The organism is Rheinheimera sp. UJ51, assembly GCF_020819615.1.
Taxonomy (GTDB): Bacteria; Pseudomonadota; Gammaproteobacteria; order Enterobacterales; family Alteromonadaceae; genus Alishewanella; species Alishewanella maricola.
On the sequence record NZ_JAJHOG010000019.1, the window covers coordinates 1 to 40,778 of the forward strand.

General features: G+C 47.9%; 28 protein-coding genes, 1 tRNA gene and 1 CRISPR repeat array. Of the genes, 23 read left to right on the forward strand and 6 right to left on the reverse strand.

Going from position 1 to position 40,778, the window contains the following annotated elements; genetic code table 11:
• Positions 1–463: 463 nt before the first annotated feature.
• The gene (locus tag LMJ53_RS15825) at positions 464–1,390 is read right to left on the reverse strand and encodes a 1-aminocyclopropane-1-carboxylate deaminase/D-cysteine desulfhydrase (RefSeq protein ID WP_229588284.1); all 927 of its coding nucleotides are present in this window, start codon (positions 1,388–1,390) and stop codon (positions 464–466) included.
• Between the two features lie 293 nt (positions 1,391–1,683).
• Here LMJ53_RS15825 and LMJ53_RS15830 point away from each other — a divergent pair, with 293 nt between their 5' ends.
• The 11 genes from LMJ53_RS15830 (at position 1,684) to LMJ53_RS15880 (ending at position 15,571) form a co-directional block, all read left to right on the forward strand.
• A complete protein-coding gene (locus LMJ53_RS15830) occupies positions 1,684–2,727 on the forward strand; it encodes a rod shape-determining protein (protein WP_226752415.1) in 1,044 nt (347 codons plus the stop codon).
• A 27-nt stretch (positions 2,728–2,754) separates the two neighbouring features.
• Positions 2,755–3,612 (forward strand): rod shape-determining protein MreC, encoded by an 858-nt coding sequence (gene mreC, locus LMJ53_RS15835; protein ID WP_226752416.1) that lies wholly within the window; start codon positions 2,755–2,757, stop codon positions 3,610–3,612.
• A complete protein-coding gene (mreD, locus tag LMJ53_RS15840; protein ID WP_229588286.1) occupies positions 3,612–4,094 on the forward strand; it encodes a rod shape-determining protein MreD in 483 nt (160 codons plus the stop codon). The genes mreC and mreD overlap by 1 nt, the downstream gene beginning before the upstream one ends.
• Positions 4,094–4,660: a Maf family protein gene (locus LMJ53_RS15845; RefSeq protein WP_229588288.1), complete on the forward strand. Its 567-nt coding sequence runs from the start codon at positions 4,094–4,096 to the stop codon at positions 4,658–4,660. Before mreD ends, LMJ53_RS15845 begins: the two co-directional genes overlap by 1 nt.
• Before the next feature lie 2 nt (positions 4,661–4,662).
• Complete coding sequence (gene rng, locus LMJ53_RS15850; RefSeq protein WP_229588289.1) at positions 4,663–6,129, forward strand: ribonuclease G; 1,467 nt, start codon at positions 4,663–4,665, stop codon at positions 6,127–6,129.
• Complete coding sequence (locus LMJ53_RS15855) at positions 6,129–9,986, forward strand: YhdP family protein (RefSeq protein WP_229588291.1); 3,858 nt, start codon at positions 6,129–6,131, stop codon at positions 9,984–9,986. Before rng ends, LMJ53_RS15855 begins: the two co-directional genes overlap by 1 nt.
• Positions 9,958–10,809: a carbon-nitrogen hydrolase family protein gene (locus tag LMJ53_RS15860; protein WP_229588293.1), complete on the forward strand. Its 852-nt coding sequence runs from the start codon at positions 9,958–9,960 to the stop codon at positions 10,807–10,809. Before LMJ53_RS15855 ends, LMJ53_RS15860 begins: the two co-directional genes overlap by 29 nt.
• A complete protein-coding gene (tldD, locus tag LMJ53_RS15865) occupies positions 10,809–12,248 on the forward strand; it encodes a metalloprotease TldD (RefSeq protein WP_229588295.1) in 1,440 nt (479 codons plus the stop codon). The genes LMJ53_RS15860 and tldD overlap by 1 nt, the downstream gene beginning before the upstream one ends.
• 72 nt (positions 12,249–12,320) lie before the next feature.
• Positions 12,321–13,316: a branched-chain amino acid aminotransferase gene (locus LMJ53_RS15870; protein WP_229588296.1), complete on the forward strand. Its 996-nt coding sequence runs from the start codon at positions 12,321–12,323 to the stop codon at positions 13,314–13,316.
• A 133-nt stretch (positions 13,317–13,449) separates the two neighbouring features.
• A complete protein-coding gene (locus tag LMJ53_RS15875; protein ID WP_229588298.1) occupies positions 13,450–13,992 on the forward strand; it encodes a PH domain-containing protein in 543 nt (180 codons plus the stop codon).
• Positions 13,985–15,571 carry a PH domain-containing protein gene (locus tag LMJ53_RS15880; RefSeq protein ID WP_229588300.1) on the forward strand — a complete coding sequence of 529 codons (1,587 nt, stop codon included), beginning with the start codon at positions 13,985–13,987 and terminating at the stop codon, positions 15,569–15,571. Before LMJ53_RS15875 ends, LMJ53_RS15880 begins: the two co-directional genes overlap by 8 nt.
• A 34-nt stretch (positions 15,572–15,605) precedes the next feature.
• On the opposite strand, the gene yjgA is transcribed toward LMJ53_RS15880, so the two are convergent.
• Complete coding sequence (yjgA, locus tag LMJ53_RS15885; protein ID WP_226752426.1) at positions 15,606–16,136, reverse strand: ribosome biogenesis factor YjgA; 531 nt, start codon at positions 16,134–16,136, stop codon at positions 15,606–15,608.
• A gap of 118 nt (positions 16,137–16,254) precedes the next feature.
• Here yjgA and pmbA point away from each other — a divergent pair, with 118 nt between their 5' ends.
• Positions 16,255–17,598, forward strand: a complete 1,344-nt coding sequence (pmbA, locus tag LMJ53_RS15890; protein WP_229588302.1) for a metalloprotease PmbA — start codon at positions 16,255–16,257, stop codon at positions 17,596–17,598.
• Between the two features lie 105 nt (positions 17,599–17,703).
• Positions 17,704–19,194 carry an acetyl-CoA hydrolase/transferase family protein gene (locus LMJ53_RS15895; protein WP_229588304.1) on the forward strand — a complete coding sequence of 497 codons (1,491 nt, stop codon included), beginning with the start codon at positions 17,704–17,706 and terminating at the stop codon, positions 19,192–19,194.
• 130 nt (positions 19,195–19,324) lie between these two features.
• Here LMJ53_RS15895 and LMJ53_RS15900 read toward each other — a convergent pair whose 3' ends face one another.
• Together LMJ53_RS15900 and LMJ53_RS15905 are read right to left on the reverse strand one after the other, a co-directional pair.
• The gene (locus LMJ53_RS15900; protein ID WP_229588306.1) at positions 19,325–21,496 is read right to left on the reverse strand and encodes a M3 family metallopeptidase; all 2,172 of its coding nucleotides are present in this window, start codon (positions 21,494–21,496) and stop codon (positions 19,325–19,327) included.
• A 164-nt stretch (positions 21,497–21,660) separates the two neighbouring features.
• A complete protein-coding gene (locus tag LMJ53_RS15905; protein WP_229588308.1) occupies positions 21,661–23,568 on the reverse strand; it encodes an ATP-binding protein in 1,908 nt (635 codons plus the stop codon).
• Between the two features lie 154 nt (positions 23,569–23,722).
• On the opposite strand from LMJ53_RS15905, the gene LMJ53_RS15910 reads away from it, so the two are divergent.
• The 8 genes from LMJ53_RS15910 (at position 23,723) to cas2 (ending at position 32,056) form a co-directional block, all read left to right on the forward strand.
• A tRNA-Arg gene (locus tag LMJ53_RS15910) sits at positions 23,723–23,799 on the forward strand.
• Positions 23,800–24,106: 307 nt separating this feature from the next.
• Complete coding sequence (gene cas3 / locus LMJ53_RS15915) at positions 24,107–26,575, forward strand: CRISPR-associated helicase Cas3' (RefSeq protein ID WP_229588310.1); 2,469 nt, start codon at positions 24,107–24,109, stop codon at positions 26,573–26,575.
• A gap of 17 nt (positions 26,576–26,592) precedes the next feature.
• Positions 26,593–27,312 (forward strand): type I-C CRISPR-associated protein Cas5c, encoded by a 720-nt coding sequence (cas5c, locus tag LMJ53_RS15920; protein WP_229588312.1) that lies wholly within the window; start codon positions 26,593–26,595, stop codon positions 27,310–27,312.
• A complete protein-coding gene (gene cas8c, locus LMJ53_RS15925) occupies positions 27,309–29,270 on the forward strand; it encodes a type I-C CRISPR-associated protein Cas8c/Csd1 (RefSeq protein WP_229588314.1) in 1,962 nt (653 codons plus the stop codon). Before cas5c ends, cas8c begins: the two co-directional genes overlap by 4 nt.
• A gap of 10 nt (positions 29,271–29,280) precedes the next feature.
• On the forward strand, positions 29,281–30,111 hold the full coding sequence (gene cas7c / locus LMJ53_RS15930) for a type I-C CRISPR-associated protein Cas7/Csd2 (protein ID WP_229588316.1): 831 nt from the start codon (positions 29,281–29,283) through the stop codon (positions 30,109–30,111).
• On the forward strand, positions 30,101–30,751 hold the full coding sequence (gene cas4, locus LMJ53_RS15935) for a CRISPR-associated protein Cas4 (protein WP_229588318.1): 651 nt from the start codon (positions 30,101–30,103) through the stop codon (positions 30,749–30,751). The genes cas7c and cas4 overlap by 11 nt, the downstream gene beginning before the upstream one ends.
• Positions 30,732–31,748, forward strand: a complete 1,017-nt coding sequence (gene cas1c / locus LMJ53_RS15940) for a type I-C CRISPR-associated endonuclease Cas1c (protein ID WP_229588319.1) — start codon at positions 30,732–30,734, stop codon at positions 31,746–31,748. Before cas4 ends, cas1c begins: the two co-directional genes overlap by 20 nt.
• Positions 31,749–31,762: 14 nt before the next feature.
• Entirely contained in the window at positions 31,763–32,056 is a 294-nt protein-coding gene (gene cas2 / locus LMJ53_RS15945) for a CRISPR-associated endonuclease Cas2 (protein WP_229588320.1), read from the forward strand.
• A gap of 175 nt (positions 32,057–32,231) precedes the next feature.
• Positions 32,232–38,303: direct repeats of the CRISPR family, unit length 32 nt; unit sequence GTCGCGCCTCACGCAGGCGCGTGGATTGAAAC.
• Between the two features lie 151 nt (positions 38,304–38,454).
• On the opposite strand, the gene LMJ53_RS15950 is transcribed toward cas2, so the two are convergent.
• A complete protein-coding gene (locus tag LMJ53_RS15950) occupies positions 38,455–38,658 on the reverse strand; it encodes a helix-turn-helix transcriptional regulator (RefSeq protein WP_324295619.1) in 204 nt (67 codons plus the stop codon).
• Positions 38,659–38,774: 116 nt separating this feature from the next.
• Here LMJ53_RS15950 and LMJ53_RS15955 point away from each other — a divergent pair, with 116 nt between their 5' ends.
• Both LMJ53_RS15955 and LMJ53_RS15960 read left to right on the forward strand, forming a co-directional pair.
• Complete coding sequence (locus tag LMJ53_RS15955; RefSeq protein ID WP_229588321.1) at positions 38,775–39,005, forward strand: hypothetical protein; 231 nt, start codon at positions 38,775–38,777, stop codon at positions 39,003–39,005.
• 22 nt (positions 39,006–39,027) lie between these two features.
• Complete coding sequence (locus LMJ53_RS15960) at positions 39,028–39,633, forward strand: Arm DNA-binding domain-containing protein (RefSeq protein WP_229588322.1); 606 nt, start codon at positions 39,028–39,030, stop codon at positions 39,631–39,633.
• A 46-nt stretch (positions 39,634–39,679) separates the two neighbouring features.
• Here LMJ53_RS15960 and tnpC read toward each other — a convergent pair.
• A partial coding sequence (gene tnpC, locus LMJ53_RS15965) for an IS66 family transposase (RefSeq protein WP_229588323.1) occupies positions 39,680–40,778 on the reverse strand: 1,099 nt, incomplete at its 5' end.

Here is a 40,778-nt window from a genome sequence, read left to right on the forward strand (position 1 = left end):
TTACGCCCATTTTTCTCGGCGCGAGAAAGCTTAAGGATGTCTTCAGCAGTATGATTCATAAGACTCAGAGTGTGATGATTTGGTGAGTACAATTAGAGCAGAAAACAAGATGGAATGGTATGAGGTACACCGCTAGATTATATTTGAAGTAGTACTTCACCATCATGCTCAAAACTCAAAACTCAAAACTCAAAACTCAAAACTCAAAACTCAAAACTCAAAACTCAAAACTCAAAACTCAAAACTCAAAACTCAAAACTCAAAACTCAAAACTCACTTCGTCTATACCCTTCCATCATAACGTCTGTTCAGCACTGCCCAGTCTCTAGGTTCACTCTAATCACGCGTGCAGTATCACTGACAAAACCTTTCCAAGCATTGCAACTGCTTCACCAATAGCCTCATAGTGATTTTCTTTATTTGTTAGAGTAGGGTTTTCAATGCTTGATGATCCAGTGCATTGTCAGCGATTTAATAAATCGAATTGCTGATCACTGAGGATCTTTCGATAATGTAAGCCTGCTAAACCTTGTAGGCCACCGGTGTGGAAAAAAGCGATGCGTTTATTTGCTGGGATCTTGCCTTGATCTAATAGCTTAAATAATTGTTGTAGTGCTTTGCCGGTATACACCGGTTCTACACTGATATTCTGTTGTTTTTTTGCCTGACAACAAAAATCGATTAACTCGTTAGATACTTTGGCATAGTTAGAGTCAGCAGGTTGAATTGACCAGTTTTGATCATTTGCGGCAGCTATCATCGAATGAGGTAAACATAGTTTTACCTTATCTGTTAATGCGCTGTCTTTGACGACGGCTAAACCCAATATTTGCGTATGCGGATATCGCTGGATCAGACCTGCCAAAGTGCCGCCACTGGCCGTAGCACAGCATAGTATGTCGGCAAGACCATTGGGTGTTTCGGCTAACGGTAATGTGGCAACGCCTGCTGCGCCTTGTAAATTACTGCCACCTTCCGGTATCACAAGATAATCGGGATACTGTTGCTGCAAATATAAATTGAACTCACTGCTAGAGCGGTGTCTAAACTGTGTTCGTGTTAAGGCGTGTAATTGCATGCCATGCTTTAAGCACTGGGCTAATGTCGGGTTATTTAAGTCTATCTGCTCGGTACGCACTAAGCCGGTGGTTGGAAAATGGTAATAGTGTCCAGCAGCAGCGAGGGCGGCTAAATGGTTAGAGAAGGCTCCGCCTAAGCTAAGAATGCCTTGAGTGGGCAAACGTTGTTGTAATGCGTTGTGTAATTTTAGCCATTTATTACCCGCAATTTCAGCCACAGGCGGGACTAGGTTTAATAACCATAGCTCGTTGTTGTTCGCGCTGAGGCGTTTGTCATACCAGCGTTGCCAGTGTATTGAGGGATGTCTCATCGTCGTTATTCGTCTGCTTATCTTTAACGTAAATTACGATTACAGTATAAGGTGCAGCGAGTATAACTGCCGCAGTGATTTGTTAGCAAAGCGGGTGAATAGCTGACAAAAAAGCAGCAATACGTGGTTTTTTTCAGTAATTGGGTTAATTTGGCAAAAAAGTCATAAAAAGCTATTTTCTTGCCTGAGACTTACTTAGAATAGCGTTAACTCTTCTAAAATTTTTTTCTGATTGCTGACACGCTCTTGTTGGCTTTAGCAGTCGGATGTTGTTAAAAGGATCCACCTTCTCCATGTTTAATAAACTGCGCGGCATTTTCTCAAATGATCTGTCCATCGATCTTGGTACAGCTAATACTCTTATTTATGTAAAAGACCAAGGTATCGTTTTGAACGAGCCTTCCGTAGTCGCTATCCGACAGGAACGCGCAGGTGGTCCTAAGAGCGTGGCCGCAGTAGGGCATGCGGCTAAACGTATGCTGGGTCGTACGCCTGGTAATATCAAAGCTATTCGCCCGATGAAAGATGGGGTCATTGCGGACTTTTATGTTACCGAAAAAATGTTACAGCATTTTATTCGCCAAGCGCACAGCAACAGTTTTTTTCGGCCTAGCCCACGCGTTTTAGTTTGTGTTCCTTGTGGTTCTACTCAAGTTGAGCGTCGTGCTATTCGTGAATCTGCCCAAGGCGCCGGTGCGCGTGAAGTGTACTTAATTGATGAGCCTATGGCCGCAGCAATTGGTGCGGGCTTACCGGTTTCAGAAGCTACCGGCTCTATGGTCGTTGATATCGGTGGTGGTACTACAGAAGTCGCCATTATCTCGTTAAATGGTGTGGTGTATTCTTCTTCCGTGCGGATTGGTGGCGACAAGTTTGATGATGCGATTGTTAACTATATTCGTCGTAACTACGGCATTTTAATTGGTGAAGCAACAGCTGAACGCATTAAAACAGAAATTGGCTCGGCTTACCCGAGTGACGATGTGTTAGAAATTGAAGTACGTGGTCGTAACCTTGCTGAAGGTGTACCACGTAGCTTTACTATGACCAGTAATGAGATTTTAGAAGCCTTACAAGAACCATTAGCCGGTATTGTTAGTGCCGTGATGGTTGCCTTAGAGCAATCCCCACCAGAGTTAGCGTCAGATATTTCTGAGCGCGGCATGGTATTAACCGGCGGTGGTGCACTGTTACGTGATCTAGATCGTTTGTTAATGGAAGAAACCGGTATTCCGGTTGTTGTCGGTGATGATCCATTAACTTGCGTGGCTCGTGGTGGTGGTAAGGCGCTGGAGATGATCGATATGCACGGTGGCGATGTTTTCAGTTACGAGTAATGAGGTTTAGCACCGTCAGAGACCTACATGAATGATTTTTTTAGTCGTGGCCCGGCACTCGGGCTACGTTTAGTATTTGCTATAGCCTGCAGCGTCGGGCTAATGTTTGTTGACCGCTATACCGAAAGCTCCACGCAGTTGCGTAGTTATCTCACTTCAGCCGTTAGCCCGCTATTTTATGTGGCAAGTTTACCTGAAAGTCTTATTTCGGGTGCCTCAGAGCAGCTTTTGTCTCAACAGCAGTTATTAGCTGAAAATGCTGAGCTCAAAACACGCTTATTGAACCAAGAAACGCAATTACAGTTGTTATCGTTTTTAAAACAAGAGAACAATAAACTACGAGCGTTACTTGGTTCAGCACCTGTGGTCGAGGGCCAGCGCCTGATTGCTGAAGTACTTGCCGTATATAGCCATCCTTTTAGTCATCAAATTGTGTTGAACAAAGGCACTAATGATGGCGTCACGGTGCATCAACCCATTATCGATGAAAAAGGGGTGCTTGGTCAGATCGTCAGCGTTGGGCCAAATAGTAGCCGCGCTTTGTTAATTTCCGATAATACTCATGCAGTTTCATTACGTGCAGAACGTACGGGGGTGCGCACCGTGGCAGAAGGTTTAGGCCAATGGGATATGCTGCGCGTTATCCATTTACCGTTGAGTACCGATATTCGAGAGGGCGATCGCTTGTTAACCTCTGGCTTGGATGGCCGTTTCCCTGAAGGCTATCCCGTGGCGGAAGTCATTAATGTTATTCGAGATGATAGCCAACCGTTTATGACGGTATATGCCAAACCTTATGCCAGCTTGGATCGCATCCGACATGTGTTGATCTTATGGCCAGGTACGCAGGTTGAAGCGGTGCGGCAGGAAGAGGAACCAGAATAATGCGCCCAGCACAGGGTTTAGGTTTTATTTATTTAAGTTTAATTACGGCGTTGTTGCTGACGGTTATTCCAGTACCGTTTCAATTCAGCTTATTTCGGCCCGATTGGGTGTTGCTTGTTTTAATGTATTGGACCTTAGCCTTACCACGTAGAGTGAATATTGGTACGGCTTTCTTTATGGGGTTTTTAACCGACGTTCTGGTGGGCACTGTGTTAGGGGTTAACGCCTTAGCGTTTTCAGTGGTTGCTTTTGTAATGGCGGTTAACCATCTGCAAATTCGTAACTTTGGTGTTATCCAACAAAGTTTATTAGTCGGTTTATTGCTAGCTCTTTATCAATTATTGCTTTTTTGGTTGAGTAATTTTTTAACGGGCGTTAATTTTCGCCCCGCTTATTTGTGGCCTGTGCTAACTGGCATGCTGGTTTGGCCTTGGTTGTTTTGGTTTTTACGGCGTTATCGCCGCCAACTTAAGATCCAATAATGTATCCGAAAATTGCTTTAGCTTCAGCCTCACCTCGTCGGCGCGAATTGTTGCAACAGTTGGGTGTGGAGTTTGATTTAATCAGTGCGTCGATCGATGAAAGTGTTTTGCCAGATGAAGCGGCTGCCGCCTATGTTAGCCGTTTGGCACTGCAAAAAGCACAAGCCGGTGCCGCAAAAATTGCCAACGCATTACCGGTTCTGGGTTCAGACACCAGTGTGGTGGTTGACAATAAAATTTTAGGTAAGCCAACGGATTATGCTGATTTTTTGGCTATGATGCAGTTATTATCCGGCCGTCAGCATCAAGTTATGACCGCCGTTGCCATTGTTTCACCAAGCCAAACCTTACAAGCGTTAGCGATAACAGATGTGTTTTTCCGAGAAATTAGTGAAGCCGAAATGGCTGACTATTGGTTAACTAAAGAACCTTGCGATAAAGCCGGTGGTTATGGCATCCAGGGTTTAGCCGGTAAGTTTGTCGAAAAAATTCATGGTAGTTATAGTGCTGTAGTAGGTTTGCCGCTGTGTGAAACAGATCGTTTATTACAGCAGTTATCGAGGTAGGCATGAGTGCCGAGTTACTGATTAACGTTACCCCTACCGAAACACGTGTTGCGCTGATTGAAAATGGCGTGCTGCAAGAGTTACATATCGAACGTCAGGCCCGTTTGGGGCTGGTGGGCAATATTTATGTCGGTAAAGTCAGCCGCGTATTGCCGGGGATGCAAGCCGCCTTTGTCGATATTGGCATTGATAAAGCCGCTTTTTTGCATGCGTCAGATATCGTGCAGCACAATGAAGCCACTGAACTCGAACACAAACCCGGTATTAGTAAAGATATTCGTGTATTAGTGCGTGAAGGTCAGTACCTATTAGTGCAGGTTGTTAAAGATCCGTTAGGGACTAAAGGCGCACGTTTAACCACAGACATCACCTTACCTTCACGCTATTTAGTCTTTATGCCCGATTCAACGCATGTCGGTGTATCGCAGCGCTTAGAAAGCGAAGCGGAGCGACAGCGGCTAAAAGAGATCGTATCCAATAATATGGACGACAGCGGGGGGTTTATTGTACGTACTGCCGCAGAAGGCGCCGCTGAAGATGAACTGATACATGATGCCAAATTCTTAAAAAAACTCTGGAGCAAGGTGCTCAAGCGCAAAAAAAATACGCGCAAAGAAGCGGTTGTCTATGAAGACTTAACCTTGTGTTATCGCATATTACGTGACTTTGTCGGCACAGAGCTGGAGCGAGTACGAGTTGATTCAAAGCTTACCTTTCAACAACTTACCGCTTTTTGTGAAGAGTTTATGCCACAAAGTGTGCCCTTGCTAGAGTATTACCCCGGCGAGCGGCCTATTTTTGATATGTTCGATGTTGAAAATGAGATCCAGCGTGCTTTAGAGCGCAAGGTGCCTTTAAAAAGTGGCGGCTATTTGATTATCGATCAAACCGAAGCCATGACCACTATCGATGTGAATACCGGTGCCTTTGTCGGCCACCGAAATTTAGATGAAACCATTTTCAATACGAATACCGAAGCTACCCAAGCCATCGCCCGGCAATTACGGCTGCGTAACTTGGGCGGTATTATTATTATCGATTTTATCGATATGCAAAATGAAGAACATAAACGGCGCGTATTTCATAGTTTAGAGCTAGCATTAGCCCGCGATCGAGCCAAAACCAATATTCATGGTTTTTCTGCGTTGGGTTTAGTGGAAATGACGCGCAAAAGAACCCGCGAAAGTTTGGAACATATTCTATGCTCAGAGTGTCCAGTATGTATGGGCCGCGGTTCGTTAAAAACCGTTGAAACCGTTTGTTTTGAAATTTTGCGCGAAATCGTGCGGGTTAATCGGGCTTATTCTGCAGATAAATTTGTGGTTTATGTTGCACCTGTTGTTAAAGATGCACTAACGACAGATGAGTTTCATAGTTTAGCTGAGTTGCAGGTTTTTATAGGTAAGCAAATCAGCATACATGCAGAGCCGATGTATACACAGGAGCAGTTTGACGTGGTAATGATGTAGTGCAGAAAACAAAGCAATTTTGTTTTTACTGTCTGCATAAATTATGGATAGCGCTGGCTATTTGTTTGGTGGTGTTAGCTACCGTGGTGTCGGTGCTACGCATTGCGCTACCTTATGCAGACAATTACAAGCACCATATTGAACAGGTACTGACTGCACAACTCGGTACAGAAATTACTATTGGCCAAATTACCGCCGCGTGGCGACAAAGCGGCCCCGCTCTAGTGTTAGAGCAAGTCGAGTTGAACGCGGCCGAGCAGCTACAACTGCATATTGAACAAACGTCTATTCGTATCGACTTCTGGGGTAGTCTTACCTCAAGACAACTTACCGCTGAACATTTTGAATTACGTGGCTTACGTTATTGGTTAGATGCCGATGCACTGGTGCAGCCGGGATCTAACCAAGTAGGTTCGGTGAGTAAGGTGCTACTGGCGTTAGAGCAATTATTTTTCCGGCAATTAAAAGAATTTACCCTGCGCGATAGCCAGCTGATCCTGTTTAGCGCCGATAATCCACAGTTGGTATTGGATATCAGCCAGTTAAATTGGCGCAACCTGCAAGAACATCACCAAGGTCATGGTGAGCTCTCCATTGCCGATGTTACGGCTAATACCGTCAGTTTTATCTTAGATTTTCAAGGCCCGAGCTTGGCTGAGGCACAAGGCCGGCTGTATCTGCAAAGCTCTGAATTAGACTTAATCCCGTTATTTCGGCAGTGGCTGCCGCAAACCCATCGCTTAGAAAAAGCCAGTATTAACTTTGAGGCTTGGGCTTCGCTCGACAACGGTCAATTACATCAGATCCACGTTGAGTTAGCAGATAACAGCATGCATTGGCAGCGCGCCGGTACAAAGCACAGTTTAAAGTTAGGGCCAGGGCAATTGTTATGGCAACCGGTAGCCGAAGGCTGGCAATTGTTATCCAGTGAATTAAGTTTGGCGGATGAACTGGAAGTGTGGCCCGGATTGCAATTTCAACTGCACAAAACCTCAGAGCGCTGGGTTGCTGCGATCCAGCAATTTCAGTTAGATGCCTTAGAGCCATTGGCGCAATTGTGGGCTGAAGACAGTCAAGTGCTGCAAGGCATTTTAGCCTATCAACCTTCGGGCTATTTAGAACAGGCGCATTTAGCATGGCAAGACGCGCAATGGCAGCTACAAGGCCAGTTTAGTGGTTTCAGTAATCTTGCGGTGAAAGACATTCCTGGCACTGAAAACTTAGCAGGGCAATTTTGGGCTGGTAACAACTTTGCCTGGTTAGCGCTGTCGGCAGAAGAGCAGCAATTAACCTGGGATGGTTTATTTAAACAGGCCTGGCCTTATCAGCAATTAACAGCGGATATTCGCTTACTTAAACGGAACAACGACTGGCAGCTACAGATCCCCACCTTACAGCTGCAAGCTACTGACTTTAGTTTTGACGGCCAACTGGCTTTAACACTGTCTGAACAACCCGAGTTAGCTTTGCTGGCACAAGTCACCGGTTTAGATGCGGCCAATGCCCATTATTATTATCCGCAGCGCTATATGCCGGAGAAAACGCGAGACTATCTGACTAATGCGCTCAATAGCGGTCAAGTGATCCAAACCACTTTTTTGTGGCAAGGCGCCTTTGCCGATTATCCGTTTCGTGAAGGGCAAGGCCATTTTCAAGCTTTTGCCGAGCTAAGCGAAGGGGTGTTTTATTTTGCACCCGACTGGCCGGCGTTAACGGAGCTGCATGGAACTTTGCTATTTGATAATGCCAGTATGCTGATTGAATCACACAGCGCAAACCTTGCTGAATTGGCATTAACGGATGTGGTCAGCGCCACTATTCCGAATTTGTTTGACGCTGCCCAGTTGGATATTCGTTTAAATTCACAGTTAGACAGTCGCAATATCACCGAGGTCATCTCGCAGTCGTCATTACAAGACAACTTAGGTAAAACGTTAGAGCACTTAGGGTTAATCGGCCCACAACGTGTTGAGATGCTTTTAGAAATAGGCTTACGTGAGCCAAGTGTGAAAGTGAGTGGTGTCACGCGTTTACTGAATGTGCAAGCCAACTTACAAGCCCCCGCACTGCAAATTAATGGTTTAACGGGCAGTATTCAGTTTATTAATGAACAAATCAGCAGTGATCAGCTGCAATTTAATTGGCAAGGCATTCAAGGTGCCGCGGAATTAAAAGGGAGCTTACAAGAAAAAGGTTACAAAGTTGACCTCGCTGTAAATGGCTTAACACCGGCGACCGATCTCACTTTGCCGTTGTGGCCTGAAGCCGCAGATTTGCTTGAGGGGGAACTGGATTGGCAGTTAAAGCTGGCGTTATTGTTACCGAGCAGTGGTTTTACCTATCAGGCCGAGCTTAGTGCGCGGCTGGATGACTTAGCCGTAAACTTACCTACCCCCTTTGCTAAAACACAGCAGCAAGCTGCCAGCTTACAATTGGTGGCGCACGGTAATGAACAGCAAAGTTATTTTACGTTGGATTATCCAGCGCTGCTTAACTTTCAAGCCGAACTGCCACACAGTACAGGCGTGATAAGTCGTGCACAGTTATCGGTTGGTAGTGCGGACCCAGGGCTGGGAAGTAAAGGGTTTAATGTCGACATCAATTTGCCAGCAGTCAGTTTGCTGCCATGGTACGAGTTTTTACAGCCGTTACTCAGTTTGAAGAACGAGGGCCAAGGGTTGTTACCGCCATTAAACAAAGTGCGTGGCCGTATTGGCGCGATAGCGCTACCCGATAATTTGCAGTTAACCAATACGGTTTTTGAGTTATCAAGCACAGATCAAGCGTGGCAGTTACAGCTTAATGGCACAGAATTAGCGAGTCGTTGGCAGTTTTTCCATGACTGGCAAGCGCAAGGCATCGCCGCACAGTTTGATTACTTGCATCTTGCTTTACCTGAAAAAGACGCGGCCTTGGCAGAAAACGAACGTGCTGTAGCGTTATTAGCAGAGTTACCTGAGCAACAATGGTTAACGCAAATGGTGCCATTGCAATTAAGTTGTCAGGATTGCTCAATTGGTCATTACCGTTTTGGTTATGTCCAAATTCAAGCGGCGGGTACGGGTGATACTTGGCAGTTACGCCAATTCGATGCCGATTACAAAGGCAGTAAGCTTGGCGTATCAGGCTATTGGCAGCCTGATAACGCAGCAGGTGTTAGCCATTTTAATGGTAGCTTCTCTAGCCCGAATATCGGTAACTTATTGGCTGAATATCAATTAAGCACCGCCATTAGCGGCAGCCGCAGTGACATTAGTTTTGAGCTAAATTGGCCAGGTGCGCCGCAACAATTTCGTTTAGGCTCACTCAATGGCAATGTTAAGTTTGCACTTGGTGATGGCGCTTTAACAGAGGTCAGCGATCAGGGCGCGCGGTTATTTTCACTGTTTAGCCTAGACTCGTTAGTGCGTAAATTGCGGCTCGATTTTCGTGATGTGTTTGCCAAAGGTTTTTACTACAACAAAATGAGTGGCACCCTGAACGTGCAGCGCGGTATTGCGCAAACCAATGACTTTGTGGTGGATGGTGTGCCAGGCAATTTTGCGATTCAGGGCTATTCTGATCTGGTAAAACGGCAGATGGATTATCAAATGTCCTTTGCGCCAAAAGTGACCTCGAGTTTACCGGTGATCATTGCCTGGATGGTGAATCCCGCGACCGGTTTAGCGGCACTTGCCTTAGATGAAGTCTTTCAATCGGCAGAAGTGATCTCGCGTATTAATTTCACGGTAACCGGCAGTTTTGATAAACCGGTCGTGACGGAAGTCAATCGACACAGCACCGAAGTGCCCGTACCGGTGCGTATTGCTCAACCAGAGGCGGTTCCCCTTGATAACACTCAACCCCGCTCAGACTAAGTGGCAGCTCAGTGCCATTCAATTTAACAGCCAGCCTGATCCCGAGAGTAATTTACGTTTCTTACGAGAGCAATTAGCACAATTGCCCCGTGCTTTGCAGCATCTGGTGGTGCTGCCAGAGTGTTTTGCCGTATTTGGTGGGGCTGAAGGGGTACAGCAACGTTATCAAGAGCCGCTAGGGCACGGGCCTATTCAGCAGGCTTGTGCGGCATTAGCTCAGCAGTATCAGCTGTACTTGGTGGCCGGTAGTTTACCAACATGCACCGATGAGTCAGCGCGTTTCGCTGCCAGCAGTGTATTTTTTGCGCCTGATGGCCAGCTATTGGCCGATTATCAAAAATTACATTTGTTTGATGTGAGCGTGAATGACAGCATGGGATCGTACCGCGAATCACTAAGTACCCAGCCGGGTAAGAAACTGACATTATCTGAACAGGGCAGTCTGAAACTGGGAATGACTATATGCTATGATGTGCGCTTTGCTGGCTTAACACAGGCGTTAGCCGAGCAGGGTATGAATGTACTCAGCGTGCCGGCGGCGTTTACCGAAGTCACCGGCGCGGCACATTGGCATACGTTATTACGCGCCCGTGCTATTGAAAGCCAAAGCTTTGTGGTGGCGCCAGGCCAAACCGGTACCCATGCCAATGGGCGTAAAACATTCGGTCATAGCCTGATTATTAGTCCTTGGGGCGAGGTGTTAGCTGAGGCGGGTTCCGCCCCGGGTTGGATCTCAGTGGCGGTCGATTTGGCCGATTGCCAACAATTGGCCGTAAACATGCCAGTAAAGCAACATAACCGATTTAGAAGTGAGCTGAAATAATGAATGTAGTAGAACAAAACCTAATTAATGCCTCTGAGCTGAGCGCCCGCGATTTAGAACAGACGCTGGGCTTTTTGTTTGCGCATCAGCTCGATTATGCCGATTTATACTTTCAATCTAGCGTGCATGAGTCGTGGGTATTAGAAGATGGCTTGGTAAAAGATGGCTCATTTAATATCGAGCGAGGCGTCGGAGTACGCGCTATTAGCGGCGAGAAAACCGGCTTTGCTTATGCCGATGCGATTAATAGCGATGCCCTAAAACAAGCGGCTACCGCCGCGCGCGGTATTGCGGCGCACGGTCAACAAGGCAGTGTTAAAGCCTTTAGCCGCACGGGCAATAGCCAAATTTATTTACCCTGCGAGCCCTTACAAAGCCTGAGCAACACCGACAAGGTCGCTTTATTGCATCAAGTTGAAGCCTTTATTCGTACCCTAGACAAGCGGGCTGAGCAAGTTATGGTGAGCCTAACCGGCGTTTACGAAGAAATATTGGTTGCAGGCAGCGATGGTACCTATGCGACAGATATTCGCCCTTTAGTGCGCTTAAATTGCTCGGTGCTATTAGAAGAAAACGGTCGTCGCGAGCGCGGCAGCGCCGGTGGTGGCGCGAGAACGGATTATCACTATTTTAGTGAAGAAGTTGACGGTGCGCTGCGCTGGCAGCAGTTTGCTCGCGAAGCCGTGCGGATGGCACAAGTCAATTTAACCGCAGTTGATGCGCCTGCTGGCACCATGCCGGTAGTGCTCGGCTCTGGCTGGCCAGGCGTGTTGTTACATGAAGCGGTAGGCCATGGTTTAGAAGGTGATTTTAACCGTAAAGGCTCCTCGACGTTTAGTGGCCGTATTGGTGAACAAGTGGCGTCGAAGCACTGTACTATTGTCGATGATGGTACCCTGACGGGCCGTCGTGGTTCATTAAATATTGACGATGAAGGTACAGCAAGCCAATACAATGTCTTGATTGAAAACGGTATTCTGAAAGGCTACATTCAAGATAAGCATAACGCGATGTTAATGGGCGTGGCACCTACCGGTAACGGTCGTCGTGAGTCATTTGCGCACTTACCCATGCCACGGATGACCAACACTTACATGTTAGCGGGCGAATATAGCCCAGAAGAAATTATTAGCAGCGTGAAGAAGGGCATTTATGCGCCTAACTTTGGTGGCGGCCAAGTGGATATTACTTCGGGTAAATTCGTGTTTTCGGCTTCTGAAGCTTACTTAATTGAAGACGGTAAAATTACCACACCGATTAAAGGCGCGACTTTAATTGGTAATGGCCCAGAAGCGATGCAACATGTTTCTATGGTCGGCAATGATATGCGCTTAGACAGCGGTATCGGCGTCTGTGGTAAACAAGGTCAAAGTGTACCGGTTGGTGTAGGGCAGCCTACCTTGAAACTGGATGCGCTGACCGTTGGCGGCACTCAATAATTAAAAATAGATAGCGTTAACCTCTGGATCTGCCGGCACAGGCCGGCATTACTACATACGCAGGAAAGAAAGATGGCAGCATTTGGTACGGTATTCACCCCCGAGATGATTATCTCGCGTTATGAGCAAAATCAGTGGAGCACACCAGCAATGGTGTCGAGTAATAGCATCAGTTTGCACCCGGGTGCACATGTGCTGCATTACGCTAGCACCTGTTTTGAAGGGCTAAAAGCGTTTCGTCACGCCGACGATTCTATTCATATTTTTCGGATGGATAAAAACGTGGCGCGTTTACAGCAAAGTAGTGCTTTGCTGGCGTTACCTGCTTTTGACCCGGTCATGTTATCCAACATGATCACGGATATCGTGCGTCAATATGCGGCAGATGTGCCAAGCCCGCCGGGCTCAATGTATATTCGCCCTACGCATATCGGTACCGAAGGCTCTATCGGTAAAGCCGCAGCACCCAGTTTAAATTCGATGCTGTATGTGCTGTTATCTCCGGTGGGTGATTATTTTGCCGGTGGCGCCAAGGCGCTAAGATTATTGCTAGAAGACGATGCCCGCTGTGCTAGCCATATGGGTATGGTAAAAAGTGGTGGTAATTATGCCAGCGCACTGCAGCCTATTATGAAAGCCCGTGCCGCAGTGCAAGCCGATCAGGTCTTGTTCTGCCCGAACGGCGATGTACAAGAAACCGGTGCTGCGAACTTCTTATTAATTGATGGCAATGAAATTATTACTAAAGCACTGGATAGCTCGTTTTTGCACGGCATTACGCGCGACTCTATTTTAACGCTGGCGCGTGATCGCGGTATGAAAGTGTCTGAGCGTGAGTTAACGGCTGACGAGCTACTCGAGCGCGCAGTACGGCCCGGTGCCGAAGCGGCGTTATCGGGCACCGCGGCGGTATTAACTGCGGTAGGTACCTTAATCCATGAAAACAAAGAATATCAAGTTGGCGGCGGTGAGGCAGGGCAAACCACAGCAGCCTTGCGTCAGGCGCTAAATGATATTCAATGGGGTAAGGCTGAAGATAAATTTGGTTGGTTGACGAAGGTCTGCTAAGCCCAGCAGTCATACGCTGATTATTACGGCAGCTGCGGCTGCCGTATTTATTGCTACAAACAAAATGACTGGTGGCAGGGCGGTACGGGCTGCTATCATTCTGCTTACACCCCAATAACAGCCAGAGAACAACATGGATCAGCAGCCTTTTTATAATCTTGTTTTATCTGACACCGATTTACCGGCGTTAGCGCAATTAAACTGGCAGCCCCTTTCCCCAAAATATAAACCGTTAATTGTGGCTTTAGAGCTCGGCTGGACAGCCTTGCTGACACTCGTGTGGCTGGTCTTGCTGTATCAACCGTTTTGGCCTGTCGATGAAGTCCATCAGCCGCTGTTGCTTTTTATAGGCTTGCTGATCAGTGGCCTAGGGCTGCTGCTGGCAACATGGGATCACTTCGCACTGCCAACATACGCTTATGCGTTACGCGAGCATGATCTGAGTTTTCAACGCGGTTTATTTTTTCGTAAAAGCACTACGCAACCGTTATTGCGTATTCAGCATATCGAACTTAAGCAAGGGCCTTTAGATCGCTGGGCCGATTTAGCCACGCTACAAGTATTTAGTGCGGGTGGCGCCATGCATACTTTTCAAATCCCCGGTTTGCCTGCTGATACCGCCCAACAAATTCGCCAGTTAATTTTGCAACATAAGGATATGCAGCAACATGGCTGAGCCGCACATCAGTGTCAGCGAAGCGACGCCGGCCCTAGATTCTTTATCGCAATGGCAGCGAGTATCGCCGATTGCGCTGTTGTACCTGGCGTTACGTTTATTTAAAGCGATTTTTGGTAATGTGAGCTACTTGGCGCCGGTACTGATTGTGTTTTATCAAGGCATACAGCGCCAACCTCGCGCCTTCTTGCTTGGCGTACTGGTGCTGCTGCTGTTGCTGATCGTGGTTGCCTTGTTGCGCTATTGGGCTTTTCGTTTTCGCATTATTGATGAAACGGTGGAGATCCGTTCAGGCGTGCTGCGTAAAGCGCAATTAAATTTACCTTTTAATCGCATTCAAAATGTGAGGTTACAACAACCGCTGTACTATCGGCCGACAGGGCATTTATGTGTGCATTTAGATACGGCCGGATCCAAAGTGCAAGAAGCACAGCTAGCGGCGTTACCCGAACATTTGGCACAACAATTACAACACGCTATTTATGCTAAACGCCAAGCGTTAGCCTCTGCCGGGCAGCCACTTGAGAGTATCGACGATATTGCCACACGTACTGAGCCTGCGGTAGCCGCTACTGCACCAACAGAAACACTGCTCTGTCGTCGTGATATTGGCGATTTGGTGCTATACGGCATTAGTAATAACCGAGTGATTTTAGCCTTGGGTTTGTTAGCGCCTTTTTATCGCCCTTTAGTGGATATGCTAAATGAAAAGTTACCTGTATTGGGCTTAGATATTAGCGGTTGGTTTAACCCTGCCCAGCAATCCTGGTTTGGTGTGGGGTTAGCCGTATTAGCAACAGCGATGTTCTTTATGCTGCTGATCACGCTGGGTTCAATTGCTCTGTCGGTGATCAGCTATTATCAATTTCGCTTGTACCGCACGCAGGACCGCTATATACGGCGCAGTGGTTTGTTTACCCGCCATGAGATCAGCATGACATTATCGCGTTTGCAGTGGGTAAAGTTACAACAAGATTGGTTAGATAAACTGCTTGGGCGCTGTAATTTACATTATGAACAAATGTTTTCACCGCTGGAGGCCATGCAGCAAAATGCTGGCCACAGTAAAATTATGGTGCCAGCGCTTCATCCTGATGCCGCAGCGCAATTACTTTATGAAGCTTACCCACAACAACAATTAGCAAAAATGGCTTTAAAAGGGGTGAATTGGCGCTATTTAATTCCGAGCGCTCTGTTTGTCAGTTTGCCGTTATTGGTGATCAGCTTGCTGCTGATACGCACCTCAGTATGGATTGGCAGTTTTGGCGTGTTGCTAAGCGCTGTGGTGCAAATATTGCTGTGGTTACGTTGGCGTAAATTTGGTTATGCACTCGATACTGAGTTTTTGTATATCCGGCAGGGCGTGATTGGCGCAGATTATTATTGTGTGCCACTACATAAGTTACAGCAACTGACCTTAAGCCAGCATTGGTTTATGCGCCGAGCGCAGCTGCAACATTTGCGGTGTGTGTATGCGGCTGGCGCATTGAATATTCCGTATATGCCGCAAGCGGATGCGCAAAAGTTGGCTAACTACGCCTTGTATCAAGCACAAGCCAGTGGCAAAGGCTGGATGTGAGCCTTGGCACACATCCAGTAATTTGATTAGGCGGTTATTCAGGCAGGATCAACGGTCGGATCAATTGAAACAGCTCGCGGAATGCCTTCGGGGGTTGTTCTTTCTCTGCTTCACGTTTGGCATTACGGATCAGTTGTCGTAATTGCTGCACGTCTACCTCAGGGTAATCTGCAATAAACGCCGTTACGGCATCGCTATCGGCTAGTAAGCGATCGCGCCACGTTTCTACTTTATGAAATTGCTTGGTTGCCGCGCGATTGGTGTTACGGATCAGCGCTAGCGCCTGTTCAATCGGCTCTAAATCGCGATCACGCATTAACCGGCCAATAAACTGTAAATGGCGGCGTAACGCTTCGCGTTTTTTCGCCAGTCTATCGGCTAATTCTAGTGCGTCTTTTAATTCGTCATCCAGCGGCACCTTAGCGCGTAATGCTGGGCTAAGAGCCAGTAGCTCTTCACCTAGCTCCTGCATGGCTAACATTTCTCGTTTAATCTGGCTTTTACTGATGTGATCCGGTTGTTCCAGCCATTTGCTGTCACCGTATTTAAATTCTGTATCTGTCATGGCTCTAAGTTCTATAAAAATAATTACCCCTAGTATATCACTAAACTCGGCAGAGCAGGCAGCAGCCTTTGTCTGACTATGATAAGCTTAGTCTATTGATTTAGAGGTAAGAGTAACTATGCAGCAACAATCAGAAATTCAACGGGAAATTGCCGAAGTAAAAGAAGCCGTTAGTCAGGTGTTAGCCCATGCCAAACGCTTAGGGGCCAGTAGTGCTGAAGCGTCAATGAGCCGTACTCGTGGTTTAAGTGTCGAAACTCGACACGGTGAAGTGGAAACGGTTGAATTTAACCAAGACGGTGGTTTAGGTATTAGCCTGTATTTTGGCCAGCGTAAAGGTTCTGCCTCTACTGCCGATCTTAGCCCGCAAGCGCTAGAGCGTGCAGTTGCTGCCGCAGCAGATATTGCTCGATACACCTCAGAAGATCCGCATGCTGGCGTAGCGGAGGCGGCATGGTTAGAGTTTAACCCACCAGAGTTAGATTTATATTACCCCGACAGCATTGATACTGAACAGGCCATTGCGCTGTGTGCTGGCGCAGAAGACGCTGCCTTTGCGGCGGATAACCGTATTACCAATTCTGAAGGTGCGTCGTTTTCAACACACCAAGGCTTAAAAGTGTATGGCAACAGCCATGGCCAAATTGTCGGTTATCCTAGCTCTCGGCACAGTTTTAGCTGCGTAGTGATTGGTGAGCAAGACGACGATATGCAGCGCGATTATAGCTTTACTGTGGCACGGCGCTATGCTGACTTGTTAGATCCCAAACAAATTGGCCGTGAAGCCGCCTTAGAAACCGTCGCGCGTTTAAATGCACGTAAGATCCCGACGCAAAAAGTCCCGGTGATATTTCGGGCAGACATTGCCAGCAGTTTGTTTGGGCATTTAGTATCGGCTATCAGCGGGGGCAGTATTTATCGTAAATCGAGTTTCTTACTGAATAAAGTTGGCCAGCCCATTATGGCGCCGCACCTGACGATATTAGAGCAACCGCACCTGAAGCTGGCGCTGGCTTCTAGCCCCTTTGATGCGGAAGGTGTTAAAACGCGTGATTTAGCGGTAATCGAAAATGGCGTGTTAAACACTTACCTGACCACCAGCTACTCCGCGCGTAAATTAAACATGGCCAGCACCGGGCATGCCGGTGGTATTCATAACTGGTTGATTAACCATGGTGATGCCGATTTAGCCGGTTTGTGTAAGCAGATGGGTAAAGGCTTACTCGTAACCGAACTGATGGGGCAAGGCGTGAACACGGTAACCGGTGATTACTCTCGCGGCGCTAGCGGTTTCTGGGTTGAGCATGGCGAAATTCAGTTCCCTGTAGCAGAAGTGACCATTGCGGGTAATTTGGCTGATATGTTTATGAATATTGCAGCTGTGGCTAATGACGTTGATCGGCGCGGTGGCGTACTCACCGGTTCGGTCTTAATCAGCCAAATGCAGGTGGCCGGCAGCTAAAGAGCACTTTGCCTGGATTAATTATAGGTAAACGAGACTTATGTCTAAGTGGCAACACTTAGACAACTCACTACAATAGCGCCTCTTTTTCAGTAGGGGCAGACAATGCAGTTAGAACGGATCCGGTTAAGCAGCTTGCATCAGAAAGTGATGTCAGCAGAAGAAGCGTGTGAATTTATTCAAGATGGGATGACCGTGGGGATGAGCGGTTTTACCCGCGCGGGTGAAGCCAAAGCCGTACCCAGAGCGTTAGTAGAGCGTGTACGTCAAAGCCCAATTAAAATCAATCTGATGACGGGTGCGTCACTGGGTAATGACCTTGATAAAGCGCTTACTGAAGCCGGTTTGTTGGCGCGTCGTATGCCTTTTCAAGTGGATAACACGTTAAGAAAAGCCATCAATAACGGTCAGGTCATGTTTATTGACCAGCATTTATCTGAAACTGTAGAGCAGCTGCGCAACCACCAATTAAAATTACCCGACATTGCGGTGATTGAAGCCGTGGCGATTACTGAGCAAGGCCATATAGTGCCTACAACGTCTGTGGGTAACTCGGCCAGTTTTGCTATTTTCGCCAAGCAAGTGATTATTGAAATCAATACGCTACATTTACCTGAGCTTGAAGGCCTGCACGATATCTACATTCCAAGTTATCGGCCAAGTCGTTTACCACTGCCTTTAGTTAAAGTGGACGATCGCATTGGTAGCACCGCCATCCCAATCGATCCGGCAAAAATTGTGGGTATCGTTTTTACTAATCAAGCCGACTCCTTCTCTACGGTCTCTGCACCAGATGCCGACACAGATGGCATCGCTAGCCACCTGGTCAGCTTTTTCCGCGAAGAAGTGAAGCAGGGCCGCCTAGCTAAGAATTTATCACCATTACAAGCCGGTATAGGTAACATTGCCAATGCGGTAATGATGGGCTTATTGAATTCTGAATTTACCGATATGACCATGTACTCGGAAGTATTACAGGATTCTACTTTTGAATTAATTGACGCCGGTAAACTGAAGTTTGCTTCAGGCAGTTCAATTACGTTATCAGAGCCTTGTTATGCTCGCGTATTTGGTGATTTAGCCAAGTACAAAGACAAGTTGGTGTTACGGCCACAAGAAATTTCTAACCACCCTGAAATCGTCCGTCGGTTAGGTATTATTGCGGTAAATACAGCGCTCGAGTTTGATATTTACGGCAATGTTAACTCTACGCACGTATGCGGTACGCGTATGATGAACGGTATTGGTGGTTCTGGCGACTTCGCACGTAATGCGCATTACGCCATTTTTGTCACCAAATCGATTGCGAAGAACGGCAATATCTCTAGCGTCGTCCCTATGGTTAGCCATGTTGATCACACTGAACATGATGTGGATATTCTGGTTACCGAGCAAGGCTTAGCCGATTTACGTGGTTTGGCACCACGTGAGCGGGCAGTACAAATTATCAATAATTGTGTGCATCCAGATTATCGTGCGCAGATGTTAGATTACTTTGAGCGAGCTTGCGAAAGAGGCGGCCATACACCGCATCTGATGGACGAAGCATTCAGCTGGCATGTGCGCCTTGAGCAAACAGGCAGCATGAAAGGCTAAGTTAGCCGTGAGCAGTAAATAAAAAGCCCCGCATTTTGCGGGGCTTTGGTTTTTGTGTGCACGGGTGAAGCTTAATGCCAAACCTTTAAATACAAAATTTACAACGGCTTAGCATTAAATAGCCTGCAGCTTAGTCAATCTTGGTTTTTAAACCGCGACGAATTAACAGTGCATCTGTGGTTGGCTCTTGTCCACGGAACGCTTTATAAGAATCCATGGTAGGGCGTGAGTTGCCGACTTCCAGAATGTTTTTACGATAATGGTCGCCATTTTCACGCGTTAAGCCACCGTTTTTCTGCACATAAGCAAAAGCATCGGCGGCAAGAATTTCACTCCACATATAAGCGTAATAGCCTGCTGAGTAGCCCCCACCCATCGAATGTGAGAAGAAATTTGATTTATAACGCGGTGGCACGGCAGGTAAATCAACACCATGCTTTTTCAATGCCGCAGCTTCAAAGGCTTGCGGATCTTGCAGTGGTGCATCGGCCGGTAATGAGTGCCATTCCATATCTAATAACGCGGCAGACATATATTCCAGCGTATCAAAACCTTGGTTAAAGCTACGCGAGCGAATCACTTTTTCCAATAAGGCTGCAGGGATTGGCTCACCGGTTTGATAGTGTTTAGCGTAGTTGCTTAAAATCTCGGGATGTTGTGCCCAGTCTTCTTCAAAGGTAGACGGAAACTCAACAAAGTCACGCGATACCGCAGTCATCGCCAGCGAAGGGTTTTTCACATTTGAGAACATACCGTGTATACCATGGCCTAACTCATGGAAGATGGTAGTGGTGTGATCATAGCTGATTAACGTAGGTTGCCCCTCTGGCGCTTTTGGAATGTTCATTACGTTAACTACAACAGGCTTTTGCCCTGTCAAATGTGATTGCCCTACAAAGTAGTTCATCCAAGCCCCGCCGCGCTTGCCTTCACGTGCAAAGTAATCGGCGTAGAAAATGGCTAAGCTGCTGCCATCTGCGTCGAATACTTCATAAGCGACAACGTCTGGATGATAAACCGGTAAATCTGGCCGAGGTTTGAAGCTAATACCATAAAAACGGTTTAAATAATAAAATACACCGTCTTCCAAAACGCGGTTAAACTCAAAATACTGCTTAACTTCGTTTTCGTCTAAGTCATATTTAGCTTGGCGTACAAACTCAGCATAGTATTCCCAATCCCAAGGTTGTACTTCAAAATCACCGCCTTTCTCAGCGATCATTGCCTGGATCTCAGCTTGCTCTTGCTTGGTATTCGCCACCACCGCAGGGGCCATAGAACCTAACATAGCAAAGACAGCTTGCGGTGTTTTTGCCATGTTGTTTTCTAAAGTAAAGCTGGCCCAATTATCATAGCCGAGCAGTTGTGCACGTTCGGCGCGTAATTGCGCTAAACGGGCGACAATATCGGTATTGTTATTATCGCCACTTTGCGCGCGGTTAGCCGAGGCTTCCCACACCCGTTGCCGAACGTCACGGTTGTTTAACGAACTTAATATAGGCTGGCGCGTGGTATTGGTGATGCTGATTAAATATTTACCGTCATGGCCCCGCTCTTTAGCGGCATTGGCCGCTGCTGTAATTTGTGCTGCTGATAGGCCATCGAGCTCTTCTACGGTATCCACGATAACTGCAATATTCGCCGTTTCGGCTAACAGGTTTTGTGCAAATTTGTTGGTTAAAGTCGAGTGTTCTTCATTCAGCGCGCGGATCGCGGTTTTTTGCGCGTCGTTAAGTTTGGCACCCGCCCGCACAAAGCGCTCATAGTACACTTCAACTAAGCGCAACGATTCGGCATCTAAGTTTAAGTCATTGCGAGTAGTATAAATGTGCTCAATACGTGCGAAGAGTTCGGGGTTTAAATTGATATTGTCTGAGTGCGCGGCCATTTTCGGTGCTAATTCGCTTTGAATGGTACGGCGCGCTTCGTTACTGTCTGTGCCGGTCAGGTTATAAAAAACGCGAGAAACACGCGTTAATAACTCACCGCTTTTTTCCATAGCAACCAAGGTGTTTTCAAAGGTTGCAGGTTCCGGGTTATTGGCAATAACCGCAATTTCATCCAAATGTTGCTGCATACCCGCGGTAAAAGCCGGTAAAAAATGCTCATCTTTAATGGCGGCAAAATCTGGCGCTTCATAAGTTAAGGTGCTTTTTTGAAAAAACGGGTTGCTCACTGTTACATCCGTAACCGCAGCCGGTGCGGCAGCTTGATTCGCTTGTTGAGTAGGGGTGGTGTTGTCTGTACAGGCGCTTAGTGCAAGTACAGCACTGATAGTAGTAGCGAGTAACGATTTACGCATGACGTGCTCCATGGATTAGCGTGATAATTTTATAGTTATAAAATGCCAATAAGTGGCGAGTTTTAAATAGCAGTATGCCAAAATTGCTCTGTTGATAAAGGGGCTTTGCAACTAAATCACCATAATATCAGACCAATGGCCCTTGTTTTGCTGTTGTAGCACGCTTAGTCTTCTGCTGGCGTGCTCAGTGGTAGAGTAAAGTAAAAGCAGCTGCCATCACTTAGCCGTTCATAACCCACAGTACCTTGCAGTTTTTCAATGATTTCTTTGCAAATCGCCAAGCCTAAGCCTGTACCGCCTTGTTCACGCACGGTTGGGTTATCGGCTTGGGCAAAACGTTGGAACAGCATAGGCTCGAAAGCCGGTGGCACCCCTTTGCCATGATCGATAACACAGACTTTGATCGTTTGCTCTTGTTGCTCGAGCCGAATATGCACGGTCGACGTTACGGAAGAGAATTTTATCGCATTAGAAAGTAGGTTGATCACCACTTGGCGTAAGCGTGCTTCATCGGCTAATACCCAGCGGTTGTTTGCAGAATTATCCTCTAGCTCAATGCTACGATGTAACCCGTGCAATTGAGCGATACATTGTAATAACAAGGCTTTTATATCAACCGACCGCACATTAAAACGCATATGGCCGCTACTGAGCTTTTCAAAGTCGAGTAAGTCGTTCACCAGTTGGTGTAACTGCTTACAACTTTGCTGCGCTAAATGCAGCATTTTATGTTGTTTCTCGGTTAATTCACCCAAAGCACCGCCCAGTGCTAAATTCAAACTGCCATTAATGGCGGTAAGTGGCGTGCGTAATTCGTGGCTCACGGTTGCCACAAAGTCGTTTTGTAGGCGCTCCACCCGTTTGCGTTCAGTGATATCACGTAATACAAATAAGCGCTGAGCTTGTTGCAGCGGTAACTCGGTATGTGATAACTGCAGCGGGAAACTTTGTTGATCAGCGCGTCGCCCCAAACACTCAATGCCAACTTGCTTTGGTTGTGCAGGATCATAAATTTTCGCGCTATCTTCACTAGCATCTAATAAACACGTCCAGTGTTTACCCAATAAACTTACGCCTGAATAAGCAAAAATACGATAACAGGCTCGATTAGCGGTTTGAATAATGCCACGGGCGTCAACGGTAATAATGCCATCAAAGACATTATCATGAATGCTACGGAGCGTTTTTTCCTTATCGCCTAATGCTTTAGCACTTTGCTTTAAGCGTTGCATCGAAAAGAATAAGCGCCACTGTAACAGCAGCATAATAATACCCGCGCTGTACAGCATACCCCGAAGCCCAGACACGTGTTGCTCAGACAGCTCCGCTGCCGGGATTGCCATTTGCCACTGCGCCCCACGTACCGACACATCTAGGATGGGGTTAGCTTTGTTGAACAGGCGGTCATCACCATAAAAGCTTTTGCTAAAGCGCTGTTTGGCTAATTTACTGCGCAGCGCAATGGGTAAACCCATTTGCTGCGACTTTTCACTCAGTAACTGCCAAATGGGTTCAATGTCGATTACCGTGCTGACAATGCCCCAATACTCGCCGTCAGGCATAAAAATAGGGTAGCGATAGATAAAAGAAATACCCCCTTGCACCAAATGTATCGGGCCTGTTAGTTTGGCATTTCGATCCGCAATAATGCTGGCAATAGCCGACCATTGCTCAGGTAAATCGGGATAATATAAGTTTAATGCCTGCTCGTTGCCGGCCAAAGGAAAGATGTAACTAATACGATTCGCTGGCGCAATGCCAATGTTCCGAATATAAGGGGCTTGTTGCACCATGCCGGGCAATAACACGTTTAATTCGCTATCACGAATTTTGCCGTCCATCGCAACAATATAAGACGCCAAACCAATGGTTAAATAAGATGAGATATTCAATTCGCTTTCTAACTGCGAGCGTAATTGCTCGGCCGTATTTAAGCGTTGCTGCAGTTGCCCAGCGCGCAACCGGTGCTGCTCGTTATTTAAAAACCACTCAACGCCCAGCAGAAACAGCAAGCATGAAGCGATCAAAGCAATCCATTGCCATAATTGTAGGCTAGAGCGATAGTTCAGCATAACAAGGGGATTGCCACAGAAAGTGAAAACATACAGGCAGATTATAGCCACTTACCACCAGATGCAAAAAAGATTCGAACTGTTCGCCTAAAAAAGCAACGCCCTAGCAATAGACTTAGCGCCAAAGCCTGTCTATAATGCGCCCTCTATCGCTGCACCCGTAGCTCAGCTGGATAGAGCGCTGCCCTCCGGAGGCAGAGGTCCCGCGTTCGAATCGCGGCGGGTGCACCAAATAAATCAAGGACTTAGCTGAAAAGTAGGGCCTTTTTTTATGCTCGGTGACAAATCGGTGACACAATCGTGACAAACCCATTTTCTTCTGCTTTATAAAACCACGTTTTTTGACCTTTGCTTATATTTTCCTCTTTTGTAAACATAGCTTATAGCTTGCATTTCTTCTCTACTGCTTTTGTTATTATTTGAACGAATTAATTCAAAATACTGAGGTTGCAAAATCTAAACATTTTAAACTTTTCAAAAAAATGGTGGCGATTTTTTATCATTATGTTAAAAATTACAACAGGAGTTTGGAGGGTAAATGGAATTTATAGCTCATCCCGCCCAATCGGGCGCTCATCATCAAAGTCTTAAAACACATCTAACGGAAGTAAGCCAGTTAGCAGCAATGTATGCTGGGAAAATTGGCCATGACGAAGCAGGCATTCTAATCGGGCTTTTGCACGACTTTGGTAAATACAGCAAGGCGTTTCAAGACTACATGCTGCTGATTATCAGAGAGCTTGGTGCTGATTATGATCCGGATCTGGATGAGATAGAATCAAAGAGCTTAAAAGGGAAAATTGATCACTCATCTGCGGGTGCCCAATGGCTATTTAATAAATTAGTGCCTATTGCACGCAAACTTTATTCAGACAACGGCTCGTTAGAGCAAAAACTAGCAATTGCGGTGGTACAGATTCTGGCGCTGTGTGTCGCTTCTCACCACAGCGGCCTAGTTGATAATTTGCCTTCAGAAAATGGCGCCGGTTTCTTGGCTAGGATGAATAAAGCCGATGAGCAAACTCATTTGCAGGAGTGTATCCAGGCTGTAGACTCTGAAGTGATTACCATAGTCGAGTCGATAGCCACTTCTACGTTTGTCACTGATATGGTAAATAAGCTGAAACAGTTATTGCCGCGCCATTCGGCTGATACAAGTGAAATTATTTCTGCGTTTAATCTTGGCTTTTATACCAAGTTTTTGTTCAGCTGCCTTATCGATGCAGACAGGGTAAACAGTGCTGATTTTGAAAACCCTGATTACAGCCAGTACCGGCAATTAAAACCGGATTGGGTATTAGCTTGTCAACGTATGGAAGCTTTTGTAACCACGTTGAAAGTCAGAAATGCCGTAGACGATATACGCAAGCAGATCTCAGATAATTGCTTAAAACGCGCTGTCGATGCTCAGGGGATATACAGCCTTACTGTACCGACCGGTGGCGGTAAAACCTATTCCAGTTTGCGCTTTGCCTTACATCACGCCAAAAAACACCAACTGGACCGTATTTTTTATATTATTCCTTACACCTCAATTATTGAACAAAACGCTGAGGCAATCAGAATAGTACTACACCGCGATGATGATACAAGACCATGGGTGTTAGAACATCACTCTAATCTGGAGCCGGAGCAGCAAACCTGGCATAGCAAGTTGGTCAGTGAAAACTGGGATGCGCCGATAGTACTCACCACTGTGGTGCAATTTCTGGAAACCTTGCTAAGCGGTGGCACCCGAGGCGTCAGGCGGTTGCATCAACTGGCCAATAGCGTGATCGTATTTGATGAAATCCAAACCCTACCGGTTAATTGCATCCACTTGTTTAATAACTCGCTGAATTTTCTGACTGCGAATTGTAAGACGACAGCTGTGCTTTGCACTGCAACGCAACCCTTGTTACATCAGGTTCAAAATGAAAATAAAGGCAGGCTGCATCTGCCGGCAGGCAATGAGCTTATGCCTGATGTAGGTGAGTTGTTTCAGCAGCTAAAACGTGTAGAGATTCTGGACAAAACAACAGTCGCTGGCTGGTCATTAGAGGAAATTACAGCCTTAGCGGTTGAGCAACTGCAGTTAAAGCAAAGCTGCCTGATTATTGTTAATACCAAAAACTGGGCACAGGCATTGTTCAAGTCTGCACAGCAAACACAACAAATTGATTCAGATGCATTAATTCATCTGAGCACTGCACAGTGCCCGGCACATCGTAAGTTATTACTCACTAAGGTGCGGCAGCGTTTAGACGCTGGATTACCGGTGCTGTGTTTTAGCACTCAATTAATTGAGGCAGGGGTCGATGTTGATTTCGCCTCTGTTATCCGTTTTCAGGCAGGGCTGGATTCTTTAGCTCAGGCGGCTGGCCGTTGTAACCGGAATGGCAGGCACCAGACTGCTCAGGTTTATGTAGTTAACCCAGACAAAGAAACCATCGATTTACTGCCAGATATAAAAGTAGGGCGTGACACCACAAAGCGGATATTTAACGAGTTTAAAGGGCAGGATTTTTTGAAACCTGAGGTAATGCAGCAGTATTTTCAGTATTACTTTTTTGATCGCAGTAAGGAAATGAATTATCCGCTTAAAGCTACAGTTGCAAATGGCGCTAATAATTTGCTTAACCTGCTAAGCGTTAATGCACGAAACCCTTATGGCAATACGCCGCTGGCATTACATCACGCTTTTATGACAGCAGGTAAAGCCTTTAAAGCGATAGATGCACCTACGCAATCGCTAATAGTGCCTTACGGTGACGGTAAAGCGCTAATAACAGATCTTTGCGCAGCAAATAAAAAATTCGATGCCGCAACTTACTACCCTTTGCTTCGCAGGTCGCAGAAATACAGCGTCAATCTCTTCCCCAATGTCTGGGAAAAACTTCAACAACAGAAAGCGATTTACGAGATAGCAGATGGGGAGGGCGTCTACTACCTTGATGAGCGGTTTTACAGTGAAGATTTTGGCGTTTGCACAGAACCTAGTGCAGAGCAGCATAACTTTGTTTTCTAATTGAAAAGGACACAACAATGGCGACAAAACCAATGAAAAACAGCATTAGTTTTCGTCTGCGAGGGCGCTATGCATTGTTTACCGATCCGATTACTAAAATAGGCGGTGAAAAATGCTCTTACCATCTGCCAACTTATGAGGCATTAAAGGGCGTTTTAAAATCTATTTATTGGAAGCCAACGCTTACCTGGTATGTAGACAGAGTCAGAGTGATTAAGCCTCTTCGCACCCAAACAAAAGGCACTAAGCCGCTGAACTGGGGCGGGGGTAATAGCCTGGCTATTTACACCTTTTTGCATGATGTTGAATATCAGGTTGAGGCGCATTTCGAGTGGAATGAGCACCGGCCAGAGCTTGAGCAAGACAGAATTGACGGCAAGCATTTTAGTATTGCGACACGGATGCTGGAAAAAGGTGGGCGGCAGGATGTCTTTTTGGGTACGCGTGATTGCCAGGCCTACGTTGAGCCTTGTGAATTTGGTGAAGGCTCTGGTGCTTACGACAATATTGACGAGCTTGGTTTTGGTTTAATGTTTCACGGTTTTGATTACCCAGATGAAATCGGCATCAATGAATTACACAGCCGGTTTTGGCACGCCACGATGAAACATGGCATTGTTACTTTTCCCCGCCCGGAGGATTGCCAGATCAGGCGCTTTGTGCGCGAGATGCAACCCAAGGAGTTTACGCTTGATGTAAATCAACAGGCTGTAGATGAGCTGGAGGCAGCATTATGAGCTGGTTAGCACGGCTATATGAAACCTATGAACAGGCGCAGCAGCTCTCTGCAGATTTACCGCAGGAACAGCAGTTAATGCCGGTTAGCCACACTCCGCAGAATGCTCATATTAATATTGTTATTGACGAAAACGGCAATTTCGTAAGAGCTGAAGTGCTGGAGAAAACACAAATAGTTTTACCGGCAACTGAGCAGTCTGCCGGCAGAAGCAGTGGCTTGGCACCCCATCCATTAGCAGACAAAATCCAGTATGTCGCGGGTGATTATGCCGAGTTTGGTGGAAAAAAAGCTTCAGGCTATGAGCTGTATGAGGCTTTATTACGTTCTTGGTGCGAATCAGAGTTTGCTGTATCTACACTTAAAATTATTCACTCCTATATTGTTCAGAAAACGGTTGTGGCGGACCTAATTAAGCATGGTGTATTGCATGCCGCAGACGGTGAACTTTTAACAAAATGGTCGGGAGATTCAGAAGCACCTGCCATTTTTAGATTGTTACCAAAAGAAAAAGGATCGTTGGATCAAGGTTCTGCGTTAGTGTGCTGGACTGTAGAAGTGCCAGGTATAGCACAGTCTAAAACCTGGCTTGATTCTGAAATTCAGCAAAGCTGGATTAATTTTGACAGTTTAAATGGCGGTAAGCCTGGCCTGTGTTTAATAAAAGGCGAGCAAAGTGTTTTAGCATCAAACCATCCAGCCAAAATTCGCCACAACGGCGATAAAGCAAAATTAATCTCCGCCAACGATAGCAGTGGTTTTACCTTCAGAGGTAAATTTACCGATAGTGAGCAAGCATCGGCAGTGAGTTTTGATGTAACGCAAAAAGCACATAATGCCCTTAGATTTTTGCTAAAAAGGCAAGGTATCAAAGTGGGCGATGGTAGTGATAATAATGCCTACTACCTAAGCTGGGCCATTTCAGGCAAAAAGACTCCAAATCCGTTTGCAGATCCCTGGGATCTGTTACATACCGAAATCCTACCCGACAAAGATCACTCACTGGATTTAGGCCAAAGCTATGCGCTAAATCTGAAAAGTCACCTAAAAGGCACGGGTAAGGGAGAGCTTGAGCGTAACGAGAGCATTTGTATTTTAGGGTTGGATTCCGCAACCCCGGGGCGCATGGGGATTATTTACTACCGTGAAACGATAGCGGAAGAGTTTTTAGCCTCGTTAGAAAAATGGTATCAGGATTTTGCCTGGCCACAGCGGCACAAAGTAACACTGCACAGTGAGAGTAAAAGCAAACCTATCGAGAAAACGATCTGGTCTGCGTGTGCCCCCGCACCTTATAAAATTTGGGATGCCGTTTACGGCGATGTTTTAAAAAGCACTGATTCACTGAAGAAAAACCTTACCGAGCGCCTGCTACCCTGCATTGTAGAAGGCCGGCCCTTGCCGGTAGATATTGTTACCTATGCCATTAAACGGGCAACCAATCGATTAGCTTACAAAAGTGAAGATTCATGGAAGTGGGAGCAAAACCTCGGTATTGCCTGCGCGCTTTATAAAGGCTTTTGCAAACGCACACCTCATATTAAATACCAAAAGGACTATGCAATGGCATTAGATGAAACCAGTACCTCACGGGACTATTTATATGGCCGTTTATTGGCGGTAGCGGAAAATATTGAATCTTATGCGCTTTATAAAGCGGGTGAAAAGCGTAACACCACGGCAGAGCGCTTAATGCAACGCTTTGCCGACAGGCCATTCTCCACCTGGCGTAATTTAGAACTGGCATTAACGCCCTATATGCATCGTTTGCAGAATGTTAGCCCCGGCTTTTTAAAGTTACGAAAAGACCTGCTGGATAGCATTCAGTCGGCTTTCGATACTACAGAATTTAAATCAGACAAAGCGTTAAGCGGTGAGTTTTTACTGGGTTTTCACTGCCAGCGCTTAGTACTAAACAGTAAAAAAGACGCGGTAGAAGCCGCAGATACAGCAGAATAAGGAAAACAGCATGAGCTTACAAAACAAAATCGACTTTGCCATTATCTTCTCAGTAAAAAACGCTAACCCAAATGGTGATCCGTTAAATGGTAACCGCCCACGGACAGATTATGACGGCTTTGGCGAAATTACCGATGTATGTTTAAAGCGTAAAACACGAGATCGCTTACAAGACGCTGGTCAGGCTATTTTTGTGCAATCGGATGAAAAGAAAACCGATGGCTACCCAAGCCTGCGGGCAAGAGCAGAAGGTGTTTTAGGTAAAGATGCACTGAATGCGAAGAAGACAAAAACAGAAGATGCAGCAAAACTGGCATGTGAAACCTGGTTTGACGTCCGTGCCTTTGGCCAGTTATTTGCGTTTAAAAGCGAAGAAAAAGACGGTGTATCTATTCCCATTCGTGGGCCGGTTAGTATTCATTCTGCCTTTAGTATTGAACCGGTAAGTATCACCAGTACGCAGATCACCAAAAGTGTTAGTGGTGATGGTGATGGCAGTAAAAAAGGCTCGGATACTATGGGTATGAAACACCGAGTTGATAGTGCGGTTTATGTTGCCTATGGCGCTATGTCACCCCAGTTGGCTGAAAAAACCGGTTTTAGTGACGCTGATGCGAATGCGCTTAAATCAATACTGCCGAAATTGTTTGAAGGTGACGCATCCTCTGCCCGGCCAGAAGGTTCTATGGCGGTTGAAAAGGTGATTTGGTGGCAACATAGCAGCAAGGCAGGGCAGTATTCATCTGCCAAGGTACACAGAACGCTGAATGTCAAAGCTGATGGTAGTTATGAAATAAGCCAGTTGGCAGGGTTAACGCCAGAAGAGATTGATGGCTTCTGATCCTGACAGGCGTTTAGTGCCTCTGGCGGCCTTACAGCATTTTGCTTTTTGCCCCCGCCAGTGTGCATTAATACATAACGAGCAAGTGTGGGCAGATAATTTTCTGACTGCACAAGGCAACTTGCTGCATGAGCGGGTAGATAGTGGCGAACCGGAAACCCGTAAGGGCGTGCGGTTTGAGCGCGGCGTGCAGGTGGCAGCGCCTAAGCTGGGCATAACCGGCAAGCTGGATTTAGTGGAGCGTGATTTATCCAGCGGCAAATTATGCCCGGTAGAGTACAAACGCGGTAAACCCAAACCCGGTGATTGGGATGAAATTCAACTCTGTGCGCAGGCACTGTGCCTGGAAGAAATGACCGGGCAGAGTGTATCTGAAGGCGCACTCTGGTACCACCAAACCAGGCATCGCCAGGTAATTACCTTTAGTGCTGAGCTGCGCTTGCGTACCTTGCAGGTAATTACTGAGGTAGCAGCCATGTTGGCGTCTGGCCAAACGCCCAAAGCGGTATATGGCAAGCATTGCCATGCCTGTAGTTTGTATGACTTATGCAACCCTAAACTGCTACAACAAGACAACAGCCGCAAGTACGTAAAAAAGCTCTTTGCCATGGATGATACTGATGAAAAAACTGCAGAATAGCTTGTATATCAATACACAGGGCGCTTATTTGCATAAAGAGCGTGAAACCCTGGTTATTGATATCAATAAACAAAAAGCGGCGCAGTTACCTATTCACGGCATAGGGGCTATTTTTTGTTTTGGTAATGTCATGGTTTCGCCGCAAGTTATGGGGTTTTGTGGTGAAAACGCGGTAAATCTGGCATTTTTTACCGAATATGGCCGCTTTCTGGCCAGAATTCAGGGCAAGCAATCCGGTAATGTGTTGTTGCGCAGAAGCCAGTATCGCAAAGCAGATGAAGATCCACACTCTATTGCCCGCAATATCGTAGCGGCAAAAATACAGATGCAAAAACAGGTATTGCAGCGCCAGCAGCGTAACCATGGCGTATTGCCTGAATTAACTACTCAGATAACGGCACTTAATCATATTTTGGATACGTTAAAGCTGACAACAAGCCTGGATAAAATTCGTGGTTACGAGGGCGATGCCGCAGCGCGCTATTTCTCGGTATTTAATTTATTGCTTACTGGCAGTGCAAAAGGCTTTAACTTTAGCGGCCGGGTTCGGCGCCCGCCGACAGATCCTATTAATGCGCTGTTGTCGTTTATCTATTCAGTGCTGGGCAATGATATCAGTGCGGCTTTGCAAGGCGTAGGGCTTGACCCGCAGGTAGGTTTTTTGCATCAGGAACGGCCAGGCAGAGACAGCCTGGCGCTGGATTTGCTGGAGGAGTTCCGTGCTTTTATCGCTGATCGTTTAGTGCTAACCCTACTGAACCGGCAACAAATTAAAGCAACAGATTTTGTGACAGAAGCCGGTGGCGCAGTAAAGCTAAAAGACGACGCCCGCAAACGAGTACTGCAGGAATACCAAAGCCGCAAACAGCAAACCATTAAGCATACTTTTTTGGGCGAAGACGTTGAAATCGGTTTATTGCCTTACATTCAGGCGATGTTGCTGGCCCGGCACCTGCGTGGTGACCTAGCTGAGTATCCACCCTTTTTTAGTAAGTAGCAGGTAGCTCTTTTATGATGGTACTAATTACCTACGACGTATCCTTTAGTTCAGAAGATGGCAAAGCCCGGTTAAGACGTATTGCCAAAATTTGTCAGGACTACGGCACCCGTGTGCAGTACTCGGTGTTTGAGTGTGATATCGACCCGGCGCAATGGGTCAGATTGAAGGCTGAGCTATTAGCAACTTACGATGAAGAAGTCGACAGCTTGCGTTTTTATATACTGGGTAAAAGTTGGCGCAGCAAAGTAGAACATCATGGCGCAAAAGCCTCGTTGGATTTATTTGCCGATACGCTGATTATCTAATCGCTAACCTGTAGTGCTCTTTAAAAAGCCGGATCCTTAGCGGCGGGCTTACTAACTGAATTTAAAAGTTAAATGTAAGCCCGTAGTATTTTTACGTTCGTTATTTGAATAATCTCTGTGGGTTAGCGCTAAATACATTTTAGCGTTAGACTACCCCCGCCTTTGCAAAAAGGCAGTCGCGCCTCACGCAGGCGCGTGGATTGAAACAACTATGGTTAACACCGCTGGCGCCGAGCAAATAGTCGCGCCTCACGCAGGCGCGTGGATTGAAACATATAGCTTGACTTCATGGACGCACTATCCAGCTTGTCGCGCCTCACGCAGGCGCGTGGATTGAAACCCTATAAATAGGATTGAATGTGATGGATGCACGAGGTCGCGCCTCACGCAGGCGCGTGGATTGAAACGACATGGATGCCATGGCAGCAGAGTTCGAACGCGAGTCGCGCCTCACGCAGGCGCGTGGATTGAAACTACCTATGAATTGAACGTAGGTAAACCAGCATGAAGTCGCGCCTCACGCAGGCGCGTGGATTGAAACCGCTATTCCTGATTCGGTATTTGATAAAAGGAATGTCGCGCCTCACGCAGGCGCGTGGATTGAAACGGCAATGAAGTGGATGACTCTGTGCACATCGATGGTCGCGCCTCACGCAGGCGCGTGGATTGAAACAAAAGTAAGCTGGGTAAATGACTATAGCGGTTCGCGTCGCGCCTCACGCAGGCGCGTGGATTGAAACGGTTTTGCTGCGGCTAAGTTGCGATTGCAGCTTGTGTCGCGCCTCACGCAGGCGCGTGGATTGAAACATCACTGGCGGCGCTGGCGGTTGGGCTGAATAAGGTCGCGCCTCACGCAGGCGCGTGGATTGAAACTAACGGTTTTAGTACATCGATAACAAAGGGGGCGGGTCGCGCCTCACGCAGGCGCGTGGATTGAAACGTGAACATTTGCGAGCCTTGATAAACACTCTTAAGTCGCGCCTCACGCAGGCGCGTGGATTGAAACTGCGCCCTCGTTTGGCTGGCCGTTTAATAGGCCGTGGTCGCGCCTCACGCAGGCGCGTGGATTGAAACCACTCGCCAGAGCTACCGGTTAGCATGTTGGTCATGTCGCGCCTCACGCAGGCGCGTGGATTGAAACAGCATGCAAAGAGCTTGGGCTTAATTACAAGTCTGTCGCGCCTCACGCAGGCGCGTGGATTGAAACAGTGATGATAAGATTTTACAGCTACTAAAGGCAGGTCGCGCCTCACGCAGGCGCGTGGATTGAAACCTTTGCTCATTTATCTGCCTTAATAAACTTATCACGTCGCGCCTCACGCAGGCGCGTGGATTGAAACAGGACAGCAGCAACCGCAGCGTGACCGATATTTGTCGCGCCTCACGCAGGCGCGTGGATTGAAACACCACTATAAACAAAACAACTTATCGACTTGCGTTGTCGCGCCTCACGCAGGCGCGTGGATTGAAACAAAACTAAAAAGCAAGCCATTGCTGCATTATGGCAGTCGCGCCTCACGCAGGCGCGTGGATTGAAACCACTTAAAAAAGTAGTAGTGAACTTTAGCAGTGTTGTCGCGCCTCACGCAGGCGCGTGGATTGAAACCAACTGGAATTTGACGGCGAAATGCTCACGTTAGGTCGCGCCTCACGCAGGCGCGTGGATTGAAACTACGTAATCGGCTGGGGCGTTGTGGCCCATAAAGTCGCGCCTCACGCAGGCGCGTGGATTGAAACAGCCACAAAGCCACAATAATTCTTTATCTTTTATAGTCGCGCCTCACGCAGGCGCGTGGATTGAAACGCGGCTATGTACTGGTTAAAGTGCCTGATCACGTTGTCGCGCCTCACGCAGGCGCGTGGATTGAAACTAGCTTTGAATAATGACGGTGATTCAGGACAGAAAGTCGCGCCTCACGCAGGCGCGTGGATTGAAACTGCGAAACGGCTTAATCGTTGTCGATGTGTTCAGTCGCGCCTCACGCAGGCGCGTGGATTGAAACACGCCGTTGCCGTCAGGTCAAGCCGTGGTCGTAGGTCGCGCCTCACGCAGGCGCGTGGATTGAAACCGGCACTGAGGAACTCACGCAGGTAACTGCCGAGCGTCGCGCCTCACGCAGGCGCGTGGATTGAAACCACGATGTCACTGTGGATGCGCTAACAACGGGTAGTCGCGCCTCACGCAGGCGCGTGGATTGAAACTGGATGCTCAACAAGTTGTTGACGTCATAACGGGCGTCGCGCCTCACGCAGGCGCGTGGATTGAAACTATTGACGGGTGAAATTGAGGGTTATTAAATGGGTCGCGCCTCACGCAGGCGCGTGGATTGAAACCTAGAAGAAATGCACATTATGCCTAATGATTGGACGTCGCGCCTCACGCAGGCGCGTGGATTGAAACCCATGTCAATCTAAACAACGCTTCTGCTGTACCGGTCGCGCCTCACGCAGGCGCGTGGATTGAAACACCATTGGCATTCGCTGCCATTCTTGCCTATAAGGTCGCGCCTCACGCAGGCGCGTGGATTGAAACGCGTCATTTGACTTACGTTGAGCGGTGCCTAAATTGTCGCGCCTCACGCAGGCGCGTGGATTGAAACTCTGACGGCGGTGCCCATCTGTTAATGATGCCGCGGTCGCGCCTCACGCAGGCGCGTGGATTGAAACGCGCACGCACTGATGCCTATTTTATGCGTCAATGGTCGCGCCTCACGCAGGCGCGTGGATTGAAACCTCGGCATGGCTGGCTTAGCTGATGGCGGCTTGACGTCGCGCCTCACGCAGGCGCGTGGATTGAAACCCGTAACCGCTGATTGGCAAATCTAACTCTGGCGTCGCGCCTCACGCAGGCGCGTGGATTGAAACCTCAATCCATAGGTGGGTAATGCCAAAAATCGACTGTCGCGCCTCACGCAGGCGCGTGGATTGAAACGTAAGCACGCGCTTTACTGATAACGGGTAATCTGGTCGCGCCTCACGCAGGCGCGTGGATTGAAACGCAAGCTCGGAATAACGATTGACCAAGGCGTTGTAGTCGCGCCTCACGCAGGCGCGTGGATTGAAACCAGAAAAGAAATGATTATTTGTTTAAAGGGGGCGTCGCGCCTCACGCAGGCGCGTGGATTGAAACAAGCCGTTAGGTTTAGACGAGCCAAACTATAGCTGGTCGCGCCTCACGCAGGCGCGTGGATTGAAACGGCTGCTCAACAGTTCACGCCAGCCGGTGCAACTGTCGCGCCTCACGCAGGCGCGTGGATTGAAACTTTTTATCATCGGTGTACGTTGCGCCGTTGCACCGTCGCGCCTCACGCAGGCGCGTGGATTGAAACGGGCCATGCCTGGCGTTGAGGAGGATTTGCAGAGTCGCGCCTCACGCAGGCGCGTGGATTGAAACTCATACAACCCCTTTAATGGTTAACTGTATGCTAGTGTCGCGCCTCACGCAGGCGCGTGGATTGAAACGGCGTAACGGCTTAATTGTTGTCGATGTGTTTACGGTCGCGCCTCACGCAGGCGCGTGGATTGAAACGCACGTCGCGAACAAGAAGCGCAGATTCAATTAAAGTCGCGCCTCACGCAGGCGCGTGGATTGAAACTGTTAAGTGGCGTTTGCCTGCTTTGATGTGACTTGTCGCGCCTCACGCAGGCGCGTGGATTGAAACTTACAGGGTAAAGAAAATGAAAAGCAGAAGAAGCAGTCGCGCCTCACGCAGGCGCGTGGATTGAAACATGCTGACTAACTGCATAGCTAAAGAAACGGAAGGTCGCGCCTCACGCAGGCGCGTGGATTGAAACAAGACGAGACTAATCGCGCTGGGGCTGATGCTGGTCGCGCCTCACGCAGGCGCGTGGATTGAAACATCAGAAAATAACCAAAGCACTGAAAATTTAAGTGGTCGCGCCTCACGCAGGCGCGTGGATTGAAACATCAATGTTAATGATGCTGCGAATGTTGTAATAGTGTCGCGCCTCACGCAGGCGCGTGGATTGAAACGTGATGATGTTGAAGCAATAGCCAGAGGGATATTGTCGCGCCTCACGCAGGCGCGTGGATTGAAACAAACGTGGTGGCTGCGTTGTACTCGCCGGTATTGCGTCGCGCCTCACGCAGGCGCGTGGATTGAAACATCCTCTGGTTCAGGCTGGCTCGCATAGCCGCTTGTCGCGCCTCACGCAGGCGCGTGGATTGAAACAGGTAGTCGATAGACTTTGGCTCTGAGCTATCTGCGTCGCGCCTCACGCAGGCGCGTGGATTGAAACAGGCTGTAGGAACGTCGAGCCAATAGCGGCCATGTCGCGCCTCACGCAGGCGCGTGGATTGAAACGCCTAAGAAGCCGGCGAAGTCATAAAGCACTTGTGTCGCGCCTCACGCAGGCGCGTGGATTGAAACACTCTTACCTTGCGGGATGCTAAAGCCGATGCTCGTCGCGCCTCACGCAGGCGCGTGGATTGAAACTGAATTACAGCACAGCGAGCAGCACTAACGGTCGGTCGCGCCTCACGCAGGCGCGTGGATTGAAACCTTGCGCCATCTTTATATAGGCAGCCACCCGTAAGCGTCGCGCCTCACGCAGGCGCGTGGATTGAAACTGGCAGTGATAGGCTTTTAAGTGCCAAACTAATTGTCGCGCCTCACGCAGGCGCGTGGATTGAAACTTTCAATATGCGGTAAAGCAGCTTTCTAGCGACAGTCGCGCCTCACGCAGGCGCGTGGATTGAAACGATAAACTCTGCTCGCTGCTGCTTAACGATAAAGTCGCGCCTCACGCAGGCGCGTGGATTGAAACCTGTCTTTGGTTGCTTTTGCAGCTCTGACTCGTTCGTCGCGCCTCACGCAGGCGCGTGGATTGAAACAGTATCTCAACACTGAAGGCGGCGAAGGTATCCGTCGCGCCTCACGCAGGCGCGTGGATTGAAACCGCCACTCGCTCATAACTATAAATGCAGCTTATAGGTCGCGCCTCACGCAGGCGCGTGGATTGAAACATAGCCGCTTGATAGCCCAACTATGGTTTTGCCGCGTCGCGCCTCACGCAGGCGCGTGGATTGAAACCATTGCCGATGATAGCCTGGCAGCGCCGTCACGGTCGCGCCTCACGCAGGCGCGTGGATTGAAACGCGACAACATGCCGAAACCAGACGAAGTTAAGCAGGTCGCGCCTCACGCAGGCGCGTGGATTGAAACAGGTAGAGCTGGGGCAAAAGCCCCTAACTCTTCCGTCGCGCCTCACGCAGGCGCGTGGATTGAAACTTTCTTTTCTGACGAGGTGGCGCTAAAAGTGGCGGTCGCGCCTCACGCAGGCGCGTGGATTGAAACAAGTGATCGCAGTGTGACCGATATTTTTACCGAAAGTCGCGCCTCACGCAGGCGCGTGGATTGAAACGTGTCAGTGTATGGAACACCCACAGCGGCAACAGTCGCGCCTCACGCAGGCGCGTGGATTGAAACAGGCGTACAAGCCAATCAAAGTTATATTGTGTTGGTCGCGCCTCACGCAGGCGCGTGGATTGAAACCAGCCGGCTATGCGAGAGCGCAAACCATGATGCGTCGCGCCTCACGCAGGCGCGTGGATTGAAACTAGATCTCGTGCTACTGCATACTTGCTTGTTATAGTCGCGCCTCACGCAGGCGCGTGGATTGAAACTCGCTGAACTGTGATTTTTGTTGCTGCTTTATATTGTCGCGCCTCACGCAGGCGCGTGGATTGAAACGACTAGCGCGTTAAATTTATTAAAAGCTGCCATCGTCGCGCCTCACGCAGGCGCGTGGATTGAAACGGCTTAGGCTTGAAGGGTTACACTTGGGATGAAGCGTCGCGCCTCACGCAGGCGCGTGGATTGAAACTTCACGTATCACGCCATGCGTTTTACAGTGATCTAGTCGCGCCTCACGCAGGCGCGTGGATTGAAACGCTCTATTGCTTCCCTGCGTGCCGCATAGAAGCCGGTCGCGCCTCACGCAGGCGCGTGGATTGAAACGGTAATGTTATCACCGCGCCAAGCGTAGAACTCAAGTCGCGCCTCACGCAGGCGCGTGGATTGAAACGGTAAAACCGCCAAGCTCATCGGCGGTCAGCGTCGTCGCGCCTCACGCAGGCGCGTGGATTGAAACCTTAACTGTAATAGCTGGCAACAATAACGGATTCGTCGCGCCTCACGCAGGCGCGTGGATTGAAACGCTTTGTGCGTCGCGCTAGATTGCGCTTTTAACGGGGCGCGCCTCACGCAGGCGCGAGGATTGAAACTGATTATGCTAGTTTAGATATATTTTATGTCGCGCCTTTTTGTGCTCACTTGACCCATGACTGCCGAACCGACTGCTGAATGATATCTATTAACTCTGGAACTTCCGGTTAGATGGATGTAAATGACATCAAAATGGCGTATCAAAATTATTTATCCTTCTGATATCTCTAAAAATTCACCAACATCACATTCTAAGTATTTGCACAGTATTTCCAACGTATCGTAGTCAATGCGCGTAGTGGTCTCGTGATACAGTCGCGTTAAGGTGCTTCTGTTGATCCCTGTATCCCGCATCACATCGGTAATCTTCAATTTTTTTGCGCCCATCAAAGTGGACAGGTTACATTTTATCACCCCAAAGCACCTAAATGTTTCTCTAAAGATACAAAATGTGCTTGACAGGTATCTTTTGAGTATATTATTGTATCTCTAGAGAAGCATAATGGCTTCTTGTAGAGGAGACTTATAGTATGGCACAAACTTATCTGACAACGGAAGAGCTGTCGCAATTAATCAAGTATGACGTTAGAACAATCAGAGAGCAGCTTAAGGACAGAGTGTTGCTTGAAGGGGTTCACTATATTCGACCTTTTGGTGGTCGGAAAATTTTATATATGTGGGAGGCTATACAGCGAGATATCAGTAAAACGTTTACTCACAGTTCTATTCCAATGGCTAATGGGGGATACGCTCGTGGGTAATATCAGAGTACGTGCTTCAAATATGTTACAAATCGATTTCCAATATATGCGTGAGCGCTGCCGTGAACAAACAGCATTGCCTGACACACCAGCAAATCGGAAAACGTTAACAAAGCTGTTAGAGAGAATTGAAGCGGAAATTTTGCTTGGAACCTTTGTTTACAGCAATTATTTCCCGAACAGCAAAATGGTCGCTCGGTTTGAAAAACAGCAACAGCGTTTGCTTGCTGGAAACCGGGCTCAGCGGCTGCCAACATTGAAAGAGTTTGCCAATATTTGGCTTGATGAAATGCAAGTTAGCTGGCGCGAATCATATCGTAAAACGATTTCGATATTGGTTCAGAATCGGCTTATCCCTTACTTTGGGAAGATGGAGGTCGACCACATCACAAAGGCTGATTTAATCCAGTTTCGCGCCACACTCGGCAAAGTTCGTCGCGAAAACGGAGAACAGATTTCAGCAGGTTATATTAACCGCCATCTAAAAGTTATTCAGATGATCCTTAGTGAAGCAGCCGACCGTTACCAGTTTACTGCGCCTGTTCGCTTAAAACCACTGAAAATGCAAAAGTCTGATGTAGACCCATTTACATTAGATGAAGGTAAGCGTCCGGCGATCACAGGTTAGCGCTCTGATTTAAGTGTCCACTTAATTTTAGTGGACACTTAGTGTCTTAAATCGCGTCACCTGACTGTTTAGATAGATCGATATTCCAAGGTAACAACTCATCGACACGATTGATGGGGTGATTGCCGATACGCTTAAGTACCGCTGTGAGATAGTCATTTGGATTGATGCCATTGAGTTTAGCGGTGCCGAGTATTGAGTACAGCACGGCAGCTCGCTCTCCTCCAGCAACTGAACCCGCAAACAGGTAATTTTTCCTGCCCAAGGCAATCGGCCGCAATGAGCGCTCTGCACTGTTGTTATCTATCTCAGCATAACCGTTATCCACATAGGCAACCAGCGCCTCCCACTGCTTCAGAGCATAGTGAATAGCCTTGGATAACGGCGAGCCTTTCGATAAGGTACGCAGGGTTGTTTGCAACCACGTATGGAAGCGCTCAAGGATTGGCTTGGCATGTATGGCTCGGATGTGTTGTCGTTCATCCGGTGGTTGGCCGCGTACCTGCTTTTCAATCACATAGAGGGATTGGATAATGGCAATAGCTTCGTCGGCTAAAGGCGAAGGGCCGCTTTGGGTAATGTCATAGAACTTACGCCGTACGTGTGCCCAGCAACCATGTTGGGTGATTTGCCGTTGGTATAATTCGTTGTAACCGGCATAAGCATCGGCCTGCAGTGAGCCTTTGTAATCTTTTAAATGCGCCGTAGGATGAAGACTTCTTCGGTCTTCACTGTATTGCAGCCACACCGCAGGTGGTGTGCCATCTCCCCAGGGGCGACCATCGCGGACATAGGTCCAGTAACGACCCGTTTGCGTGCGACCTTTACCCGGTGATAGCGTCGGTGCGGTGGTATCATCCGCATGTACGTGGTAACTGGCTTTAACATGGTGGCCGATGGCACCTGCCAGTGGCGTGAGTAATGCACTTGTTTGTCCTACCCAGTCAGCCAAGGTAGAGCGCTCGATGTCGATGCCTTCACGTTCCATCCGCTCGGCTTGGCGGTACAGCGGTTGATGGTCGAGGTATTTATCAACCATCACCTGTGTGAGCAATGCCGCACTGGCCAGTCCTTTTTTAATCACACGCTCAGGCGCAGCACCTTGCACCAATGTGTCGCAGTGCTGGCAGCTGAATTTAGGGCGT

Excerpts from the sequence above, each read along its gene's own strand:
- LMJ53_RS15825 (WP_229588284.1), bottom strand. The coding sequence starts at position 1,390 with ATGAGACATCCCTCAATACACTGGCAACGCTGGTATGACAAACGCCTC.
- LMJ53_RS15830 (WP_226752415.1), top strand. The coding sequence starts at position 1,684 with ATGTTTAATAAACTGCGCGGCATTTTCTCAAATGATCTGTCCATCGAT.
- mreC (WP_226752416.1), top strand. The coding sequence starts at position 2,755 with ATGAATGATTTTTTTAGTCGTGGCCCGGCACTCGGGCTACGTTTAGTA.
- mreD (WP_229588286.1), top strand. The coding sequence starts at position 3,612 with ATGCGCCCAGCACAGGGTTTAGGTTTTATTTATTTAAGTTTAATTACG.
- LMJ53_RS15845 (WP_229588288.1), top strand. The coding sequence starts at position 4,094 with ATGTATCCGAAAATTGCTTTAGCTTCAGCCTCACCTCGTCGGCGCGAA.
- rng (WP_229588289.1), top strand. The coding sequence starts at position 4,663 with ATGAGTGCCGAGTTACTGATTAACGTTACCCCTACCGAAACACGTGTT.
- tldD (WP_229588295.1), top strand. The coding sequence starts at position 10,809 with ATGAATGTAGTAGAACAAAACCTAATTAATGCCTCTGAGCTGAGCGCC.
- LMJ53_RS15870 (WP_229588296.1), top strand. The coding sequence starts at position 12,321 with ATGGCAGCATTTGGTACGGTATTCACCCCCGAGATGATTATCTCGCGT.
- LMJ53_RS15875 (WP_229588298.1), top strand. The coding sequence starts at position 13,450 with ATGGATCAGCAGCCTTTTTATAATCTTGTTTTATCTGACACCGATTTA.
- LMJ53_RS15880 (WP_229588300.1), top strand. The coding sequence starts at position 13,985 with ATGGCTGAGCCGCACATCAGTGTCAGCGAAGCGACGCCGGCCCTAGAT.
- yjgA (WP_226752426.1), bottom strand. The coding sequence starts at position 16,136 with ATGACAGATACAGAATTTAAATACGGTGACAGCAAATGGCTGGAACAA.
- pmbA (WP_229588302.1), top strand. The coding sequence starts at position 16,255 with ATGCAGCAACAATCAGAAATTCAACGGGAAATTGCCGAAGTAAAAGAA.
- LMJ53_RS15895 (WP_229588304.1), top strand. The coding sequence starts at position 17,704 with ATGCAGTTAGAACGGATCCGGTTAAGCAGCTTGCATCAGAAAGTGATG.
- LMJ53_RS15900 (WP_229588306.1), bottom strand. The coding sequence starts at position 21,496 with ATGCGTAAATCGTTACTCGCTACTACTATCAGTGCTGTACTTGCACTA.
- LMJ53_RS15905 (WP_229588308.1), bottom strand. The coding sequence starts at position 23,568 with ATGCTGAACTATCGCTCTAGCCTACAATTATGGCAATGGATTGCTTTG.
- cas3 (WP_229588310.1), top strand. The coding sequence starts at position 24,107 with ATGGAATTTATAGCTCATCCCGCCCAATCGGGCGCTCATCATCAAAGT.
- cas5c (WP_229588312.1), top strand. The coding sequence starts at position 26,593 with ATGGCGACAAAACCAATGAAAAACAGCATTAGTTTTCGTCTGCGAGGG.
- cas8c (WP_229588314.1), top strand. The coding sequence starts at position 27,309 with ATGAGCTGGTTAGCACGGCTATATGAAACCTATGAACAGGCGCAGCAG.
- cas7c (WP_229588316.1), top strand. The coding sequence starts at position 29,281 with ATGAGCTTACAAAACAAAATCGACTTTGCCATTATCTTCTCAGTAAAA.
- cas4 (WP_229588318.1), top strand. The coding sequence starts at position 30,101 with ATGGCTTCTGATCCTGACAGGCGTTTAGTGCCTCTGGCGGCCTTACAG.
- cas1c (WP_229588319.1), top strand. The coding sequence starts at position 30,732 with ATGAAAAAACTGCAGAATAGCTTGTATATCAATACACAGGGCGCTTAT.
- cas2 (WP_229588320.1), top strand. The coding sequence starts at position 31,763 with ATGATGGTACTAATTACCTACGACGTATCCTTTAGTTCAGAAGATGGC.
- LMJ53_RS15955 (WP_229588321.1), top strand. The coding sequence starts at position 38,775 with ATGGCACAAACTTATCTGACAACGGAAGAGCTGTCGCAATTAATCAAG.
- LMJ53_RS15960 (WP_229588322.1), top strand. The coding sequence starts at position 39,028 with ATGTTACAAATCGATTTCCAATATATGCGTGAGCGCTGCCGTGAACAA.